The organism is Variovorax sp. IB41, assembly GCF_016405905.1.
Lineage (GTDB): Bacteria > Pseudomonadota > Gammaproteobacteria > Burkholderiales > Burkholderiaceae_C > Variovorax.
Genome location: NZ_JAEFCB010000004.1, coordinates 110422 through 165915, shown reverse-complemented (window position 1 = coordinate 165915; position 55494 = coordinate 110422). Strand labels below are relative to the sequence as shown.

General features: G+C 68.7%; 49 protein-coding genes and 2 pseudogenes. 10 read left to right on the top strand and 41 right to left on the bottom strand.

The window, feature by feature from the left end; all coding sequences use genetic code 11:
• Positions 1-31: 31 nt before the first annotated feature.
• A complete protein-coding gene (locus tag JC881_RS11030) occupies positions 32-1489 on the bottom strand; it encodes a TPM domain-containing protein (RefSeq protein WP_198785755.1) in 1458 nt (485 codons plus the stop codon).
• Entirely contained in the window at positions 1486-3729 is a 2244-nt protein-coding gene (pbpC, locus tag JC881_RS11025) for a penicillin-binding protein 1C (RefSeq protein ID WP_198785754.1), read from the bottom strand. Before pbpC ends, JC881_RS11030 begins: the two co-directional genes overlap by 4 nt.
• A 266-nt stretch (positions 3730-3995) precedes the next feature.
• On the opposite strand from pbpC, the gene JC881_RS11020 reads away from it, so the two are divergent.
• Positions 3996-4199, top strand: coding sequence for a thrombospondin type 3 repeat-containing protein (locus tag JC881_RS11020; protein WP_443083341.1), 204 nt, complete (start codon positions 3996-3998; stop codon positions 4197-4199).
• 55 nt (positions 4200-4254) lie between these two features.
• On the opposite strand, the gene JC881_RS11015 is transcribed toward JC881_RS11020, so the two are convergent.
• The 20 genes from JC881_RS11015 to JC881_RS10920 all read right to left on the bottom strand — a co-directional run bounded on the left by JC881_RS11015 (position 4255) and on the right by JC881_RS10920 (position 24290).
• Positions 4255-4881 (bottom strand): LysE family translocator, encoded by a 627-nt coding sequence (locus tag JC881_RS11015; protein WP_093443159.1) that lies wholly within the window; start codon positions 4879-4881, stop codon positions 4255-4257.
• A gap of 48 nt (positions 4882-4929) precedes the next feature.
• Positions 4930-5331, bottom strand: coding sequence for a GFA family protein (locus tag JC881_RS11010; protein ID WP_198785753.1), 402 nt, complete (start codon positions 5329-5331; stop codon positions 4930-4932).
• Between the two features lie 75 nt (positions 5332-5406).
• Positions 5407-5685, bottom strand: coding sequence for a DUF2277 domain-containing protein (locus tag JC881_RS11005; protein WP_013539925.1), 279 nt, complete (start codon positions 5683-5685; stop codon positions 5407-5409).
• 35 nt (positions 5686-5720) lie between these two features.
• Entirely contained in the window at positions 5721-6218 is a 498-nt protein-coding gene (locus tag JC881_RS11000; RefSeq protein WP_198785752.1) for a GNAT family N-acetyltransferase, read from the bottom strand.
• Positions 6215-6799, bottom strand: a complete 585-nt coding sequence (locus JC881_RS10995; protein ID WP_198785751.1) for a GNAT family N-acetyltransferase — start codon at positions 6797-6799, stop codon at positions 6215-6217. The genes JC881_RS11000 and JC881_RS10995 overlap by 4 nt, the downstream gene beginning before the upstream one ends.
• Before the next feature lie 81 nt (positions 6800-6880).
• Positions 6881-8224, bottom strand: a complete 1344-nt coding sequence (locus JC881_RS10990) for an amidase (protein WP_198785750.1) — start codon at positions 8222-8224, stop codon at positions 6881-6883.
• Complete coding sequence (locus JC881_RS10985; RefSeq protein WP_233101704.1) at positions 8224-8937, bottom strand: DUF2848 domain-containing protein; 714 nt, start codon at positions 8935-8937, stop codon at positions 8224-8226. Before JC881_RS10985 ends, JC881_RS10990 begins: the two co-directional genes overlap by 1 nt.
• Before the next feature lie 7 nt (positions 8938-8944).
• Positions 8945-10255, bottom strand: a complete 1311-nt coding sequence (locus JC881_RS10980) for an MFS transporter (protein ID WP_198785749.1) — start codon at positions 10253-10255, stop codon at positions 8945-8947.
• A gap of 46 nt (positions 10256-10301) precedes the next feature.
• Positions 10302-10979: a DUF4286 family protein gene (locus JC881_RS10975; RefSeq protein WP_198785748.1), complete on the bottom strand. Its 678-nt coding sequence runs from the start codon at positions 10977-10979 to the stop codon at positions 10302-10304.
• A 144-nt stretch (positions 10980-11123) separates the two neighbouring features.
• Positions 11124-12041, bottom strand: coding sequence for a LysR family transcriptional regulator (locus JC881_RS10970; RefSeq protein ID WP_198785747.1), 918 nt, complete (start codon positions 12039-12041; stop codon positions 11124-11126).
• A gap of 67 nt (positions 12042-12108) precedes the next feature.
• On the bottom strand, positions 12109-12402 hold the full coding sequence (locus JC881_RS10965) for a YciI family protein (protein ID WP_198785746.1): 294 nt from the start codon (positions 12400-12402) through the stop codon (positions 12109-12111).
• Positions 12403-12428: 26 nt separating this feature from the next.
• The gene (locus JC881_RS10960; protein ID WP_198785745.1) at positions 12429-13403 is read right to left on the bottom strand and encodes a tripartite tricarboxylate transporter substrate binding protein; all 975 of its coding nucleotides are present in this window, start codon (positions 13401-13403) and stop codon (positions 12429-12431) included.
• Positions 13404-13437: 34 nt separating this feature from the next.
• Complete coding sequence (locus JC881_RS10955; RefSeq protein WP_198785744.1) at positions 13438-14352, bottom strand: SMP-30/gluconolactonase/LRE family protein; 915 nt, start codon at positions 14350-14352, stop codon at positions 13438-13440.
• 165 nt (positions 14353-14517) lie between these two features.
• Positions 14518-15384: a class D beta-lactamase gene (blaOXA, locus tag JC881_RS10950; protein WP_198785743.1), complete on the bottom strand. Its 867-nt coding sequence runs from the start codon at positions 15382-15384 to the stop codon at positions 14518-14520.
• Between the two features lie 125 nt (positions 15385-15509).
• Complete coding sequence (locus JC881_RS10945; protein ID WP_198785742.1) at positions 15510-15941, bottom strand: GNAT family N-acetyltransferase; 432 nt, start codon at positions 15939-15941, stop codon at positions 15510-15512.
• A gap of 25 nt (positions 15942-15966) precedes the next feature.
• Positions 15967-16332: a nuclear transport factor 2 family protein gene (locus tag JC881_RS10940; protein ID WP_198785741.1), complete on the bottom strand. Its 366-nt coding sequence runs from the start codon at positions 16330-16332 to the stop codon at positions 15967-15969.
• Between the two features lie 216 nt (positions 16333-16548).
• Positions 16549-16938: a VOC family protein gene (locus JC881_RS10935; RefSeq protein ID WP_198785740.1), complete on the bottom strand. Its 390-nt coding sequence runs from the start codon at positions 16936-16938 to the stop codon at positions 16549-16551.
• Positions 16938-17477 carry a protein-tyrosine phosphatase family protein gene (locus JC881_RS10930; protein WP_198785739.1) on the bottom strand — a complete coding sequence of 180 codons (540 nt, stop codon included), beginning with the start codon at positions 17475-17477 and terminating at the stop codon, positions 16938-16940. Before JC881_RS10930 ends, JC881_RS10935 begins: the two co-directional genes overlap by 1 nt.
• A gap of 36 nt (positions 17478-17513) precedes the next feature.
• Entirely contained in the window at positions 17514-18158 is a 645-nt protein-coding gene (locus tag JC881_RS10925; RefSeq protein ID WP_198785738.1) for a hypothetical protein, read from the bottom strand.
• Positions 18159-18248: 90 nt separating this feature from the next.
• Complete coding sequence (locus JC881_RS10920; protein ID WP_198785737.1) at positions 18249-24290, bottom strand: alpha-2-macroglobulin family protein; 6042 nt, start codon at positions 24288-24290, stop codon at positions 18249-18251.
• Between the two features lie 183 nt (positions 24291-24473).
• Between JC881_RS10920 and opgC the strand changes: the two genes are divergently transcribed.
• The gene (gene opgC, locus JC881_RS10915; protein WP_198785736.1) at positions 24474-25616 is read left to right on the top strand and encodes an OpgC domain-containing protein; all 1143 of its coding nucleotides are present in this window, start codon (positions 24474-24476) and stop codon (positions 25614-25616) included.
• Between the two features lie 30 nt (positions 25617-25646).
• On the opposite strand, the gene JC881_RS10910 is transcribed toward opgC, so the two are convergent.
• The 4 genes from JC881_RS10910 to JC881_RS10895 all read right to left on the bottom strand — a co-directional run bounded on the left by JC881_RS10910 (position 25647) and on the right by JC881_RS10895 (position 28635).
• On the bottom strand, positions 25647-26363 hold the full coding sequence (locus JC881_RS10910; protein ID WP_198785735.1) for a tetratricopeptide repeat protein: 717 nt from the start codon (positions 26361-26363) through the stop codon (positions 25647-25649).
• A gap of 125 nt (positions 26364-26488) precedes the next feature.
• Entirely contained in the window at positions 26489-27250 is a 762-nt protein-coding gene (locus tag JC881_RS10905; protein WP_198785898.1) for an SGNH/GDSL hydrolase family protein, read from the bottom strand.
• 28 nt (positions 27251-27278) lie between these two features.
• The gene (locus JC881_RS10900; protein ID WP_198785734.1) at positions 27279-28037 is read right to left on the bottom strand and encodes an anti-sigma factor; all 759 of its coding nucleotides are present in this window, start codon (positions 28035-28037) and stop codon (positions 27279-27281) included.
• 22 nt (positions 28038-28059) lie between these two features.
• Positions 28060-28635, bottom strand: a complete 576-nt coding sequence (locus JC881_RS10895; RefSeq protein WP_233101703.1) for an RNA polymerase sigma factor — start codon at positions 28633-28635, stop codon at positions 28060-28062.
• Between the two features lie 159 nt (positions 28636-28794).
• Between JC881_RS10895 and JC881_RS10890 the strand changes: the two genes are divergently transcribed.
• Positions 28795-29334, top strand: a complete 540-nt coding sequence (locus tag JC881_RS10890; protein ID WP_198785732.1) for a hypothetical protein — start codon at positions 28795-28797, stop codon at positions 29332-29334.
• An 8-nt stretch (positions 29335-29342) separates the two neighbouring features.
• On the top strand, positions 29343-30656 hold the full coding sequence (locus JC881_RS10885) for a tetratricopeptide repeat protein (protein ID WP_198785731.1): 1314 nt from the start codon (positions 29343-29345) through the stop codon (positions 30654-30656).
• Here JC881_RS10885 and JC881_RS10880 read toward each other — a convergent pair.
• From JC881_RS10880 to argH, 9 genes are all read right to left on the bottom strand, one after another.
• A complete protein-coding gene (locus JC881_RS10880; RefSeq protein ID WP_198785730.1) occupies positions 30653-31480 on the bottom strand; it encodes an ABC transporter substrate-binding protein in 828 nt (275 codons plus the stop codon). The genes JC881_RS10885 and JC881_RS10880 overlap by 4 nt on opposite strands.
• A gap of 13 nt (positions 31481-31493) precedes the next feature.
• Complete coding sequence (locus JC881_RS10875) at positions 31494-32864, bottom strand: MmgE/PrpD family protein (protein ID WP_198785729.1); 1371 nt, start codon at positions 32862-32864, stop codon at positions 31494-31496.
• 52 nt (positions 32865-32916) lie between these two features.
• Positions 32917-33891 carry a Bug family tripartite tricarboxylate transporter substrate binding protein gene (locus JC881_RS10870; RefSeq protein ID WP_198785728.1) on the bottom strand — a complete coding sequence of 325 codons (975 nt, stop codon included), beginning with the start codon at positions 33889-33891 and terminating at the stop codon, positions 32917-32919.
• Between the two features lie 49 nt (positions 33892-33940).
• The gene (locus JC881_RS10865) at positions 33941-34633 is read right to left on the bottom strand and encodes a GntR family transcriptional regulator (protein WP_198785727.1); all 693 of its coding nucleotides are present in this window, start codon (positions 34631-34633) and stop codon (positions 33941-33943) included.
• A gap of 116 nt (positions 34634-34749) precedes the next feature.
• Positions 34750-36189 carry an efflux transporter outer membrane subunit gene (locus tag JC881_RS10860; RefSeq protein ID WP_198785726.1) on the bottom strand — a complete coding sequence of 480 codons (1440 nt, stop codon included), beginning with the start codon at positions 36187-36189 and terminating at the stop codon, positions 34750-34752.
• Positions 36189-39368: an efflux RND transporter permease subunit gene (locus JC881_RS10855; RefSeq protein WP_198785725.1), complete on the bottom strand. Its 3180-nt coding sequence runs from the start codon at positions 39366-39368 to the stop codon at positions 36189-36191. The genes JC881_RS10860 and JC881_RS10855 overlap by 1 nt, the downstream gene beginning before the upstream one ends.
• Before the next feature lie 9 nt (positions 39369-39377).
• Positions 39378-40601: an efflux RND transporter periplasmic adaptor subunit gene (locus JC881_RS10850; RefSeq protein WP_198785724.1), complete on the bottom strand. Its 1224-nt coding sequence runs from the start codon at positions 40599-40601 to the stop codon at positions 39378-39380.
• Positions 40602-40782: 181 nt separating this feature from the next.
• On the bottom strand, positions 40783-42261 hold the full coding sequence (locus JC881_RS10845) for a rhomboid family intramembrane serine protease (protein ID WP_198785723.1): 1479 nt from the start codon (positions 42259-42261) through the stop codon (positions 40783-40785).
• Between the two features lie 25 nt (positions 42262-42286).
• Positions 42287-43684 (bottom strand): argininosuccinate lyase, encoded by a 1398-nt coding sequence (argH, locus tag JC881_RS10840; protein ID WP_198785722.1) that lies wholly within the window; start codon positions 43682-43684, stop codon positions 42287-42289.
• Between the two features lie 58 nt (positions 43685-43742).
• Between argH and JC881_RS10835 the strand changes: the two genes are divergently transcribed.
• Genes JC881_RS10835 through JC881_RS10825 form a run of 3 tightly spaced genes read left to right on the top strand, consistent with a single transcriptional unit; the run spans position 43743 to position 46857 of the window.
• Positions 43743-44816, top strand: a complete 1074-nt coding sequence (locus JC881_RS10835) for a sensor histidine kinase (RefSeq protein WP_443083343.1) — start codon at positions 43743-43745, stop codon at positions 44814-44816.
• Positions 44813-45565 (top strand): LytR/AlgR family response regulator transcription factor, encoded by a 753-nt coding sequence (locus JC881_RS10830; RefSeq protein WP_198785720.1) that lies wholly within the window; start codon positions 44813-44815, stop codon positions 45563-45565. Before JC881_RS10835 ends, JC881_RS10830 begins: the two co-directional genes overlap by 4 nt.
• Entirely contained in the window at positions 45562-46857 is a 1296-nt protein-coding gene (locus tag JC881_RS10825) for an AI-2E family transporter (RefSeq protein WP_198785719.1), read from the top strand. The genes JC881_RS10830 and JC881_RS10825 overlap by 4 nt, the downstream gene beginning before the upstream one ends.
• A gap of 6 nt (positions 46858-46863) precedes the next feature.
• On the opposite strand, the gene JC881_RS10820 is transcribed toward JC881_RS10825, so the two are convergent.
• Complete coding sequence (locus JC881_RS10820; RefSeq protein WP_198785718.1) at positions 46864-47445, bottom strand: TetR/AcrR family transcriptional regulator; 582 nt, start codon at positions 47443-47445, stop codon at positions 46864-46866.
• A gap of 146 nt (positions 47446-47591) precedes the next feature.
• Here JC881_RS10820 and JC881_RS10815 point away from each other — a divergent pair, with 146 nt between their 5' ends.
• A complete protein-coding gene (locus JC881_RS10815; RefSeq protein ID WP_198785717.1) occupies positions 47592-48038 on the top strand; it encodes a tautomerase family protein in 447 nt (148 codons plus the stop codon).
• 32 nt (positions 48039-48070) lie between these two features.
• On the opposite strand, the gene JC881_RS10810 is transcribed toward JC881_RS10815, so the two are convergent.
• Positions 48071-48544, bottom strand: a complete 474-nt coding sequence (locus tag JC881_RS10810; protein WP_198785716.1) for a winged helix-turn-helix transcriptional regulator — start codon at positions 48542-48544, stop codon at positions 48071-48073.
• Between the two features lie 96 nt (positions 48545-48640).
• Here JC881_RS10810 and JC881_RS10805 point away from each other — a divergent pair, with 96 nt between their 5' ends.
• The gene (locus JC881_RS10805) at positions 48641-49033 is read left to right on the top strand and encodes a tautomerase family protein (protein ID WP_198785715.1); all 393 of its coding nucleotides are present in this window, start codon (positions 48641-48643) and stop codon (positions 49031-49033) included.
• A gap of 18 nt (positions 49034-49051) precedes the next feature.
• Here JC881_RS10805 and JC881_RS10800 read toward each other — a convergent pair whose 3' ends face one another.
• On the bottom strand, positions 49052-49576 hold the full coding sequence (locus tag JC881_RS10800; RefSeq protein ID WP_198785714.1) for a GNAT family N-acetyltransferase: 525 nt from the start codon (positions 49574-49576) through the stop codon (positions 49052-49054).
• Positions 49577-49625: 49 nt separating this feature from the next.
• Between JC881_RS10800 and JC881_RS10795 the strand changes: the two genes are divergently transcribed.
• On the top strand, positions 49626-50546 hold the full coding sequence (locus JC881_RS10795; RefSeq protein ID WP_198785713.1) for a LysR family transcriptional regulator: 921 nt from the start codon (positions 49626-49628) through the stop codon (positions 50544-50546).
• Between the two features lie 17 nt (positions 50547-50563).
• On the opposite strand, the gene JC881_RS10790 is transcribed toward JC881_RS10795, so the two are convergent.
• The 3 genes and pseudogenes from JC881_RS10790 to JC881_RS32835 all read right to left on the bottom strand — a co-directional run.
• The gene (locus tag JC881_RS10790; RefSeq protein WP_198785712.1) at positions 50564-51277 is read right to left on the bottom strand and encodes a winged helix-turn-helix domain-containing protein; all 714 of its coding nucleotides are present in this window, start codon (positions 51275-51277) and stop codon (positions 50564-50566) included.
• A 45-nt stretch (positions 51278-51322) separates the two neighbouring features.
• Positions 51323-51823 (bottom strand): annotated as a pseudogene (locus JC881_RS32840) (YadA family autotransporter adhesin); the annotation flags it as partial.
• Between the two features lie 309 nt (positions 51824-52132).
• Positions 52133-55486: pseudogene (locus JC881_RS32835) on the bottom strand (beta strand repeat-containing protein); the annotation flags it as partial.
• Positions 55487-55494 lie beyond the last annotated feature (8 nt).

The window sequence follows — 55494 nt, the reverse complement described above, 5'->3', positions numbered from 1 at the left end:
ATAGCTGGCGTTTGACCGGGTGGGTAGCCGGCTACCAACTGCCCGAGGCGCCGCCGCCACTGCTGGAGCCGCCGCTGTCCGACGACGAAGAAGACGAGGAGGACGAACTGTCGCTCGAAGAACTGCTGCTGCTGCTGCTCGACCACCCGCTGTCACTGTCGCTATCACTGCCGCTGCCGTCGCTCTCCAGGTTGAACGCCTTTGGCAGGAAGGCGAAGGCCGAGCTCACGGCGGCGACCAGCAGCATCGGCAGCCCGATGTCGTCGCCCCCGCCGTCGTAGAAGGTCCAGCCCAGGATCGCGGTCGCCCCGAGCACGAAGACCAGGCGCACCCAGAAGCTGCGCGGGCTCTCGCGCCAGGCGTTGCGTGCGCCGAGGCCGACCGCTGCGAGGTAGGCCAGCACGATCGCCGCGATCACCATGTACATCATGCCCAGCCCGATGTCGGCCCCATCCATGAACTTGCCGGCGAAGGTCAGCGCCACGATCAGGAGCACCGCGATGGTGGTGACGATCCGTGCCAGCACCGAGCGGCTGCACGCGATTCCGAGGCCGAAACCGACCGGTGCGGGCAGAAACAGCAGCATTCCAAGCAGTGCGGGACTCACCAGTACGGTCGCCGCCACAAGGGGCGCGGCGGCCAGGAGGGCCATCGAGAACGGCCAGCGCTTGAACGGCGCCGATGCCGGCGAGGCCACGGGCGACGGCGGCCGCGAGCGTTCGGCGTTCTTGCGCCGCTTCTTTCTTTTTCCGGAGGCGTAGGTCTCTTCCGCGGGCGTGCGCTGCGCGAGCCAGTCCTCGGCGGTGGGCGCCGGCTTCGCGCGCCGGCGGCCATGCCATGCGCCGACGGCGATGCTCCACAGCAGCACGCCGAAGAGCGCCCAGCCCGCGGGCGTGACGCCGCCCGCTTCGCGCGGTGCATCGTCCGTGGACGACTGCACTTCCTGCACCCCCTGCGCATCCTGAACCTGCGGCGCCTCGGTGCCGTACAGCGTGCCGCCGACGAGCAGCGACAGCGACTGCACCGCGGTGCGGATGCCGCCCGCGAAGTCGCCGCTGCGAAAGCGCGGGGTCATCTGCTGGTCGATGATGCGGGCGGCCTGGATGTCGGTGATCCTGCCTTCCAGGCCCGTGCCCACCTCGATGCGCATGCGGCGGTCCTTCAGCGCCACCAGCAGCAGCACGCCGTCGTCCGCGTCCTCGCGCCCGAGCTTCCACTGCGCGAACACGCGCGTGGCGAACTGCTCGATGGAATCCTCGCCGGTGGTCGGCACGATCAGCACGGCGAGCTGCGCCTCGGTGTCTGTCTCCAGCGCGTCGATCTGCTGGCGCAAGTCATCGGCCTCCGACGCCTGCAGCGTGTTCGTGAGATCGACCACGCGCGACGACATGGCGGGCACCGGCACGGGCCTGGCCTGCGCGGCCGGCAGCCAGGCCAGCATCGCGATGCATGCCAGAAGAAGACCGAGCCAGCCGCGCAGCGCTTTCATCGGCGCGCGCTCTTGGTCACCACGCCCGCGCCGCGCACTTCGAGCCTGCGCTGGTCGACCACCTTGCCGGAGGCGTCGACCAGTTCAATCACATGGCGTCCGGGCCACGGCAGCCACTGCGCGCTGTTGCCGCGCGCGAAGGGCTTGCCGTCGATGCGCCACTGCACGCCGCGGCCCTCGGACTCGAAGCGCACGCGCTGGCGCAGCGGCGGAATGTCCGGGTCCAGCGCGATGATGGTGCCGTCCGAGGGCGCGGTGATGCGCGCGGCGAAGGCGTTGGTCGCCATGCCGGTATCGAGCGCGAAGAGCGGCTGCTCGGTGCCCTGCAGGAACCACTCGCTGCGCGCCGCCTCGATGGCGTTGCCGTCGGCGGCGGGGCCGAATTCGACACGCGCCTCGACGAGGCCGGCAGGCGGCGCCGGTGCGCGGCTGGGCTCGCGCGCATGCAGGAAGCGCATCACCTCGGCCCACACGGGTGCCGCGCCGCTGGTGCCGCTCACGTCCCACATCGACGCGCCGCTCGCGTTGCCCACCCACACGCCGACCGTGTAGCGCTGCGACCAGCCCACGGCCCAGTTGTCGCGCATGTCCTTGCTGGTGCCGGTTTTCACCGCGGTCCAGAAGCGGGTCGAGAGGATGCTGTCCAGGCCGAAGGTGCGCGTGCGCGCGTTCGGGTCGGAGAGGATGTCGCCGACGATGAAGGCGGCGCGCGGATCGAGCAGCGGCGCAGCAGCCGCGGTCTTCGCCCTGTCGGCGGCAGACGCCGGCGGCCGCGCGGTCAGCGTCGTCGTGCCGTAGCGCCCGCCATTGGCGAGCATGCGGTAGGCGTTGGCGAGCGACAGCAGCGACACCTCGGCGCTGCCGAGCGCGAGGCTGTAGCCGTAGTAGTCGCCGCTCTCGCGCAGCGGCAGCCCGGTTGCGCGCAGGCTCCGCGCGAACGACTCGGGCGACACCATCACCAGCGTGCGCACCGCCGGCACGTTGAGCGATGCGGCCAGTGCCGTGCGCGCGGAGACCGGGCCCTTGAACTGCCGGTCGTAGTTCTGCGGAATGTAGAGGCCGCTCGCGGTGCTGATCTGCGCCGACGAGTCCTCGATCAGCGAGGCCGCGGTGAGCCGCTTCTCGGCGATCGCCTGGCCGTAGAGCAGCGGCTTGAGCGTGGAGCCCGGCTGGCGCAGCGCCGTGACGCCATCGACCTCGGCCGCCTGGCTCAGCGGGCCGGAGGAGCCGACCCACGCGAGCACCTCGCCGCTCGCGTTGTCCAGCACCACGAGCGCGCCGTCTTCCACGTGGCGGTCGCGCAGCTCGCGCAGGTGGCGCTGCAGGGAGTCGAGCGCGAAGCGCTGCAGCGGCGCGCGCAGCGTGGTGCGGATGCTGGTTTCCTTGTTCTTCGGCGGGGCGGCGGGAGCGGCGGCATCCGCATCTCGCAACTCACGCAGCACCCGCCGCGCGGCATGCGGCGCGATGCCCTCGTTCGCATCGAAGGCGCGGCGCTGCACCGCGGCGCTCGTGAACATGTCGACCGCATCGCAATCGACTTTCTGCTCGGGCTCCATCGCGCGCAGCACCTCGCACGCGCGCTGCGCGACGAGGGCAGGCTTGGCGTTCGGCGCGCGCACCAGCGCCGCGGCCACCGCTGCTTCGCGCGCATCGAGGCCGCTCGGCGCCTTGCTGAAGAGGGTGCGCGAGAGCGCATCGATTCCCACGATCTCGCCGCGGAACGGCACGGTGTTCAGGTACGCCTCCAGGATCTGGTCCTTGCGCCAGCTGCGCTCCAGCTGCGTGGCGGCCACGGTCTGGCCGATTTTCTGCGTGAAGCTGCGGCCGCCCGAGGTGCGGCGCAGGTCCTCGTCCAGCAGGCCCGACAGCTGCATCGTGATGGTCGAGGCGCCCCGGGTGCGCGTGTTCCAGAGGTTGCCCCAGGCGGCGGACGACACCGCGCGCCAGTCGATGCCGCTGTGTTCGTAGAAGCGCCGGTCCTCGCTCAGCACCATGGCTGTGCGCAGGGCCGGCGACACGTCGGCCAGCGCGATCCACTGGCCGCGCCGCACGGTGGCGTCGGTGCGCACGCGCTGCAGCAGCTCGCCGTTGCGGTCGAGCACGGCGGTGTCGGAGGAGCGGAAATCGCGCTTCACGTCGTCGAAGGTGACGAGCGCCCAGGCCGGGTGCGCGCAGGCCACGGACAGCACGGCCACGGCGAGCGCCCTGCGGGTGGGCGTGAAAAGCGCAAGCAACTGCATCGAAAGGTGAGGGTGATTCAGGGGGCGGTTGCCCGCATTCTCCGCGAAGCACCACGGGAACCTCGCCTACTCGGCAACGGGCGCCTTGCCGCCTTGCCGGCACGCGGGCGCGAGGCCAAAGTTCACATCAGATTCCACATCCGGTAACGAACTTCACGCGACGGCTTCCATCGGGAAACCCAACGCGTACCGGCGTGGCCTTCAATGCCCTACCGGCTCGCTGGAGGCGAGCCCGGTTTCATAACCACTCCAAGGAGAAACGCATCATGATGATGAAGACACTGACGATCGTGCTGGCCGCATCGGCCGCCCTGGCCGGTTGCGTGGTCGCACCGTACGACAACAACCCGCCGCCGCGCGCTTACCGCGACCGCGATCGCGACGGCGTGCCGAACCGTGCCGACCGCGACCGCGACGGCGATGGGGTCCCGAACCGCTACGACCGGGCGCCCAACAACCCGAACCGCTGAAGCAAAAAAGGCCGCGAACTCTGCGCTTCGCGGCCTTTTTATTGAGCGGTATGCCTTACCCCGGCCGGCGCGCCATCAGCGCCCAGAGGCCTGCCGCGCTCAGCAGCGAACCCCCCGTGAGATTGAAACGCCGCTGCGCGCGCGGCGACGAAAGCAGCTTGCGCGCCGAGCCCGCGAACACCGCATACAGCGTCGCGTTCAGCGCGGCCATCGCCACGAAGGTCACGGCCAGCACCCACATCTGCCGCGTCACGTCGGCCGCCGGGCTGATGAACTGCGGCAGGAACGCCACGAAGAAAACGATGCCCTTGGGGTTGAGCGCCGTCACCAGGTAGGTGTTGGCGAAGAGCCTCCAGCGCGAGGCCGGCGCCGCGGGTGCGGCCATCTCGGTGGACGTGATCCCCGCGCGCATCAGCCGGATGCCCAGGTACAGCAGGTACAGCCCGCCCACCCACTTGACCACCGTGAACCAGAAGGCCGAGGTCGCCAGCAGCGCACCCAGGCCCAGCAGCGAGACGACCAGCGCGGTCGAGTCGCCCAATGCCACGGCGGCGATGAGCGGCACGTTGGCGCGGCGGCCGTGCGACATGGAGTAGCTGATCACCGTGAGGATGGTCGGCCCCGGAATGATCAGCAGCACGGCGGAGGCCGCGACGAAGGCGAGCCAGAGTTCGATGGGCATGAGGTTGTCTCCTGTGGGTGTGGATGTTTGTGGGGAGCGACGCTCGCGTCAGGTGCCGATGGCCGCGCGCGCGACGTGCCAGGTGCCGCGGTGCCCGTCCACGTAGCTGATCGGCGAGCTGGTCAGCTCGTCCAGTTCCACGTCGTCCAGGCAGGTCACGTTCACGCCGTAGGCGCTGGCGCCGGTCTCGGGCGAATGGCCCACGCCGAAGGAGCGCACGCGGCAGTGGCGGCACACGATGTAGTGGCTGTTGCGGGTGTCCAGCATCTGGTCGCTGAGTTCGGATTCGCCTTCGAGCAGGCGGAAGGCATCGGTCGCGACGATGGCCGGCCAGAAGCGCGTCTGGGTGCAGATGGCGCAGTTGCACCGCAGGGTGCCCAGGGTGAGGTCGATGTCGGCTTCGAATCGCACGGCGCCGCAGTGGCAGCCGCCGGTGTAGGTCTTTTTCATGTGCGTGTCGGTTGCATCTGGCAACACGCAAACACGATATCAAACGCCGCGCGGGCAAGCGTCGGCGAGGGCTTTTCAGGCGGGCGCGGTGCCGAACCGGGCCGCCGACCGGGCCTTCGCGCGTTCCGCCTCGACCGCGCGGTCCTTCGGCTCGGCCGTGGTGACCAGCGAGTCGATCAGGCGCGCCGCGGTCGCGGCCACCTCGTCGACCGCGCGCTCGAAGGCCTCTTCATTGGCCTTGGACGGCACGCTGAAACCGCTGAGCTTGCGCACGAACTGCAGCGCGGCGGCGCGTATCTCCTGCTCGGTGGCGGGGGGCTCGAAGTTGTAGAGGGTCTTGATGCTTCTGCACATGGGCGCTCTCTCCAAATTGCAGTGAAGGTTTCAGTCTAGCGAAGCAGTGCCATCCTGAAAGCGTCGTGGTAAATGCCGTCGATGAGGCTGGCGCGCCGGGCGAGGCCTTCGTGTTCGAAGCCGAGGCGCTCGTACAGCGCCTTGGCGTTCAGGTTGTCCGCGCGCACCGAGAGTTCGATGCGGGTGAGCCCGCGTGCCCACGACCGGTCGATGGCCGCCTGCAGCAGCTGCGTGCCCAGGCCCCGGCCGCGCGCCTCGGGCAAGAGGGCGATGCCCAGGATGCCGATGTGCGCGCGCGAATGCCCGAAGACCGGTGACACGTCGCACCAGCCCACGACCCGGCCGCCGGCATCGACGGCCACGACATGCGGAAAGCCCTCGGCCAGCACGTTGCGATAGAACGCGAGCGACTGCTCCCACGGCGGCGCCTGGATCTGCGCGAGGTATTTCTTTTCGCGAGCGACCGTGTCGAGCGCCAGGTACAGGCTCTCGAAATGGCGCTCTTCGGTCGAGACGATGGAATGAACAGTCATGCGTGAAGCCTCGTTTCCAGTTGATCCTTCACCGCCGGCCACTCGTCGTCGATGATGCTGAAGCGCACCGAGTTGCGCTTGCGGCCGTTGGGCATGATCCGCTCGTGGCGCACGATGCCCTCCTGCTTCGCGCCGAGCCGCAGGATGGCCGCGCGCGATGCCGCGTTGATCTCGTCGGTGGTGAACTGCACGCGCACGCAGGCCATCTCCTCGAAGGCGTGGCACAGCATCAGGTACTTGGCTTCGGTGTTGACGAAGCTCTTCTGCCACGAGGCAGAGATCCAGGTGCTGCCGATCTCCAGCTTGCGGTGGGTGCGATCGATCTTCCAGAAGCGGGTCGAGCCGATGACGCGGCCGGTCTCGCGCAGCACGGTGACGTAGGCCATCACGTGGCCTGCTGCCTGACCCTCGAGCGGGGTGCGCAAGTAGGCGTCGATGGTCTGGGCCGAGGGGACGACGGTGAACGGCAGGTTCCAGAGTTCGCCGTCGGCGGCGGCTGCCACAAGGGCGGGGGCGTCGGAGGCCTGGAGGGGCCGCAGGGTGATGCGGCGACCGACGAGGGGCTGATGGGACGGGGACATGCGCTGAAGATAGCGCAAGCTGCTCCCTCACCCCAACCCTCTCCCGCGAACGGGAGAGGGAGAGGAGAGGGGGCAAGACGGTCAGCGCAGCGCTTGCTCCACCGCCAGCGCCACGGCCGCGAGCCGCGCATCGTCGCCGCGCACCGACGAGAGCATCAGCCCCACGGGCAGTTCGTCCGGCGCATGGCACGGCAGGCTGAACGCGCAGCCGTCGAGGAAGTTGATCGCGAAGGTATTGCGCAGCAAGAGGCCGTTGGCCTGGAAGAACGCCGCGTCCTCGGCCAGCGACGCGATGGGCGGCGCGACGATCGGCACCGTCGGGCAGATGAGCGCGTCGAAGCCTTCGAGCGCGTGTTCGACGCGGCCGATCCAGTCGCGCCGGCGGTCCTGCATGACGATGTAGTCCGCGGCGCGCACCTCGGTGCCGAGCGCGATGCGTGCGGCCACGCGCGAGTCGAAACCCTCGCGCTTCGCAGCGAAGCGTTCGCGATGCACGGCCGATGCTTCCACTGGCGAGAAGCCGCCGGGCGCGTTGATCGACGCGATCTCCGCAAGCTCCGCCAGCGTGATGTCGACCACCTGCGCGCCCGCCGCCGACAGCGCCTGCACCGAGCGCTCGAAGGCGCGCGCGACCGAGGGCTCGATGCCGTCGAACATCAGCGTGCGCGGCACCGCCAGGCGCAGGCCCGCGAGCGGACGGCGGCGCACCGCGAGCGGCGCATCGGCAATGGCCGCATCGGCGACGAGGCAGTCCTCGACGCTGCGCGCCATCGCGCAGACGGTGTCCAGAGAACGCGCGAGCTCGAAGGCGCCCGTGCGCGGCACGCGCGACTGCGTGCTCTTGAAGCCCACGAGCCCGCAGAGCGCGGCCGGGATGCGGATCGAACCGCCCGTGTCCGAGCCCAGCCCCGCGACCGCGAGGCCCAGCGCCACCGACACGGCTGCGCCCGACGACGAGCCGCCCGGGATGCGCGGCGTGCCTGCATCGGCCGGGTTGTGTGGTGTGCCGTGGTGCGGGTTGATGCCCACGCCCGAGAACGCGAACTCCGTCATGTTGGTCTTGCCGACGATGGCCGCGCCCTGCGTGCGCAGCCGCGCCACGGCCACTGCATCGCGTGCGGCCGGCGGCTCGCCCTTGCAGACGGCGGAGCCCGCCATCGTGGTTTCGCCCGCGACGTCGTACAGGTCCTTGACCGACACCGGCAGGCCCGCGAGCGCGCCGAGCTGCACGCCGGCCTTCTGCGCCGCATCCGCATGGCGCGCCGCAGCGAGCGCCGCATCGGCATAGGTCTTCGTGAACACGTGCTGCGCCGAAGGCAGCGCGGCCGCTTCGAGCACCTGCTGGATCAGCGCTTCATGCGACAGCTCGCCGCGCGCGATGCGTTCGCGCAGCGCGGCGATGGTGAGGTGGCCCGTGCCGCGCATCACGCCACCACCGGCAGTGCGTTCACCGCATAGCGGTGCACGATGCGCCGTTGCAGGCGGGGGTCGTGCAGCTCGATCTCCATCTGCGACGCGGGGCGGATGCCTTCGCCCTTCGCGTTGGGCAGCGCGCCGAGCGTGCCGCAGGTCATGAAGAGGCCCTCGGGCGCCGCATCCGCGCCCGGCATGCCGTCGCGCAATGCGGCCAGCGGGCGGATCGATGCGAGCGTGCCGCGTTGGTAGTCGACCCAGCGGCCATCCTCGAGGATGCGCGAGTGCAGTTCGATCTCGTCCTGGTGCGCCTGCAGGTCGCGCCAGCGCCAGGCCACCTGGGCCACGGGCTTGGCGCACATCTGTTTGGAGACGGCGACGGAATAACTTTCGACTTGGCGGTCGGTATGGTCCGAGGCCACGCTCAGCCACCACTCGCCTTGCGAGAAAAAGAACACGGGCTCGGCCTCGCCGGAGCTCTGGTCGCCCAACGCCTCGATGGCGCTGGCCTGGGTCAGCTGCTGTGCGGCCACCCGGTAGTACAGCGGCACGCTCGAAGGGCGCGGCACGCCGATGGCGGCCAGTTCCTCGATGTGGTGTTCGATGGCCGCGACGTCGCGGCCAGTCCATCCGGCCACCACCAGCGCGGTGGGTTCGACGGAACGCAGTTCGATGGCGCGGGCGCCGTCGGCGCTCACGGTTTCGCAGGCAAAACGAAGAGGCATGGCGATCTCAGGCTTCCAGGGGTTTCTTGGCGGTTTCGCGCGCGATGACGAGCGCGACCAGCGTGATGCAGAGCGCCACCGTCACATACAGCGACACGGCCACCGTGCTGCCCCACGACTTGTAGAGGCTCGCGATGATGAGCGGCGCGAAGCCGCCGCCCAGAATGCCAGCCAGCGTGTAGGCCAGCGACGAGCCGGCATAGCGCACGCGGCCCGGGAACTGCTCGGTCACGAAGGCGGCCTGTGGGCCGTACATGATCGCGTGGATGATCAGGCCGACCACCACCGCCGCGCAGATCGCGATCGGCTGCGCGCTGTTCATCAGCACGAAGAACACGAAGGCCCAGACGATGCCCAGCAGGGCGCCCGCGATGTACACGGGCTTGCGGCCGATGCGGTCCGAGAGGCTGCCGAAGTACGGCACCGCGATCGCGTTGCAGGCCGCGCCGATCATCGTCGCGGTGAGCGCGAGCGGCCGCGAGAGATGCAGCACCGTCGTCACGTAGGTGAGCGTGAACACCACCACCAGCGCATAGAGCACATCGGAGCCGATGCGCGAGCCGCCGGCCACCAGCAGGCGGCGCCAGTGCTGCGTGAACACTTCCTTCACGGGCGTCTTGGCCGTGGCCTTCTTCTGTTCCATCTCGAGGAACACCGGCGTTTCTTCCACGCCGCTGCGCAGCCACAGGCCGAACAGCACCAGCGCGACGCTCGAGATGAACGGAATGCGCCAGCCCCATGCCATGAAGTCTTCCGGGCTCAACCAGGCCGACACGGCCGCGATGAAGCCGGTGCCGATCAGCGTGCCGAACGACGGGCCGATCTGCGTGAACGAGGCGTTGCGGCCGCGCTCGTTCGGCTTGCCGTGTTCCATCGACAGCAGCACCGCGCCGGCCCATTCGCCGCCGAGCGCCACGCCCTGCACGAAGCGCAGCGCGACCAGCGCGACCGGCGCCCAGATGCCCCAGGTCGCGTAGGTCGGCAGCAGCCCCATGAGGCCGGTGGAGACGCCCATGATGACCAGCGTGGCCACCAGCACGAAGCGCCGGCCGAGCCGGTCGCCCAGGTGCCCGAACACCACGCCGCCCAGCGGCCGCGAGATGTAGCCGACCGCATAGGTCGAGAACGCGAGGATGGTGCCCGTGAGCGGGTCGAACGATGGGAAGAACACCGCGTTGAAGACCAGCGCGGCCATGATGTTGTAGACGGTGAAGTCGTACCACTCCAGCGTGGTGCCGATGGAGCTGGCCATCGCGAGCCGGCCCATCTTGGGCGGTGCCGCGGCGGTGGCCGGGGCCTTGAGAACGTGTTCGGTCATGGAGATGCCTTTGTTCAATGAAGAGGAGAAATGCGAGGAGACGTGATCAGTTCAGCTCGGCCGCGCCCAGCTTCCAGCCGAGTGCGAGCAGCCAGCCGGTGGCCGGGTCGGCGTCGAGCGCGATGGCTGCGGCGGTGCGTGCGGTGCGCGCTGCATCAACGCTGCTGGTTTCGACGACCAGCATCGGCCGCAGCACGCGGCCTTCGGCGGCTTCGCGCGGCAGCGGCGTGCTGAGCGTGGTGTCAGGAGCCAGCAGATACGACTGCACAAAGCCTGCTTGTTCGGCGAGCTGGCGGCCGGTTGCGGCGGCGCGCGCGACCAGCGCCTCGACATCGCTGGTGACCGCCAGCGGCAGCACGACCGCATGGCTCCCGCTGCCCAAGCCCGTCACCGCCCGCACGGCGCACACGCGGCGGATCGGCTGGCGCATGCGGTCGAGGTTGGCGATGGACCACGGCGTCTGCTTTTCGAACGCGGCGCGGTAGCCCGGCGAACCGAACACGGCCAGCGATTCGGTGCGGTACAGCCCCAGGTACTTGCGCCCGCCTTCGAGCGAGAAATAACGCGCACCCGAGAGGAAGCCGGGGATGCGCACGCGCTCTTCCACGTGCTCCCTGTCGTACCAGCGGTTGAAGTCGGCCTCGTCGGCCGGCTCGACGTCGGACGCGACGAAGAGCATGCCGTTCGCGTTCGCTGCGGAGGAGGAAAGGTCAGGTGTGTTCATGGCGGCGGAAGAGGAGGCGGGCCTTCGAAAATTGAAGGCGCGATCTTCCGTCGCGAGGTCGGACTGTCACAAACGAGTTTTTTTGGGCGACAGCCACAAGAATTACTGGCCCCTTTTCGGGGCCGGAATGCGCCGTTTTGAGGGTTAACCCTCTGAGGCCGCGCTCCAGGTTGGTGCGATTGCCGAGGTCGTGAACTGGTCGGAGGCCCGGCAGGCCAGCTCGGCCACGAGCCGGATCGCGTCGGAGTCGGCCGCTTCCAGGTGGCTCACCACGATGCGCTGCGGCGAGATGAGCGCATCGCACTCGATGATCCGCACGTCGCCGATGGCCACGTATTCGTAGCAGGGCGGCAGCGGCACCAGCGCATTGCCGAAGCCCGCCTTCACGAGCCGCGCGAGCGCCGAGATCGAGCTCACGCAGTGCACCTTGCCCAGCGGTATGCCCGCCGCGCGAAACAGGTTCTTGAGCGCCTCGTGCGGCTGCGAACCGGGGCTCATGGTGAGCACAGGCTGGCGCAGCAACTGCTCGACGGTCTGCGTGCCCTCGGCGCCGGGCGGGCCGACCCAGCCCATCGGCATCGGCAGGCACGGCGTGCTCACGATGCCCGCGCCGGCGATGTGGTCGGTCTGCAGCGCGATGTCCAGCGCCCCTTCGCGCAAGCCCCGGTGCAGCGCGAGCGTGGTCTCGGAGGTGAGCTGCACCTCGATGCCCGGGTAGGTGGAGCGCAGGTTGGTGAGAAAGCCCAGGAGCCACGTGTGCACGACGGTCTCGATGGCGCCGATGCGCACCAGCCCGAGGATGTCGCCGCGCGGGCGGCCGAGCGAGACGATCTCGCGGCGCAGCTCGAGCAGCCGCTCGCCGTAGTCCATGAGCCGCACGCCCACGGGCGTGAGCCGCAGCTCGCGCGCGTCGCGCTCGAAGAGGCGCGCGCCGATGTCTTCTTCCAGCGAGGCCACGCGGTTGGACACCGCCGCCTGCGTGATGTGGAGCCGGTCGCTCGCCGCGCGAAAGCTGCCCAGCCGCGCGGCCCAGAGGAAGGCTTCGACAAATCTTGTATTCATGAGGGCACCTGCGGGGCATTTTGCCCGCAACGCGCCCTGCGATGACGCTCGCGCAATGCGAGCCCGGTTATCGGGTTCGCTTCTTGTCGAAGAACGCCTGGCGCCAGGGCATCACCTCGACGGAGGCGAACAGCTGGCCGCTGTTGAAAGGGTCTTCGCTTGCGAAAGCCCGTGCTGCTTGCGGATCGTCGGTGTCCACGACGATGAGGCCGCCGATCGGCTGGCCGTCGGCGTCCAGCAGCGCGCCGCCGGCCAGCATCATGTGCTGGCGAGCGGTGAGGTAGTCCAGGTGGGCGGGCTTGAGCGCCGCGCGCAGCGCCTGCGCGTTCGGCTTGTCGAGGGCGATGATGGCGAATGGCATGGGGCTTGCGGACTGTTCGATGAAGGTCAGCTCGGCGTGATGCCGGCCTTGGCGATGATGGCGCTCCAGGTCTGCATCTCGCGCGCGATGAAGGCCTGGAATTGCGCGGGCGTGCTGCCTACCGGCTCGGCGCCATTGGTCACCAACGCCTCGCGGGTGATGTTCGTCTGCAGCGCCTTGCGCACCTCGGCGCTCAGGCGCTCGACGACCGCCGGATCGGTGCCCGCGGGCGCGAGCACGCCGGTCCAGGCGCTCACGTCGAAGGGCTTGCCGCTGATCTCGGCGACCGTGCGCACCTCGGGCAGCGACGCCGAGCGCCTGGCCGTCGACGCTGCGAGCGCGCGCAGCTTGCCGGACTTCACGAGCGGCCCTGCGGCCACCACGTTGGCGAACATGAGGTCCACGTGGCCGCCCATCACGTCGGCCAGGGCCGGGCCGGTGCCCTTGTAGGGCACGTGCGTCATCGAGACGCCCGATTGCAGCGCGAGCAGTTCCATGGACAGGTGGTCGGCCGTGCCGCTGCCCGTGGACGCGAACGACAGGCGCCGCGCCCTGGCCTGGGCGAGCGCCTCGTCCATCGAATGGATCGACGAGGTGGACGACGCGACCATGATGAAGGGCGACTGCACCGCCAGGCTCACCGGCGCGAAGGCCTTGACGGTGTCGAACGGCAGGTTCTTCATCATCGACGGGTTGGTGGCGTGCGGCACGCTCGCCACCAGCAGTGTGTAGCCGTCGGGCGCCGCCTTGGCCACGTACTCCGAACCGATCACCGTGCTGGCGCCGGGCTTGTTGTCCACGTAGAAGGTCTGCCCGAGCGATTCGGACATGCTCACCGCGATCGCCCGCGCGACCACGTCGGTTCCGCCGCCGGCCGTGAAGGGCACCACCACCCGCACTTGGCGGTTCGGGTAGGGGCTGGCGGCGTGCGAAGGCATGACGCCCAGGAGGCTGGCGCCGCAGCCCCCCGCCAGTGCGGTGATGAGTTCTCGACGGTTCATGGTGTTCTCCGGGTGGTAGGTGGTGGGCGGTGGGCTAGGCGTTGAAATGCAGCCGCAGGCCCGGCTCGGGCCATGGCAGCGACACGAGCTGGCCGGTGGCCGACAGCGTCAGGTAAGCGGTGCGCAGCGCCGGGCCGCCGAAGCAGATGTTGGTGACGTAGATGTCGGGAAACACCTGCTGTCGCACCAGTTCGCCGGTGGGTGCGACGACCGAGATCGCGCCCGTGACCAGCGTGGCGATGCACACATGGCCGTTCGCCTGAACCGCCAGGCTGTCGAAGCGCTGGAAGCCCGGCAGCCCGCAGACAAGGCGCCCACCGTGCGGAGAAGGAAACGGGTGCTTGTCGACCACGCCGGGCGCGCCGATGTCGAAGGCCCACAGGCGCGCGGTCTCGGTTTCGGCCACGTACAGGACCCTGTCGTCCGGTGACAGGCCGATGCCGTTGGGCGACAGCAGCCCATAGGCCACCTCGACGATGCGAGAGCCATCTGGCAGCGCGTAGTACACGGCGCCGCTGTCGCGCGCACGCGCATGTTTCTTGCCGAAGTCGGTGAAGTAGAAGCCGCCGTGCGCGTCGAACACGAGGTCGTTGGGCGATGAGAGCCGGTGTTCGCCGCAGTGGGTGTAGAGCGTCGCAATGGCACCGCCCGCACCGCTGGCCAGATCGACGCGGCGGATGCTGCCGCCCTCGTAGCCGGGCGCCGGACCGGTCGAGGTGAAGCGGCCCGGCACATAGGCGCTGCCGCCGTTGTCGCAGACATAGAGCGCGCCGTCGGGCCCGATCGCGGCGCCGTTCGGACCGCCCCCGCAGTCGCTCAGCGTGTGCATCCGCCCGTCGGGCGCGACCCGCACGATGCGCCCGGCGCGCATGTCGACCAGCACCACCGAGCCATCGCCCAGTGCCACCGGGCCTTCAGGAAATTGCAGACCCTCGGCCAGGATTTTCATGATCTCGCGCGACCCGTTCCGATGTGCGTGACTCCGGAAAAAGCCTTGTCTCTTAATGATTTAGGCGCCAAAGATAGCGGTCTGGCCGCTGCGCTTCAATCACAATTAACTCATGCGAGAAATGATTAAAAGTCATCCCCTCGCCGGAGACTGGCAGCGCAATCGCTAGGCCGCGAGCAGGTTCATCTGCGCGAGCAGCTTGCGCCCGAGCGGAATACGCTTGGCCACATCGGCCTCGCCGTGCATGTCGATGTTCAGCGCGAAGCTCTGCACGCTGCCGTTCGCCTGCGCGACCCAGCCGACCCACCAGCCGAGCGAGAAGCCCGGCGATTCGTACCAGCCGGTCTTGCCGTGCAGGGCGTGCGTGGGCGTCTTCTCCAGCAGCGTGATCTCGTGGACCATGTCCTGCGCGCGCATCGACATCGGCAGGCTGCGCTGCGCGAGCCGCATCAAGAAGCGCACCTGCTCGGCGGCGGAAATCTGCAGCCTGTTGTTGACCCAGAACTGGTCGACCTCGGTGCCCAGCGTCTCGTTGCCGTAGTGCAGCTTCGCGATCCACTCGCTCATGCGCGCCAGGCCGATGCGGCGCGCGACCCCGCGGTAGATCGGCAGGTGCGAGACGCGGATCGCGTCGCGCAGGTTCATGTCGCGCTCCCAGTCCTTCCGCTTGTAGGTGCCGCCGCCGTAGGGGAGGATCTCGTCGATGTCCTTCACCGCGCCGGTCTCCAGCGCGATCAGGCTGTTGGGGATCTTGAAGGTCGAGGCGGGGCTGTAGCGCCGCTCGGCGCGCTGGCGGTCGACCACGGTGAGCTTCGAGGTGGCGCTGTCGAGCACGACCCAGGTGCCGCGCACGCCGGCGTCCTTGAAGTGGGCGGCGAGGTCGGGGCGCTCCTCGATGTGCGCGACGGGTGTGGCCGCATCGGCGAAGCGCGTGGCACCGAGCGCGGCGAGCAGGCCGCAGCCGCCCTGTGCGAGAAACCTGCGGCGGGCGCGGGGCGTGTGGGTCGTGAAAGGCGGGGGAAGCAGAGGCATGTCGTGTGCTGCGTGTGAGGGAAGGTGCGGATCATCTGGCGCACGCCGGCCATTCACAACGCAGGCGGCCCTGCGCTTCGTCACGGGCGTAACGGCTGTCACGCCGCCCGCCCGGGTTTCTTCGTTCAGCTGTCGTCGATCAACCCGCGCTCGCGCGCCTGCTGCTCGTTGCCGAAGATCGCCATCGCGGTGCGCATGCGCTTGAAGCCCAGCTTCTTGTAGAACGGCTCCTTGCCGGCCACCGCGTACAGGATGATCTTGCGGTGCCCGCGCGAGAACGCCACGAGCTTCGCGACGATCGCCTTGCCCAGGCCCGCGCCCTGGTGGTCGGGGTGCACCGCCACGTCGCAGATGTAGGAGCAATCCAGGCCGTCGGCCACCGCGCGACCCGCGCCGACCAGGCGGCCATCGTCATAGACGAGGCACTTGAAGAGGCTGTTGGAAAACACGACCTGCAGGTCGGCCGGCTTCTTGTGGCCGAGCGGAGCGATCTCGTAGAGGCGCGAGAGCTCGTTCCAGTCGAGCGCCTCGAGCGTGTGGCGCCATTCGAGGGTCATGGCAACGCCGCGTCGCGCATCCGCGCTAGCCCATCGAATAGAAGAATTCTTCCCGCACGATCTTGCCGTCCTTGACGGTGTAGAGCGCCATTTCTTCCATCGTGAAGCGGTGCTTGGTGGCCTTCATGGTCACGTCGATCTTGAAGCCGACGATGAAGCGGTCGTCATGCGGCCACGGGCCTGCGACCTGCATCGAATGCACCTCGTGGTTCTCGACCCACCACTCGCCCTTGGCCCGGATGGCCGCGAGGCCGACCGCCTCGCGCGACTGGCCGGGCGGACCGCCGGCCTCCACGCTCACCGCGTCGGGGGCGTAGAGCACGAGGGCGTCCTCGAAATTTCCTGCCTTGCACACGGCCACGAGCTTGTCGGCGATCTCCTGGATGTTCATGCGGTTCTCCTGTGATGAGCGGAAGGGGTGATGACAGAGGCGGGAGTTTAGGCCCGCGCATCCGGCTGCGGCTACTTATCTTCGGGGTGCGGATCGTTGAGCGCGCGCATGCTGTCGATGGGGTTCCGCGGCACCGCCGAACGCCTCGAGCGTGCCGGGCTTCAGGCGGTAGGTGCGGATTTCGAGGAGGCGGTTCATGGCGGGATTTCGTTGGGCTCACGCGGGCTGCAGAAGATCCCACCTGTTGCCGTAGAGATCCTGGAAGACCGCCACCGTGCCGTGCGGCTCGTGCCTCGGTTCTTCGAGAAAGCGGACGCCATGGGCTTTCATGTGCGCGTGGTCGGCGGCGAAGTCCTGCGTGTGCAGGAAGAGGAACACGCGGCCGCCCGCCTGGTTGCCGACTGCGGCCCTCTGCGCATCGTCTGCGGCCTTGGCGAGCAGCAGCGTGGCACCCGCGTTGCGCGAAAGCGCGACCACCACCCACCGCTTGCCCGCACCGCGCGGCGTGTCTTCGAGAAGGTCGAAGCGCAACGCCTCGGTGAAGAAGCGGATGGCTTCGTCGTAGTCGTGGACGAGGAGGGTGACGGTGGCGAGGTGGCGGGGCATCAAGACAGAGGATTGAATCCGGAGCGTTGATCGATTTGCTCCCGGATCGTGTCGAGGGCGTACTTTCGGACCCAATCCGCCTGTTCCGTCGTATCAGGCATTGCCACGCCGCGGGAGCGGCTCAGCAGGCGGAAGATGTCCTTTTCAGGAACGCCCAGCGCATGGAGCACGCATCCTGCGATCAGGCCCGTGCGACCGATGCCTGCGCGGCAATGAATGGCAACGGACCGTGCGCTGGCAAGTTCTGCCGTCAGTTCGGCAATGAGTGCTCGAACGTCCCTCTGTGACCGCGGTGTACTTCGGTCCGGAATCGGAAACTGCCGGAATGCGATGCCACGCTCGGCACAGAGTGACGCTTCCTCCCTGAGCTCGAGCTCTCGAATCTCGTGGGATTCGAGCAACGAGACCACCATACTCACGGACGCACGCTGCCAGGAGGCGATCTCCTCGCAAAGTGATTCACCTCCGCGCGGGCGCGCCATGAGACCCAGCCTGTGAGGCGTTATGTCCTGTACCCAGTGGATGGTTGTCTCGAACATGGCCTCGATTTCAGCGGGTGATCCGGCCGCAGGTTCCTAGGAAAAAACAATCACCGTCTTGTGCGCAATGCTCAACCGCGCCGATTCATACAGCAGCAGCCACGATTCGATCTCCCGGTAGAGGCCTTCGTCGTCGCCCATGCTGTCGCCCAGCCGCGCGGCTTCCTCGTCCGACAGCTGGCCGTCCGTGAGCGCAATGCCCAGGGCGGGCGCGACGAGCACCAGTTCTTCGAGCAACCGGTACGACGAGCCGAGCATGCCGCCGGGGAGGTCGGTCTCGTCTTCATCGGCAAAGATCACCTCCTCGAAGTCGACCGGCACATAGAAGCCTTCGGCGTCGGAGTGGCACAAGAGGTGGCTCTCGAAGGTGCTGGCCACGTCTTCGAGCGTTTCGTCTTCCGTGGGGTCGGTGTCTTCCGGCAGGGGCGTTGCGGTCCATCCGGGCGTCGTCACGCGGTGCGCGTAGGCGCGGCGCAGGTAGTGGATGAACGAGTAGGGCAGGCCGTCGATCTGCGCGCGCGAATCGAGCGGCGGCAGCGCGCGGGGCTCCACGTGCGGCGGCAGGCCCGCCTCGGCGAGCTTGCGGTTCACGACTGCGAAATCTTCTTCGAAGCGCTCGGCGCTCTCGGGGTCGTTTTCGATCAGGTCGGCCAGGATGCCGAGGGAAATGGACAGGCCCATGGGTCCTCCAGGTTGTTGTTCGCCGCGATGGTGAAGAGGACAGATGAAGGCGGGATGACGGCCCGCCTTGCACCACGTCTCACTGCGTCGTTACTTCGCCGCCTCCACCTTCACCCGCGCATTCGGCGCCTCGCCGAACATCTCGGGCGCGTACATCGCCTCGACGCGGCTCGGGGGCAGCGCGAAGTCGCCGACGTTGTTCAGGCGCACGGTGTATTCCATCTTCACCACGCCCTTGGGCAGGTACTCGTAGTAGCTGCGGAAGGCCTCGAAGCTGCGTTCCTCGAAGGCCGGCCAGCCGGCGCCCGACTTCTTCTCGCCCTGCGTGGCGATCTGCGAGTCGCGGCCCAGGCCTCCGCCCAGGATGGTCGCGCCGCCCGGGATCGGATCGCTGATCACCACCCAGGTCATGTCGGCGCTGGCGTTCACCTCGATGCTCACGCGCAGCACGTCGCCGCGGGTGTACTTGCCCGCGGTGGCCTGCTCGACCGGGGTGATGGTCTTCTTGATCGCGTAGCCGGCGGCGAACGGCGCCTTCAGCTGCACGGCGGCCAGCGACTGCAGCGTGAGCCACGGCTTGCCGGTGCCTTGCTGCGTCACCAGCAGGGTGTCTCGCACGGGAGCGCCCGAAGGCGAGTTCGCGGCCGTGGCCCACGGCAGGAACATCGTGTTGTTCTTCAGGTTGCCCGGCGATGCGGGCGCGCCGAACATGGTGGTCTGGTTCGGTGCGCCGGCCGCATCGCTGGTCTTCACGCGCTCGACGCGGCTCCAGTCGACCTGCGCCTTCACCGCGCCGAGCGTGGCGGCGGTGACGCCGGCCACCGGCGTGCTCTCGAACACCTTGCTGAATTTCTCCAGCGCGAGCCCGCCCCACAAGTTGGCGGTGGTGGTGTGCCAGGCGCCGTTCTGCTGGCGGCCGATGAAGCCGTTGGCCAGCTTGCCGATGTCGTCCTTCCAGGCCGGGTCGTCCATCACGCTGAGCAACAGGCGCGCGGTGTTGACGTCGCCGTTGGTCATGAGCCACCACCAGTAGTCGTCCTGCTCGGTGCTGAAGATGAGCTTGGTGCCCTGGTACGACAGGCGCGCCTTCAGCACGTTGTTGGCCTCGTCCAGGCGCTGCTGGCGCTGCGGCACGTCGTTCACGCGCTTCAGGATATTGAGCCAGTCGATCACCGCGCTGGTGGGCCACTGGTTCGGCGCGATGGTGATGCTGCCGACCATGCTTCCCTTGGCCTTGCCGTAGCGCGAGAGCGCCTCGAGCGCGGCGAGCTTGCGCACATCCAGGTCCTTGCGCGGGCTCCAGAACTCGCGCGTGATGCGGCCTTCGACGAAGGCGATCAGGCCCGATTCCATCGGCGCGCGCACGTCGTCGGCCAGCGCGAAGGCGGGGTTCAGTTGCGCGGCCTCGTTCGTCGCTGCCAGCAGATACGAAGTAAGGATGTCGCTGCCGCGGTTGGCCTCGCCGTCGCGCGGCGGGAAGTAGTTGGCCAGGCCGTCGCTGTCCAGGTACGTCGGCAGCGTCGCGAGCACGCCCTGCCACATCTTCGCGTCGCGCAGGCCCACCGATTTGCTGGTCTTCTGTTCGAGGCAGATGAAGGGGTAGTTCGCGAACCAGTCGCGCACGCCCGGCAGGCCCTCGGCGAGCTTGGGCTGCAGCGAGAGCTTCAGGCCCCCGCGGCCGGGGAGGGCGTCGGCGGGCGGTGCCACGTCGAGCGTGAAGGGGCCGTCGACCTGCACCAGCGTGGCCTGCTGCACCGTGAGCGGCACCGAGGGCACGATGCGCTGGCGCACCTTGAGTGCGTCGCGAGCGCCGCCGAGGGTGTCCTTCGCCTCGATCTCCCACAGGATCGCTTCGGCGCGCGTCTGCGCGAGCTGCGCGGGCGCGGTCACGGTCCATGCGACTTCACGCGCTTCGCCGGCCGGGATGTCCACGGTCTGCGTCTCCAGCGTGAGCAGCGTGGCGCGCGGCGTGGCCTCGACCTTCATCGGTTTCTGCGTGGTGTTGCGCAGCGTGATCTGGGCGCGGAACTGGTCGTCCTCGCGCACCAGCGGCGGCAGGCCGCTGATGATCTGCAGGTCCTGCGTGGCCTGGATGCTGGCCTGGCCGGTGCCGAAGAGGCTCGTGCCCGAATCGGCCACGGCCACGATCTTGAAGGTGGTGAGCGCGTCGTTCAGCGGCACCGTCACCACGGCCTGGCCGTTGGCGTCGAGCACCACCTTCGGGTTCCACAGGAGCAGGGTGTCGAGCAGTTCGCGCGTCTGGCCCTTGCCGCCGCCGCCGCCCGCGGGCACGGCCTTGCGCCCGTAGTGGCGCCGGCCGACGATTTCCATCTGCGCGGTGGAGGTGCTCACGCCCCAGCTGCGGCGCTGGAGCATCGCGTTCAGGAGGTTCCAGCTGTCGTTGGGCATCAGCTCCAGCAGGGCCTGGTCGACCGCGGCCAGCGCCACTTCGGCGCTGGCGGCCGGCTTGCCGTCGGGCAGCTTGGCGGTGATGGTGACCTGCGCCTTGCTGCGGATCGGGTAGCTGGGCTTGTCGCTCGTGACGGTCACGTCCAGCTGGTGGGCGCGCGTGCCCACGCGGATCTCGGCCATGCCCAGGCGGTAGGCGGGCTTGCTCAGGTCGACCATCGCGGTGGGCGCGACGTATTCCTTGCCCTCGTACCAGAAGGCCGTCCACCACTCGCGCGGCGCCTTGAAGCCCCAGGTGAAGAAGCTGTACCACGGCACTTCGCGCAGCCGCCCGCGGAGAGCCAGCACGCTGATGTACGCGTTCGGTCCCCATTCGGGCTTGACCTGCAGCGTGACCGTCGGGTCCTTGCCGTCCAGTTGCACGACGTGGGTTTCGATGATGCCCTCGCGCTCCACCGAGACCAGCGCGGTCGCGAAGCGGAAGGGGCTCCTCACCTGGAACTTGGCGACCTCGCCGGGCTGGTAGCTCTTCTTCTCGGGCAGCACGTCGATGCGGTCGTTGTCCTCGCCGCCGAACCAGAGCTCGCCCTGCTTGGTCACGTAGACGGAGCTCACGGCCTTGGCATCGCGGCCCTCGCCGTCGGTGGCGCTGGCGATGAGTTCGACTTCGCCGGCTTCCTTCAATTCCGATTCGCACAGGAGCAGCCCGCGCGCATCGCTCTTGCCGCTGCAGACGGTGCCGATGTCTTTCGTCTCGGTCTTGTTGTCGTAGGTGTAGAAGCCGCCCACCATGCGTTTGCGGCTGGTGGTGGTGATGCGCGCCACGGCGCGCACATTGAGCGTCACGCCGGCCTGGGGCTTGCCCGTGAGGTCGAGCGCGAGCGCCTGGAACTTGAGCTTCTGGCTGGTGGAGACCCAGCCCTCGGTCTTGATGCCGGCGATGACCGACGCGGGCCACAGCGTCTGCGTGCTGCGGATGGTCTGCACCTCGCCGTTCGGGTCGGCATACGTCGCCTCGAGCAGCAGTTCGCGCGCCGCCTTGACCTTGGGCACCTTGTCGATGGTGACCTTGCCGGCGCCGTCCTTGTTGAGCGTGAGCGCGAGCTTGTCGGCGATCACGCGGGTGTCGCTGGCGCTGTTGATGTCTTCGTCGGCGCCCGCGGTGTCGGCCGCGGATGCGGCCTGCGCGCCTTCGCCCTGTTCGGCGCGCGGCGGGTTGAAGCTGAAGGCGTCGTAGTCGGAAAAACTCAGGGCTTTGCCGCGCACCATGGCCGACACGCGCACCGGCAGGTTGGCCGCGCCGCCGCCGGCCACGTAGTTGATCTGCACGTCGGTGGGCACGCTCGTGGCGGCCACCAGCGGCTTCTTCTCGGTGGGCGCGATGCGGCCTTCGAGCACGGGGAGGCGGAACTCCTCGACGCGGAACGTGCCGGTGCTGAAGCTGCGGCTGCCACCGCCGCCTTCGTCACCTTCGCCTTCTTCGCTGTCGCCGTTGGCGTCCTTGCCGCCGCCGCTGCGCAGCATCACCTCGTACACGCCGAGCTTGGCGGCCGGCGGAATGGGGAAGGTGTTCTCGGCGCTCAGGCCCCCGGTGGCGGTCTTGCGCCAGGCCAGCGGCTGCGTGAAGCGCTGGCCGCTTCCGGTGTGGGTGATGACCAGCGTGTCGGGCCGGCTCTCCGGGAGGCCAAAGCCCTTGCTGGTCTGCGTGCGGATCAGGCTCTTCATCGACACCGTTTCGCCAGCGCGCAGGAGCGTGCGGTCGAAGATGGTGTGGGCGATGCGGTCGGGCTCGGGCTGCAGGTTGGTGGGCACGTTGAAGCGCCAGGGCTCGATGCCGCGCTGCCAGTCGCTGAAGGTGAAGGCGAGGTCTTCCACGCCCTTGTCGTCCTTGGCGCGGGCGCTCACGAACCAGGCGCCGCTGTCGTATTCGTTCGGGCCGTTGCAGCTGGGCGCCTGCGGCGACACGCCCTGCAGCGTGACGATGCCGTTGGCGTCGGTGGTGCCGGTGGCCACGGCCTTGCCGTCGCAACTGGAGACGCGCACCTCGGCGCCCGCGACGACCTTGCCCTTGTCCAGCGTGGTGACCCAGGCCATCGAGTTCTCGCGGCCCAGCTTGAAGTGCACCGCCAGGTTGGTGGCCAGCGCGGTGGTGCGCACGTACATCGTGCGGCCGGCGGGGTAGCGCTCGTCGAGCAGCGCCTCGCCCAGTTTCTGCGAGGCGATCTCCAGCACGTGGAAGCCCGGCGTGAGCGGGATGCCGATGACCTCGAACGGGCGTGGGTCGCCCGCCTCGGACTTGGGCATGTCCAGCGCCTTCACGCCCGGCTGGCCGGCCAGCAGCGACAGCATGCGCGTCTGCACGGTGGTGCGGTCGTCCTTGTCGATGACGGGGGGCAGCGCGCCCTTCACGTCCTTGCGCGCGACGTCGCGGTTGACCGCGTAGCTGTTGTCATAGCGGCGCACCTTGCGGTACCACGCGATGATTTCAGCGTCGGTCTTGGGGTTCATGTCGCTCACCTTGCCGGGTGTGAGCGCCTGCACCATCAGCTGCGGCTCCACGCGGCGCACGGTGACCGGCATCATGGCCGGGGTGTCGGGCTCGGCCAGGCGCTCGATCACGCCGAAGGGCGAGGCGGCGAACTTGGCCAGCGGCGGCATCGCGCCGGTCGCGACCTTCAGCGGAAAGCTCGATGGCGTGGCCAGCGGGCGGCCCGAGGCGTCCTCGAACTTGGCGGGCAGCTCGATGCTGTACTGCGCGCTCTCGGCCAGCGGCGGGCCGAAGTACACGCCGTTGACCACATCGTCGTCGCTCGGCGTGCCGCCTTCGTTGGCGATCTGGGCCTTGGTCGCCTTGCCGTCTCCCTTGAGTTCGATCTGCGAGGCCAGCTTGCGCGTGACCGGCGCATTGAAGGTCAGCTGCATCGGGCGCAGCGGCAGGCACGCGGCCTGCGCGTTCTCGCGCTCGCAGGTGAAGGACACGGCGAACGGTTCGCGCACCTGGTAGTCCAGCCGGCGCTCCACGTTGTTGGCAACGCCCGAGGGCGTGGCCACGCCCTTGCCGTAGACCACCTGCACCTTGGTGCCCGGCGTGAGCGTGCGGTTGCACTGCATCGTGATGAAGCGCAGCGGTTCCTTCTCGGCCGCCTTGTCGCGGCTGAAGGCCTTCAGGAGACCCGTGCGCTGCTCGCCTTCGAGCAGCTTGACCGGAATGCGCTCGCCCACGCCGTCGGCCGCGCACCACACGTTCTGGCGCACGCTCTCCAGGGTGGCCGCGCCGTTGAGCTCGAGCACGAACATCTGCTGCTCGTCGATGCGGGCATAGGTGCCCGGCATGAAGTTGCGCACGAACGGGCCGCCGCTATTGAATTGGTAGCGCTCCGGGCCGGTCAGCTCGCCGCCCGCGCTGGGCTTGAAGGTGGGAATGCGGGTGACAGTGCAGCGCACGCCGGGCGGCAGGTCGTTCTCGAAGTCGTAGACCCAGGCCTTGGCGTCGGTCCAGCGGCCGGTGCCCTTGCCGGCCTGCGCGTCGGTGCAGCTGACCGAAAGCGGGGCGGGTGCCTTGGGGTCGCCGAAATTGACGGCCGCCTGGTCGAACTTGGCGACGATCTGGCGTACGCGCGACACTTCGCCCTGGGGCGTCAAGCTGGTGATCTGCAGGGCAAAGCTCGGCGCGGCGAGCAGCGCGCTCGCGGCCAGGAGCACTGAGGGAACGAAACGGGTCACGGAATCTCCTCCTTGGGGCAGCGCGCAGCGTAGCCGATTTGTGCTTCAGAACGGCAGTGCCAACGGTCATATGTCGTTCGCACCTGCGCCCCCGGTCAGGCGCGGTTTACATCAGCCTTCTTACAATCCACCCCCGTCGTGCGTGCGCCGCGCGGACCGCCACCAAGACCTCGCCGCCGACCGATGAAACGCTACTGGGAAATAGACGCCTTGCGCGGGCTGATGCTCGTGCTGATGACCGTCACCCACCTGCCCACCCGCCTGACCGACCCGCTGGGCCAGCCTTTCGGCTTCGTCTCGGCGGCCGAGGGCTTCGTGCTGCTGTCGGCCTTCGTGGCGGGGCTGGTCTACAGCCGCATCGGCTATGCGCGCGGGGTGGACTCGATGCGCATCGCGTTCTGGCGCCGGGTGGTCAAGGTCTACCTGTGCCAGGCGGCGATCCTTCTGTTCCTCTTCACCGTGATCGCCGCGCTCGGGCTGCACATCGACCAGCCGGCGGTGAAGAACCTGGTGTCGTACTACCTGGCGGAGCCGCGCGACGGCTTCCTGTTCGGGCTGCTGCTCATCTACGAGCCGGCGCTGCTGGACATCCTGCCGATGTACATCTTCTTCATGCTCATGAGCCCCTGGGTGCTGGCCTTCGCCATGCGCCACGGCTGGACGCTGGTGATGGTGGCCAGCGTCGCCGTGTGGGCGGCGGCGCAGTTCGGCATCAGCGAATGGATCTACGGACTGGCGGTGCACTACCTGCACGTGCCGGTGCCGTTCCACGAGATGGGCGCCTTCAACACCTATGCCTGGCAGTTCCTGTGGTTCGCGGGCCTGTGCATCGGCGCCACCCGCAGCGGACCGCAGGCGCGGCCGCTGCGCTTTCCGTGGTGGCTGCTCGCGCTGGCGGCGGGCATCGCGCTCTACGGCATCTACTGGCGCCACACCGGCATCAACGGCCAGGCGCCGTTCGGCGGCGACGTGGAGCTGAACCTGCTGTTCGACAAATGGCAGCTCGGCCCGCTGCGCCTGGTGAACCTCGTGGCGCTGGGCATCCTGGCGGTGCGCTTCGGTCCCTGGCTGATGCGCCGGATTCCGCGGCTGCACTGGCTCGAGGCGATGGGCTCGGCGTCGCTGCCGGTGTTCTGCGCGCACCTGGTGGCGGTGCTGCTGGTGCTGGCCTTCTACGGCGACAGCCAGACCGCGCGGCCGTGGTGGGGCGACGGCCTCCTGCTGCTGGCGGTGTTCGCGGGGATGTACGTGGTGGCCCGGTTCACGCGCGGGGCCGATGTGCCGCCGCCGGCGGACGATGTGCCTTCGAGCCCGGCGCCGGCCTGAGCGGGGCGCCGCCGAGGCCCTGCTGCACTTCTACTTCTTGCGCGCCTTCTGCTGCTGGATGTAGCGCAACTCGTTCAGCGATTTCTCGTTTCCCGGCTCCAGCTGGAGCACGCGCTCGTGCAGCGCCTTGGCCGCATCGAGGTTGCCCAGTTCGATCTGGGCGAACGCCATGCCGCGCAGCGCGCGCGTGGTCTCCGCTGTCTTGACCTCGGGCGGGGAGAGTTCTGCCGCCTCCAGGGCCTTCTGGAACATCTCCAGCGCCGGCCGCCAGTTGCGCTCGGCGATATCGACTTCCGCGCGCTCGGAGAGGTATTTCGAGTTGCGCGGGGAGAGCTTGATCGCCTCGTCGAACGCGGCCCGTGCCTCGGGAAAGCGATGCAGGTCGACCAGCGCGAAGCCCTTCAGGAAATAGGCAAAGCCCCATTCGATGCCGTACACCCGCGAGTCCGCCTTCGCATTGAGCCCCTCCACCACGTAGAGCATGCTCTCGGTCGGCCAGCGTGCGGAGTACACGAGCGTCGCGCTCTTGCGGTATGTGCGCTCGTAGTAAGCAATGGCCTGGTCGGCCACCGGCAGGGCCTGGGCGGGCTTTTTCGCGGCGATGAGCGCGCCGGCCTGCTGCACCAGCGGCGCGCCGGCATCCACCGTCTTTCCGGCCGCTGCGGAAGGCGGCGGGTTGGTGGCTTCGGGCTGCGTCGCGCAGGCCGACACGAGCAGCGACAGCAGGATCGCCGCGAAGAATTTCATGACCATCGAGGCTCTTTCTTGCCGCGCCAGGCGGCGATGTTTTTATCGATTGCGCAGGATGGATGCCCGCGCAAGCCCGGCGCGAGTCTAGCGAGGGCGTGTGTCCGCCCGCGGTCCGGCGGCGATCATGGCAGGGCGGCTGCGGCCGGCACGGCGGCGCCCGGCAGGTGCGACGCGATCACCGACTGCCACAGCCGGTACCCCTCGTCCGTCATGTGCAGCCTGTCCCCGCGAAACAGCTCCATCCGCGGCCGGCCGTCGGCGCCGAGCATCGGCGTGTAGATGTCGATGAATTCGCTGTTGGGCAGCAGGTTGAGGTAGGCCGAGACCACGTGGTTGGTCTCGCGGATCTGCGGCATCAGCTGCTCGCGCGAGGGGCTGGGCTTGACCGAGATGAAGCTGATGCGCGCGTCCGGCAACTCGGCGCGCACCGCGTTGGCAAAGCGCGCGAAGCTCTCGAGCACCTGCAGCGGCGTGCGGCCTTCGGCCAGGTCGTTGTCGCCGGCGTACACCATCACCTGCCGGGGCTTGTAGCGCACCACCAGCTCGCGGGCGAAGAGGCTGCAGTCGGCCAGCGTGGAGCCGCCGAAGCCGCGGTTGACGACGCCGCCGGGCACGCGGGCGAAGTCTTGCGACAGGCGCGTCCACATGCGCACGGTGGAACTGCCCACGAACACCACGCCGCCCGGGGGCGGCAGGCGCTCCTGGTCGGCGCGCGCGAAGGCCGCGAGCTCGTTGTGCCAGCGTGCCTTGGCGGCCAGGTAGTCGGAGGAGGCGTCCGCGGCGGTGGCGCCGTCCGCCTCGTAGGGGAAGGCGGCCGAGGCGGTCTGGGCGTGGGAGGCGAGCGCCGCCATGAGCAGCGCGACCGCGGCCAGCGCGGATTTCATCGAAGGCATCGGAAAGGCAGAAATCAGGTCAGATGGTTTTTTCGATCAGGGCGCCCTTGAAGACGATCGGGCCCTTCGGGCCGCTGCCCGGTGGCACGCCGCCCTTGGCTTCCAGGGTAACGGCCAGGGTCGGCACCTGGTGCACATCGGATTCTGACGCAGCCAGCCGCAGCGCCGGCGCGTTGTCGAGCACGCCGAGCGAACGCGGCGCGCCGCCGGGCGGCAGGGCCCACAGCTGCAGCGACTTGTCGGTGCCTTCGCTGTAGCTGCCCACGCGCTGCAGCACGAGCTGCTTCTTGCGGGGATCGAAGGTCACCAGCAGCGAGGCGGCGGCCTGGTCGTCGGACAGCACGGCCACGTACTGCACGGCCGGCGCATTCACCAGTTGGTCGCGCAGGTTCAGGCCGACCACCACCGCCAGCACGGTCGCCAGCGCGCCGGCTGCCGTGGCGCCGCGCCAGAGCGCGAGGCTGCTGAGCCACCCGCCCTGTGGCCTCGCGGCATCGCGGGCGTTGGCGTCGTCGCGCTGCCGCTCCAGGGCGTGCTGCGCCTTCTCGGCGTCGATGATGTTGCGGATGCGGGTCCAGACGGCGGCGTCGGGAACGATCGGGCTCTGCAGCTCGGTCATGCTCGCGAGCCGGCCCTGCCAGACCAGCGCCGCGGCGCGCACCGGCGCCTGTTCGCGCGCGATGGTTTCGAAGCGGCGGCGGGCGCCGCCGCGCAGGGTGCCGAGCGCGTGGCTCGCGGCCAGCAGTTCGAGCAGTTCGGGGTGGGCGGTGAGGTTCATGAGGGAGCTACTTTCTTCACCGTCACGCAAAGCGTCCCATGCAGACGCGCAATTTCTCGAGACCGCGCCGGATCCAGGTCTTGACCGTGCCCAGCGGCAGCTTGAGCTGCTCGGCCAGTTCGCCATGGCTCATCTCGCGCAGGTAGGCCAGGCTCACCACCTCGCGCTGCTTGCCTTCGAGCTGGCTCAGGCACTGGTGCAGCGCCCAGGCCTGTTCGCTCGCATCGGCCGTGTCGGCGGGGTTGGGGGCATCGGATTCGAGGGTGTCGGCCATCAGCTCGTCGAACTCCTGCGTGAGCTGGGCGCGATCGGCGGTGCGGCGGCGCAGGAGGTCGAGCGCGCGGCTGCGCACGATCAGCCCCAGCCAGGCCAGCGGCGGGCTCAGCGAGGCGCGGTAGTCGCCGGCCACCCGCCAGACCGTGAGAAACGCCTCCTGCAATACATCCTCGGCCCATTCGCGTTGCCGGACCACGCGCATCGCCAGCCCCATGAGCTTGGGGGCGGTGCGGTCGTAGAGCTGGCGCAGGGCGGCTTCGTCGCGATGGCCGATCCGATCGATCAGCGCCATCAGTTCGGCGTCGGGGCTGGGTGCTGTCATCGGCGGATTGTCGGGCATCGGCGGGCATGGACAAGATACGGCCCCGCGGGGCTGCCGGATTCAAACAACAGGGCCGCCGATCCGATTTATAGAAACATTCGTTAACGTATACTGCCCCGCAAAATCGGAGCGGGGCCGCGTTCGCGCGGGGAGGCGGGAATGAAGCAACTAGCGATCGTCATCGTGCTCTGCGTGGGCGCGTGGTACTTCTTTATCGGCGGCCGCAAGCTCGACGAGCCGATGGTGCGCGACTACTACCAGAAGGAAGCGCGCGCCATTTCCGCCAACGACGCCGACAAGCTCTGCAAGCAGTTGAGCCGCAAGGCCGTCATCGAGAGCAAGACCACGATGATGGGCAAGACGGTGGAAACCACCCACAACCGCGACGAGGCCTGCGAGTCCCAGCACCGCACCTTCGAGAAGCTGCGCGCGGTGAGCGACCAGGTCGGCAGCATCATGGCCATCGAGTACGACTACCACATCGACAGCGTCGAGCTCACGCCCGACCGCAAGAGCGCCACCGTGCAGGGCACCAACGTGCTCAAGATGGGCGAGTCGATCCTGCAGTTCAAGACCAGCTTCACCCAGCGCCTGGAGCGCGAACTCGGCCAGGTGCGCCTGGTGCACGCCGAGGAGGCCACCGTGGTGCGCGTGGGCGGCCGCGGCGCGATGAGCCAGAGCGAGTTCTTCCGCAAATAGGGGCAGCCATGATCGACCAGGATTCGCTGCCGCCGCCGCCACCGTTCTGGCATCGCCTGAACAGCTTCTTCGCGTTTCCGTTCCAGCTGCGGCCGCTGGCCTACGGGCTCGTGCTGTCGTTCTGCAGCCTGCTCTTCGAGGCGATCTTCTTCCTGCCCGATGCGCTGGCGTTCGTCATCATCGAGATCGGCATCATGCTGGCGGCGAGCCGCTACGGCTTCAAGATCACCGCGCTCGGCGCGCGCGGCATCTGGCAGTCGGCCGACTTCGCGCGCGAATCGAGCGACGACTGGACCTACCTGCCCTGGAAGCTCTTCGCGATCTCGCTGGTGCAGGGCGTGCTGATCGCCTGGCTCACCTGGTACGAGCCGGTGCTGGGCACGGTGGCGCTGTTCGTCATGTCCTTCACCTTCCCTGCCGCGGTGATCGTGCTGGTGCAGTCGTCCAGCTTCTTCCAGGCGATGAACCCGGGCCACGTGATGGATGCGATCCGCACCATTGGCTGGCCGTATGCGCTCCTGTGCTTCTTCCTTTTCCTGCTGAGCACGGGCGCGCAGATCGCCATCTCGATGGTGCTGCCGATGTTCGACGGCCGCATCATCCTGCCGATCGTCAACTTCGCGTTCATCTACTTCGGCTGGGTGATGGCGAGCCTGCTGGGCTACGTGATGTACCAGCACCATGACGCCTTCGGCATCGACGTGGTGCCCGGCGCCGGCACGGGCGAGGGCATGCCGGTAGACCGCCGCACGCCCGCGCAGATCGCCGCGCAGCGCATCGACGCCGAGGTGGCGCAGTTCATCACCGAAGGCGACCTGCCCGCCGCGCTGGGCATCGCCTACGAGGCGCAGCGCACCGCCGCGATCGACGACCTGGCCGCGCAGCGCCGCTACCACCGGGTGCTCGCGATGATGCCGGACAAGCAGAGCACGATGCTCGACCAGGCCAGGCGCTTCATTCCGCTTTTGATGCGGCGTGACCTCTCGTCCGAAGCGCTCAAGGTGTTCAAGCTGTGCCGCGAGAAGGACAAGGCTTTCGCGCTCGACGATGCGGCCATGGTGATCGCGATGGCGCGGGCCGAATGGCGCAATGGCGATGCGCACGCGACGCTCGCGCTGCTCTCGGGCTTCGACCGCCGCTTCCGTGGCAACGAGGCGATCCCGCAGGCCTACGAACTCGCGGCCCGCGCGCTGGTGCAGGGCCTGGGGCGCGCCGACATGGCCAAGCCCATCCTCACCACGCTGGAGTCGCGCTACCCCGACAGCGAGCAGACGCAGGAAGTGCGCTGGCTGCTGCGGCCGGCGCCGGAGGCGGCCGCTTAACTTCCGGTCCTGCGGGGCGCCACCGCGGCGCCCTCGATGCCGTGCCGCTTCAGCGCATCGGCGACGAAGCCCGAGGCCTTCATTTCCTCGATGAAACCGCTGAGCCACGCCTGCGCGGCCAGCCGGCCCTTGGGCACGCCCATCGCCTGCTCGATCACCATGAAGCGCCCCGGCAAGAGGCGCACGCCGCCCACGCGCTTGGCATCCGCTTCGAGCTGCTGCTTCACGCCGGCCGCCACGTCCAGGTTCTGCGCGAGGAACTGGTTCGTGACCTCGGGCGAGGTCGGCGCGCGCACCAGCGTGGCGGCCTTCAGCTCGCGCGTGAGGAAGAGGTCATAGGCGCTGCCCTTGCCGACCACCACGCGGGTGCCGGCACGGTCGACGTCCGCATTGCGCTGCAGCGGCGAAGCGTTGCGCACGAGGTAGGCGCCTTCGATGACCACGTAGGGCGCCGTGTATTCCATGTCCGCCGCGCGCACCGGGTCGATCGCGACGAAGGCCATGTCGACCTGGCGCGCCTTGACGGCTTCGACCACATTGCCGGCGGAGTTGAACTGCACGAGTTCGATCGCCAGGCCCAGCCGGCGCGCCGCCTCGCGCGCGAGGTCCACCGACACGCCGCTGGGCGCCCCGCCCGCGCCGCGATTGGCCAGGATCGGGTTGCCGAAGTTGATGGCAGCGCGCAGCTTGCCGGTGCCGCCGAGTTCCGCCGCCGCGGCCGATTGCGAGCTGCCCGTGGTGCCGGCGCAGCCCGCCAGCAGAAGTCCGCCCGCGGCGCAGAAAGCGCGGCGATCGATGGTGTGGAAGCGGTTGGGTTGCGTCATGGGTTCTTTCCTTTCAGGGGCGCGCCAGCGCCGCGAGGCCGCGCACATCGGCCGCCGTGCCCAGCGACCAGCAAGCCGCGAGCAACTCGCTCGTGCGCTGCGCGCCGAGGACGCCATCCGACAGCCCGTGGAATTTCCGCTCCAGGTCCGCATCGGTCATCGGACGCTGCAGCGAACCGATCGCGTGCTCGATGAACACGTGCTCGCGCCGGCCGTCGGTCAGCACCGCGGTCACGTCGGCGCTGGCCTCGTCGATGCTGTCGTCCACGGTGGCCACGACCTTGCGGCGCAACGCGACCACATCGGGGCGGTTCACGATGTCGTCGGCAAATTCCTCTTCGGCCGCGCGTCCGAACAAGAGGCCCGCCGCGCACCCGTGGTACACGCTGAACTTGGCGCTCAGGCCATCGGCCGGCTCCTTCTTGCCCGTGAGTTCGAGCACCAGCGAATGCACCTTGAGCTCGATGCGCTCGATCTGTTCGGCCGCGATGCCGCGCTCGCGCAGCTGCACGCAGGCGTCGATGCTCGGGTGGATCACGATGCCGCAGGCGAAGGGCTTGTAGCTGTTGAACGAGATCTCGAAACGCTCGCCGAGCGCGTCGGTCACTTCGTTCCATGCGTACTTCGTCGACACCACCTGTGCCCAGCCGCGCGGCGCCTCGATCGCCCTGGGGCTCGCGGTGTAGCCGTGCTGCGCCATCAGCGCGGCCATGAGGCCCGCGCGCGCCGCGCCGCCCGGGTGGAAGGGCTTGGTCATGGTGCCGAACTGTTCTCGCAGGCCCACCGGCTGCGACGCGGCGATGCCCAGCGCCATCGCCGTGCGGTCCGCGTCCAGCCCGAGCAGTCGCGCGCAGCCCGCGGCCGCGCCGAACATGCCCGTGGTGCCGGTGATGTGCCAGCCGCGGTCGTAGTGCTCGGGGTAGACCGTGTTGCCCAGGCGACACGCCACGTCGATGCCCAGCACCAGCGCATCGAGCACCGCGCGGCCGCTCGCGCCGGTGTGCTCGGCCAGCGCCAGCACGGCCGAGGCCACGGGGCCGGCGGGGTGGATGATGGTCTTCAGGTGCGTGTCGTCGAAATCGAAGGTGTGCGAGGTGATGCCGTTGAGCAGCGCCGCGTTCGCGATGTCGACCTTCTCGGCGCGCCCGAGCACGGTGGCCTGCGGCGCGGGCTGCAGCACCTGCACGGCGGCCAGCGCGGCCTCCACGGCTTCGTGCTTGGCGGCGCCGACGGCGCAGCCCAGCCAGTTGAGAAAGGTGCGGTGCGCCTCGTGGTCCACCGCCTCGCTCCAGCCGCGCGAGGCGTGGCCTGCGACGTACTCGGCAAGGATGCGGGTGATGGGCGGGGCGTTGTGGTCTGCGGCGACCTGAGTGTTGCGGGCCATGGGTTTGAAAGTCTCTGGTGGATAGCGAAGGAAAAAAAACGGATGACGCGATTCAGGTCGTGAGTTCGATCTTGCGATCGCGCGCGAGTTGGGTCCATCGCGCGAGGTCGGCGCGGATGTAGTCGCCGAACTGCTGCGCGCTCATGGGCATCGGCTCGACGGCCTCGACCGCGAGCTTCTCGCTCAGGTCCGGCGCCTTGAGCACCGTGTTGAGCGTGTCGTTGAGTTGCTTGACGACGGCGGCCGGCATGTGGGCCGGGCCGACCACGCCGTACCACTGCATCGCGTCGAAGCCCGCAAGGCCCAGCTCCTCGAGCGTGGGCACGTCCTTGATCTGCGGATGGCGCGCCTTGCCGGTCACCGCCAACGGCCGCGCGCGGCCCGACTTGATGTGCGGCATCGCGGCGGCCAGGCCCGGGAACATGGCCTGCGTCTGCCCGCCCATGAGGTCGGTGAAGGCAGGGGCGACTCCGCGGTAGGGCACGTGCGTCATCTGCAGGCCCGTCTGCTGCTTGAAGAGCTCCATCGTCAGGTGCGTGAGCGAGCCGGCACCCGCCGAGCCGTAGCTCAGCTTGCCGGCCTGGGCCTTGGCGTAGTCGAGGAATTGCTTGAAGTCCTTGGCGGGCAGGTCGGCGTTGATGACCAGCACGTTGGGCGTGCCGCCGATCATGCCGATCGGGGTGAAGTCCTTCACCGGGTCGTAGGGCACCTGGCGCGTCGCGGGGCTGGTGCCGTGCGTGGCGACGTAGCCCTGCATCAGCGTGTAGCCGTCCGCCGGCGCGCGCGCGGTGTTCTGTGAGGCGATCACGCCGCCCCCGCCGCCCTGGTTGTCGACGATGAAGGTCTGGTTCAGCAGCTTGCCCCAGCGCTCGGTGACGGTGCGGCCCACCATGTCGCTGCCGCCGCCGGCCGCGACCGGCACGATGTAGCGGATGGGCTTGGCCGGAAAGTCCTCCGCACGCGCGGAGCGGTGCAGCCCGAGGAAGGCGGACGTGGGAATGGCGAGGGTGAAGGCGCGGCGTTTCATGGACTTGTCTCCTGGTGGTTGTTCGAGCCAGGGCGGCCGGGCCGCGCGTTCAGCGGCGGCAGCTCTGCAGGCGGTCGTAGGCGTCGCTCACGTGGCGCGCCATCAGGTCTTCGCAGCGCGCGATGTCGCCCTTGCGCAGGGCCCGGGCGATGCGCGTGTGCTCGGCGATCGAGGCGCGCATGCCCATGTCCTGCGACAAATTCTTCAGGCGCGACAGGTGCAGCTTCTGCACCACCGTGCGGTAGGTCGCGGCCAGCGCGTGGTTGCCCGCCGCCTCGACGATGGCCCAGTGGAAGGCGAGGTTCTCTCGGTAGTAGCGCTGCACGTCGTGCGCGTCGAAGGCGGCGTTCATCGCGGTGATGGAAGCGTCGAGCCGGTCGGCCAGCGCGATGCGCGCGGGCTCCTCGAGCCGCGCCGCGCGGCGGCCGGCAAAGCCGTCGAGCAGGCCCCGCATCTCGTAGAGGTCATGCACCTCGTCGGCGGTGGGCTCGCGCACGAAGACGCCGGCGTGCTTGCGTGCGACGACCAGGCCGGTGCTCTCGAGTTCGCGCAGGGCTTCGCGCACCGGCACCCGCGAAACGCCGAGCCGCAGGGCCACGTCGGGCTCGTTGATGCGCTGGCCGGGCCGCAGTTCGCCGCGCAGGATCATGGCCAGCATGTCGTCGCGCACCAGCTTGGCGAGCGGGGTGTCGCGCACGGCCGAGAGCTGGTCCGGGGGCGGTTCGACGAGCCAGGGCAGCATGCGGAGGATCCTTGGTTTGGCGGGATATCGTATACGAATGAATCCGGCGATGTCCACTGCAAACCGCCGCGGCTCCTCGAATTTCGGAATTTCGAGGAGCCGCTTGCCCGATCGAACTACCCGTTCCTGTCCGCGCCCTCGCTCCAGCCGCCGCCCAGCGTCCTGTAGATCGTGAGCCGGTTGGTCTGCTCGGTGAGCTGCAGGCCGATCAGCGTCTGCTGCGCCGCGTAATGGGCGCGCTGCGCATCCAGCACATCGAGGAAGCTCGTCGCGCCGCTCCTGAACAGCGACTGCGACAGCTCGAAGCTGCGCGAGGTCGCGCCCAGCAGCGAGCGCTGCGCATCGAGCCGCTCGGCCAGCGTGCGGCGCTCGGCCAGCGCATCGGCCACTTCGCGGAAGGCCGTCTGCACGGTCTTCTCGTAGGTCGCGAGCTGGATCTTCTGCTGCGCTTCGGCCACCTTCAGGTTCGAGCGGTTCGCGCCGCCGTCGAAGATCGGCACGCTCACCGAAGGCGCAAAGCTCCACGCCTTGCTGCCGCTCGCGAACAGGCCCGACAGCGTGCTGCTCGCCGTGCCCGCCGAAGCCGTGAGCGCGATGCGCGGGAAGAAGGCCGCGCGCGCCGCGCCGATGTCGGCGTTGCTCGCGCGCAGCGCGTGCTCGGCGGCGCGCACGTCGGGGCGCTGCTGCAGCACGTTCGACGAGAGGCCGGCCGGGGGCACGAGCAGCTGCGCGGCTTCGGTGGTCGCGGTGGTCGGCAGCAACTCGGCTGGCGGCGTGGTGCCGACCAGCAGCGCGAGCGCGTTGCGGTCCTGTTCCACGAGACTGTCGAACGCGGCCGCATCGGCGCGCGCGGCTTCGACGGTGCTTTGCGATTGCGCGAGCGCCAGGCCCGACTGCGAACCGAGCGCATGGCTGCGCTGGATCAGGTCGAAGGACTTGCGCTGGCTCTCCAGCGTGCTGCGCGCGAGCGCCAGGCGCTGCTCGTCCGCGGCCAGCTGCAGCCAGGCCGTGGCGACGGACGCCACCAGGCTGATCTGCGTGCTGCGCCGGGTTTCCTCGGTCTCGAAGTAGCTCTGCAGCGCCGATTCGCCGAGGTTGCGCACGCGGCCGAACAGGTCGAGCTCGTAGGCCGTCAGGCCCAGGTCGGCGCTGTACTGCGAGGAAATGCGCGCCTCGCCGCTGGTCGAGAGGCTGCCCGGCGTGCGCGAGCGGCTGCCGCCCGCGCCGGCGTCGATGGTCGGGTACAGGCCCGCGCGCGCGATGCCGTACTGGGCGCGTGTGCGCTCGATGTTGAGCGCCGCCACGCGCAGGTCGCGGTTGTTGGCGAGCGCGAGTTCGATCACGCCCTGCAGCTGCTTGTCGACGAAGAAATCGCGCCAGCTGACGTCGAGCGGTGTGGCTGCGGTGACACCTGTGGAGGGCAGCGACTGCGGCACCGGAAGGGAGGGTGCTTCATACGCGGGCGCGAGGTTGATGCACCCCGAGAGCACGGCCGAAGCCACGGCCGCGCAGGCGAGCGTCCGCAGCGGAAAGCGGGAGAGGGATGTGCGCCGCATCAGTGGCCTCCCTGTTCTGCGATGGGTGCCGGCAATGCGTCCGTCGCTTCGCCCTTGGCCGGCTTGCGCCTGCCCTCCAGCCACCCGCGGATCAACGCGAAGAACAGCGGCACGAAGAAGATGCCGAGCGCGGTGCCCACCACCATGCCGCCGAGCACCGCGGTGCCGATCGACTGGCGGCCGCCCGCGCCCGCGCCGGTGCCGATGGCCAGCGGCAGCACGCCGAAGCCGAAGGCCAGCGAGGTCATGAGGATGGGCCGCAGCCGCAGGCGCACCGCTTCCAGCGTCGCCTCGATCACGCCCTTGCCCTGCTCCTGCAATTGCTTGGCGAACTCCACGATCAGGATCGCGTTCTTCGACGAGAGCCCCACCGTCGTGAGGAGGCCCACCTGGAAATACACGTCGTTGCTCAGGCCCCGGAAGCTGGTGAACAGCAGCGCCCCCACGATGCCCAGCGGCACCACCAGGATCACCGAGAACGGCACCGACCAGCTCTCGTAGAGCGCGGCCAGGCACAGGAACACGAAGAGGATCGAGATCGCATAGAGCACAGGCGCCTGCGCGCCCGAGAGCCGCTCCTGGAACGACGCGCCGGTCCATTCGTAGCCGATGCCGGGCGGCATCTGCTTCATCACTTCGTCCACTGCGGCCATCGCATCGCCCGAGCTCACGCCGGGCGCGGCATCGCCCACGAACTCATAGCTCGGGCTGCCGTTGTAGCGCTGCAGCTGCGGCGATCCATACGTCCAGCGCGTGCTCGAGAACGCGGGGAACGAGACCATCTGGCCCAGGCCGTTGCGCACGCTCCAGCGGTCGATGTCGGCGGGCAGCATGCGAAAGGCGGTGTCGCCCTGCATGTACACGCGCTTGACGCGCCCGTTGTCCAGGAAGTCGTTGATGTAGGTGCCGCCCATCGCGCTGGAGAGCGTGCTGTCGATGTCGGCCGTGGCCAGGCTCGCGGCGCCGGCGCGCGCATCGTCGATGTCCACCGCGAACTGCGGCGTGTCGTCCAGGTTGTTGCTGCGCACGTTCACGACCACGTCGGAGCGCTTGGAGAGCAGGTCGATGGCCTGGTCGCGCGCCTTCACCAGCGCGTCGTGGCCCAGGCCATTGATGTCCTTCAGGTGGAAGTTGAAGCCCGCGTTGGCGCCCAGCCCGCGCACCGCCGGCGGCAGCAGCACGAACACGCGCGCGTCGCGGATGGTGGAGAGGTCCTTGTTGGCGCGGCGCGCGAGCGCGGCGGCCGATTGCCCGTCGCCTTCGCGCTCGGCCCAGTCCTTGAGCTTGACGAAGGCGCGCGCCGAGCTCTGGTCGCCGTTCTGCCCGGTGATGACGTTCACGCTCACCACCTCGGGCTGCTTGGTGAAGTAGTCCTGCATCTGCGTGACCACCGGCTGCAGCCGCGCGTCGGAGGCGCCCGGCGGCAGGGTCACCTGCACCTGCAGGAAGGCCTGGTCCTCGTCGGGGAGGAAGGAGGTGGGCAGCCGCATGAACAGCACCGCCATCGCCGCCGCGATCAGCAGGTACACCACGATGCTGCGCTTGCCGCGCCGCACGATGCCGCCCACCACGCCCTGGTAGCGGTCGGCGCCCTTGTCGAAGTTGCGGTTGAAGCCCGCGAAGAAGCGGTCGACCGCGCCCAGCACGCCGCGTCGAGCCACCGCGTGCTGGCCCTTGGCCATGGGCTTCAAAAGCGTCGCGCACAGCGCCGGCGTGAGCGTGAGCGCCACGAACACCGACAGTGCCATCGCCGAGACGATGGTGATCGAGAACTGCCGGTAGATCACGCCGGTCGAGCCGCCGAAGAAGGCCATCGGGATGAACACCGCCGACAGCACCAGCGCGATGCCCACCAGCGCGGGCGTGATCTCGGCCATCGACTTGCGCGTGGCCTCCTTGGGCGAGAGGCCCTCTTCATGCATCACGCGCTCGACGTTCTCCACCACCACGATGGCGTCGTCCACCAGCAAGCCGATGGCCAGCACCATGCCGAACATGGTGAGCGTGTTGATCGAGTAGCCGGCAACGGAGAGCACGCCGAAGCTGCCCAGCAGCACCACGGGCACCGCAATGGCCGGGATCAGCGTCGCGCGGAAGTTCTGCAGGAAGATGTACATCACCAGCACGACCAGCACCATGGCCTCGGCCAGCGCCTTGACCACCTCGTCGATCGATGCGCTCACGAAGGGCGTGGTGTCGTAGCTCACGAAGGTCTGCAGCTGGTTGGGAAAGAGCGGCTGCAGCTCGGCCACCTTGGCCTTCACCGCCTCGGCCACCTGGACCGCGTTGGCGCCATCGGCCAGCACCACGCCCAGGCCCGCGCCGGGGCGCCCGCCCAGTTGCGAGCGCACCGTGAGGTTCTCGGCACCGAGCTCCACGCGCGCCACGTCGCGCAGCCGCACCACGGCGCCGTCGGGCGTCGCGCGCAGCACCACGTTCTCGAACTGCTCGACCGTCTGCAGCTTGCTGCGCGCGGTGATGGTGGCGTTGAGCTGCTGCTGCGCGCCTGCCGGCAGTGCGCCCAGCTGGCCGGCCGAGACCTGCGCGTTCTGCGCGGTGATGGCGTTGCCCACGTCCGAGGGCATGAGCGCGTACTTGCGCAGCTTGTCGGGGTCCAGCCACAGGCGCATCGCGTAGCCGGTGCCCAGCGTCTGCACCTCGCCCACGCCGTCGATGCGGCTGATCACGTCCACCAGGTTGCTGCTGATGTAGTCGCCCACATCCACGGCCGAGGCGCTGCCGTCGCCCGAGTACATCGAGACGATCAGCAGGAAGTCGTTGCCGCCCTTGGTGACCGTGACGCCGCGGCTTTGCACCTGCTGGGGCAGGCGCGACATGGCCTGCTGCAGCTTGTTCTGCACCTGCATCTGGGCCACGTCGATGTTGGTGCCCGCGTTGAAGGTGAGCGACAGGCGCGCCACGCCCGAAGAGTTGCTGGTCGACTGCATGTAGAGCAGGTTGTCCAGCCCCTTCATCTGCTGCTCGATGACCTGGGTGACCGAGTCTTCCACCGTCTTGGCCGAGGCGCCGGTGTAGGTCGCGTTGATCGACACGCGCGGCGGCGCGATGTCGGGGTACTGCTCCAGCGGCAGCGTGCGGATCGCCATCAGCCCGGCGAGCATGATGACGATGGAGAGCACCCACGCGAAGATGGGGCGGTCGATGAAGAACTGGGCCATGGCGGGGCCTCAGCGCGCGAGCGTTGCGGAGGCGGCGTCGGGCTTGGCGATGGCAACGGGGCTCGTCACCGGCTTCGCGCCCAGATCGACCACGCGCACCTTGTCGCCGACCTTCACGCGCTGCGAGCCTTCCATCATCACGCGGTCGCCCGCGGCCAGCCCGTCGATCACCTGCCACTGCGAGCCGACGGCGCGGCCCACGCTGATCGGGCGCCTGGCGACCTTGTTCTCGGTGTCGATCACCAGCGCCGAGGCGCTGCCGTCCGGCGCGCGCGTGACGGCCTGCTGCGGCACCAGCAGCGCGGCCTGGTTCACGCCTTCCTGCAGCACCGCGCGCACGTACATGCCGGGCATCAGCATCCGGTCGGGGTTGGGCACCACCGCGCGCAGCGTGACGCTGCCGGTGCCGGCATCGACGGTGACGCCGCTGAAGGTCAGGCGCCCGGCGTGCGGGTACTTGGTGCCGTCCTCCAGCAGCAGCTGGATGCTCGCCTCGGCGCCGTTCGCGCGCTGCAGGCGGCCGCTGGCCAGTTCGCGTTTGAGGCGCAGCAGCTCGCTGCTCGACTGCGTGACGTGCACGTGCATCGGGTCGAGCTGCTGCACGGTGGTCATGGCCGCCGCCTGGTTGGCGGTGACCAGCGCGCCCGGTGTCACCGTCGAGAGTTCGGCCCAGCCTGTGATCGGCGAGGTGATGCGCGTGTAGCCCAGCTGGATGCGGGTGGTCTGCTCGGCCGCGCGGGCTACGCCCAGGTCGGCCTCGGCCTGCTGCTCGGCGGCCTGCGACTCGTCGAACACCTGGCGGCTGATGGCGTCGATCTTCACCAGCTCCGCGTTGCGCTTGGCCACGGTGCGGGCCGTGGCGAGGGCCGATTCGGCCTTGCGCACGCTGGCCTGCGCGCTCGCATGGGCGGCCTGCAGCGAGGCCGGGTCGAGCTGGTAGAGCACCTGTCCGGCCTTGACCTGCGAGCCTTCGGTAAAGAGCCGCTCCTTCAGGATGCCGCCGACCTGCGGGCGGATCTCGGCGATGACCGGCGCGGCGGTGCGGCCGGGGAGCTCGGTGCTCATCGCGAGGGTTTCATGCTTCAGGGTGACCGCGCCGACTTCCTTTTCTGGTGCGGCGGTCGCCTTGGCCGCGGCGGGCGTCTCCACGCTGGTGCGTGAACAGCCTGCGAGCGCGGCGATGGCCAGGGCTGTAACGAGCAGGGCGAAGCGAGGGAAGATGTGGTCAGGCATGAATCAGGCAACGGAAGTAGGAAAAGCCCCGGATGGAGCGGGCGTGCAGCCTCAAGTTCAACGAGGCGCGGGCGCAAGGGCCGGCTTTACACGCCAGACGCAGCAATTGCAGTGCCACATGCTGCCAGCGGCGCTCTACCGGGGCATGACAGCCCCGGGAGCACCGAGGGTCGGCGCGGTGTCAGGCGCGCTGCAGGGCGCGCGTGACCATGTCGTTGGGCGCGAGCCGCAGCAGGTGCGGCAGGAGGCCGATCGCCTTCTCGCGCTCGCCCGCGTGCAAGAGGCCGTTGGCGCACACCGAGAGCGTGTCGGCCAGCTGGGGGTGGTCGGGCGCCGTCTTGAGCAGGATGCGGCACAGCATGTCGGCATCGCCGAACTCGCGGATGCGCGCGAACCGGCGCGCGAGCCGCGCCATGTCATCGGGCTTCAGCCGCAGGCCCGGCCTGGCCTGGTCCAGGTAGATGCGGTAGCTCGCGTGCTGCAGGGCGATCGTCTCGGCATCGGTCGCAGGCAGGCGGAAGATGCGGCGCGCGGCCTGGTGGAAGTCTTCGCTCGCGGGCTGCAGGCGCGCAGTGTTGAACCAGGCGCGCAGCGTGTCGGTGTCGTTGGGGCGCAGGGCGGCGGCGGCGCGCCATTCGGCGGCGGCGTGCTCGAACTTCATCGCGGCGGCCAGGCGGCGGGCGGCGGCCACGTGCTGGTCGAAGCGGTCTTCGTCGTTCGCCATTTCCGACTTCACGGTCTCGGGCGTCTTCACGCGGCCCAGCAGCATCGCGCCGCCCATCAGCGCGGCGCCGGTGAGCAGGCCGCCCAGGTGGGCCATGTAGGCGACGCCCTCATCGGCGAGCCAGTGCTGCATCAGCTCGTTGACGATCCAGGCCGGCAGCAGGAGCAGGGCCGGCGCGCTCACGTAGTTGAAATAGAAGAACAGCTGGTAGAAAAAGCGGATGCGCCGCAGCCGGTACATCACCGCGTACATGCCCATCAGCGCGGAGATCGCGCCCGAGGCGCCCAGCCCGTAGGAGCCCTTGCCCGCGTAGGCCCAGGCCGCCAGCGCCGAGCCGCCGATGGCGCCCAGCAGATAGAAGGTGAGGTAGGTGCTGCGGCCCAGCGCCAGCTCGACCGAGGCGCCGAACAGGAAGAGGAACAGCATGTTGCCCAGCAGATGGCCGGTGCTGCCGTGCAGGAAGGCGGAGGTGACCAGCGTCCAGGGCTTGCTGAACCCGGCGTCCTTGCCGTAGTCCTGCGCCCAGCGTTCGGTGAAGGGGGCGGGCAGCATCGACTCGTACTGCTGGCGGTCGCGCTTCCACTCGGCGTACTGCGGGTGAGCGGGGGTGATGACTTCTTCGGCCTTGAGCTTCTTCTGGAAGGCCTTGTCGCGTTCCATCGCTTCGATCAGCTGGTCGTAGACCTCGGCCTTCAACATGCGCTCGCCCAGCTTGCCGCGCTTGGCATCGGTCTTTTTCAGCCACTCTACGAAGGGCGGCAGCTCCAGCTCGGGCAGCACGCTCTTGGCGTAGTAGTGGGCGGCGCGCTCGCGTGCGCTCTCTTCGCTGCGCTGCGGCCCCCACCACACGATCATGTTGACGAGGATCAGCAGCACCGTCAGCCACGGCGGGTTGCGCCAGCTCGGTTTGTTCTCGAGCGGGATGGCGTAGAACACGTGCTGCGGCCGGTTGCTGCTGCGCTCAGCCGAGCCGCTTGCGGTGGCGCGCGATCTGCGCCTTCACCTGCGCCGGCGCCGTTCCGCCGAGGATGTTGCGTGCGTTCAGCGAGCCGCGCAGGCTCAGCACGTCGTACACGTCCTTCTCGATGTTCGGGTTGAACTGCTGCAGCACCGCGAGCGGCAGCTCGGCCAGGTCGACCTTGTGCGAGGTGGCGGCCTTCACGGCATGGGCCACCGTTTCGTGCGCATCGCGGAAGGGCAGGCCCTTCTTCGTGAGGTAGTCGGCCAGGTCGGTGGCCGTGGCGTAGCCGCGCAGCGCGGCGGCTTCCATCGCCTCGGGCTTGACGGTGATGCCGCCGATCATCTCGGCAAAGATGCGCAGGGTGTCCTTGAGCGTGTCGACGGTGTCGAACAGCGGCTCCTTGTCTTCCTGGTTGTCCTTGTTGTAGGCCAGCGGCTGGCCCTTCATGAGCGTGATGAGCGCCATCAGGTGGCCGACCACGCGGCCGGTCTTGCCGCGGGCCAGTTCGGGCACGTCAGGGTTCTTCTTCTGCGGCATGATCGACGAGCCGGTCGTGAAGCGGTCGGCGATCTGGATGAAGCCGAAGTTCTGGCTCATCCAGAGAATGAGTTCCTCGCTCATGCGGCTGATGTGGACCATGCACAGGCTCGCCGCGGCGGTGAATTCGATCGCGAAGTCGCGGTCGCTCACGGCGTCCAGGCTGTTCTGGCAGACGCCGTCCATGTTCAACGTCTTGGCGACGAGTTCACGGTCCAGCGGATAGCTGGTGCCGGCCAGCGCGGCGGCGCCCAGCGGCAGGCGGTTGACGCGGCGGCGCACCTCGCCCATGCGCTCGGCATCGCGGCTGAACATTTCCACGTAGGCCAGCATGTGGTGGCCGAAGCTCACCGGCTGGGCCACCTGCAGGTGGGTGAAGCCGGGGAGGATCACCTCGACGTTCTTCTCGGCGATGTCCACCAGCGCCTTCTGCAGTTCGGTGAGCAGGTCGCCGATGAGGTCGATCTCGCCGCGCAGCCACAGGCGCACGTCGGTGGCCACTTGGTCGTTGCGGCTGCGGCCGGTGTGCAGGCGCTTGCCGGCATCGCCCACCAGTTGCGTGAGGCGCGCCTCGATGTTCAGGTGCACGTCTTCCAGGTCGAGCTTCCACTCGAAGGCGCCCGATTCGATCTCGCTGCGGATCTGCGCCATCCCACGTTCGATTTCGGCGTGGTCCTGCTTCTGGATGATGCCCTGGGCGGCGAGCATGCCGGCATGGGCGAGGGAGCCTTCGATGTCGGCCTGCCAGAGGCGCTTGTCGAAGAAGACGCTGGAGGTGTAGCGCTTCACCAGGTCGCTCATCGGTTCGGAGAACAGGGCCGACCAGGCTTCGGATTTCTTGTCGAGTTGGTTTTGGGTCATGGGAGCCGTCCAGGAGGCAATAATGGGTTGGTCACCCGATGTATCTGTGATGTCTGCGATGCGCAACCCGGCGATTTTATCGGCCAGCCCTGGCTCCACGTCCCCGACGCCGTCGGAAAGGGCTCGCGCGCCCCTGCGCGGCGAGCCGTCGCTGTTCGATGCGTGCCAGATCGGCGTGGTGCTGCGCACCGTGGTGTTCGTCGAGGTGGTGGTGGCCATCGCCGCGCTCTTCGTGGTTTCCACGCCCGGCGAATGGCTGGTGCAGACGGCCACCGTCACCGGCGGCGCCTTGCCCGCCACGCTGCTGTGGCTGGTGACGGCCTGCGGGCTCAAGAAGCAACTGCGGCGCCTGCCGCGCCAGTGGCAGTACGCGGCCGGCGCCGTGCTCGGCGCGCTCGCATCGCTCTACGGCTGCGGCCTGCTGCGCCTGACGGGCGTGCTGGCCAGCGCGCCGTGGCTGGCCAGTGCGCTGGCCGGGGCGCTCTTTGCGGGGCTGGTGATGACCGCGATGGCCCTGCGCGCGCGCGGCCAGACGCCCGCCGCCACCACGGCCCGGCTCGAGGAGCTGCAGTCGCGCATCCGCCCGCACTTTCTCTTCAACACGCTCAACAGCGCCATCGCTCTCGTGCGGGAAGAACCCGCCAAGGCCGAGACCATGCTCGAGGACCTGGCCGAGCTGTTCCGCCAGGCGCTGGCCGACCCGGGCGAATCGGGCACGCTGGCCGACGAGATCGCGCTGGCCGAGCGCTACCTGGCGATCGAGCAGGTGCGCTTCGGCGACCGGTTGCGCATCCGCTGGGACCTGGATGCCGCGGCCAGCAATGCGCGCCTGCCGCCGCTCCTCTTGCAGCCGCTGGTGGAGAACGCCATCAAGCACGGCGTGGAGCCCAGCCCCGATGGCGCCAAGCTGCGCATCCGCACCGAGCGGCGCGGCAGCATGGTGGTGATCGAGGTGGTCAACAGCCTGCCGCCGCTGCGCTGGGCCGACGAGCCGCTGCCGCGCGGCCACGGCATCGCGCTGGCCAACGTGCGGGATCGCCTGCGCCTGTTGCACGACATGCAGATGCAGTTCAGCGCCGGCATGGACCAGAAAAACTACCGGGTGCGCATCGCGATCCCCGCCGAATCATGACCCTCAAGACCCTGATCGTCGACGACGAAGCGCTGGCGCGTTCCCGCATGCGCACGCTGCTGCGCGACTGCAGTTCGCCCGCCGCCGAGGTGGTGGCCGAGGCCTCGCAGGGCGCGGAGGCGCAGCAGCACCTGGCCACGATGGCGCTGGACCTCGTGCTGCTCGATGTGCACATGCCCGGCGTCGACGGCATCGAGGTGGCGCGCGCGCTGCGCAGCAACCCCGATGCGCCGGCCGTGGTGTTCGTCACGGCGCATGCGACGCACGCGGTCACCGCCTTCGAGCTGGACGCGGTCGATTACCTGACCAAGCCGGTGCGCGCCGAGCGGCTGCAGCAGGCGCTGCAGAAGGCCGAGCGGTTCCTCAAGGAGCGCCGCGCGCTGCAGGCCGCGGCCCCGGCGGCTCCCGAGACCGTGCTGATCCAGGACCGCGGCCGCGCCGAGCGGGTGCCGCTCTCGGAGGTGCTGTACCTCAAGTCCGAATACAAGTACCTCACCGTGCGCACCGCCACGCGCAGCCACATCCTGGATGGCTCGCTCAACGAGTTCGAGGAGCGCTATCCGAACCGCTTCCTGCGCGTGCACCGCAACGCGCTGGTGGCCCGCTCGGCCATCCGCGCGCTCGAGAAATACGACGACGGCGAAGACGCCGAAGGCTGGGCGCTGCGGCTCGATGCGATTCCCGAACCCGTCGCGGTGTCGCGGCGCCAGCTCGCCGCGGTGCGCGAAGTGCTCAAGGAAACGCGATGAACGACGAACACAAGCCCCCCGCGCCCGACAAGCCACAGGCCGCCGAGGCGCCGCAACCGGCGCCCGAGCCTCCGGCCGTCGAAGCGCCGCAGACGCCTTCTCCCGTCACGCCCGCACCCGAATCTGCGTCCGCACCCGCACCCGCACCGGAAGAGCCCGCCGCGGAACCCGCCGCCGCCCAGCGTCGGCGCCTGCTGCTGCACATGCCGGTGGACGTGCGCAGCGCCTCGCTGGTGGTGCTCGCCGTGCTGGCCAGCGTGTTCGCGCTGCAGTGGGGCCAGGCGGTGTTCATTCCGCTGATGCTCAGCCTCCTGCTGACCTATGCGCTGTCGCCCGTGGTCGAGATGCTGCACCGCTGGCATCTGCCGCGCTGGATCGGCGCGGCGCTCATCCTCGTGGGCCTGTTCGGCGGCATCGGGTGGACGGGCTATTCGCTCTCGGGCAACGCGTCGCAGCTGGTCGATTCGCTGCCGGTCGCCGCGCAGAAGCTCGGGCAGGCGATGCGCCGCGACAAGGGCGCGAGCGCCACGCCGCTCGAGAGCGTGCAGCAGGCCGCCGCGCAGCTGGAGAAAGCCGCCGAGGAAAACTCCGCGCGCGTCGCCTCGCGGCGCGGCGTGGCCCGCGTCATCATCGAGCGGCCCGGCTTCAACGTGCGCGACTACCTGCTGAGCGGCACGGTCGGCCTCCTGAGCGCGCTCGGGCAGTTCACGCTGGTGGCCTTTCTCACCTACTTCGCGCTGTGCTCGGGCGACACCTTCCGTCGCAAGCTCATCAAGATCACGGGGTCGAGCCTGCAGAAGAAGAAGGTCACGGTGCACGTGCTGGACGACATCACGCGCAACATCGAGCGTTACCTGCTGGTGCAAATTTTGGTGAGCGTGGTGGTGGGCGTGACCACCGGCCTCGCGTTCTGGGTCATCGGCGTGGAAAACGCGGCCGTTTGGGGAATCATCGCGGCCGTGACCAACCTCATTCCCTACATCGGCTCGGTGATCGTGCTGGTGGCCGCGGGGCTGGTGGCCTTCTTGCAGTTCAACAGCCTGCAGATGGGCATTTTGGTGGGCGGCGTGTCGCTGGCCATCCACACGGTCATCGGCAACCTGCTGATGCCCTGGCTCACCAGCCGCACCAGCCGCATGAATCCGGTGGCGGTGTTCGTGGGCGTGATCTTCTGGGGCTGGCTCTGGGGCATCTGGGGGCTGCTGCTGGGCATTCCGATCACGATGGTGATCAAGTCGATCTGCGACCGGGTGGAAGACCTGCAGCCCATCGGCGAGCTGCTGGGCGAGTAGGGCGGTTCAACCCAGCTGCGCCTTCAGCTCGTCGGCCGCCGCCTTGAGGATTTCCCGCGACAGCTTCTCGTCGTTCACCGCACGCGACAGCGACACGGCGCCGACCAGCGAAGACAGCGCCGCGATCGCCTTCGTTCGCCTCGCCTTGGGCTTGTCCGCCACCGCCAGCCCGGCAAGGAGTTTCAGGTAGATGTCGACCTGCTGCGTGTACGCGGTGCGGGCCCTGTCGTTGCTGCGTGCCACGTCGCCGGCGAGGGTGGTGACGGCGCAGCTCGTGGCCAGGCCGTCGCGGTGCGCGGTGCTCAGGTAGGCATCGACCAGCGCAGCCACCAGGGCCGGGCGGGCGAGCTTGGCCGATGCCACCGCCTCGACCGCGCGGCCGCCGTCGCGCAGGGCGCATTCGACCGCCTCGGCGACCAGTTCGTCGCGCGATGCGAAGTGCCGGTAGAAGCCGCCGTGTGTGAGGCCCGCTTCCTTCATCAGGTCGGCCACGCCGACGCCTTCCACGCCCGCTTCGCGAAAGCGTGCCGCGGCGGTCTGCACGATGCGGTCGTGGCTTTGCGCCTTGTTCTCTCTGGAGTGGCCCATATCCGTGAAAAGTCCTCGGTCGTGTGCTTGACGATCAGGATTATGTTCATCATCATCCTCGATGTGGATGACGGTCGTCATTCAGAAATCGAAGTCCTCTCCGACTCCCCTCCAAACCCCACTCCAACAGCCACCGAGGAATCCCCATGCCCATGATCGACGTTTACGCCGCCGCAGACCTGTTCCCGGCCGGCGCCGAGACCGACCGCCAGCTCGGCGAAGCGCTCACCCTCGCCGTGCTGCGCGCCGAAGGCGTGGCCAAGCCCGGCCCCTTCCACCTGGACAACACCGCCGCCTACATCCACCGCCTGCCGGCGTCGGCCGTGCAGACCGCCACCACGGCGCAGGCCCGCACCGTGCGCATCCAGATCGTCACGCCGCCCGGTTCGCTCAACCGCGAGGGGCAAAAGCAGATCACCAGGGAGGCCACCGAAATCGTCGTGAAGCTCACGGGCGACGCGGGCCAGGCGGCGCGCACCTGGGTGATCCTCACCGAGGCCGCGGAGGGCGGCTGGGGCATGTTCGGCACGGCCTTCGGCAAGGAAGAGTTCGCGGCGCTCGCCGCCAAGGCGAAGGCGGCCGCGGGCGCCTAGGTCATTGAAGGCCCGAGCGGCCTCGCGCCGTCCTATCGGGCCTTGGCGCGCGCCGTCTTCACGGGCAGCTTCTTCACGAAGGTCGCGGCCGCATCGAGCGGCTTGCCGTCGTGCGTGCGCAGCTCGAGCTTGCGCACCGGCTTGCCGCTGTCACGCTCCACGAGTACCGAGTGCGCCTCGCCCTTGCCGTAGAGGTGCTGCTCGCCCCAGTGCCGCAGGCCCACCACCACGGGGAAAAGGCCGTTGCCCTTGGGCGTCAAAACGTATTCCTGGTACATCGTGCCGTCGGAGGCGGGCGCGAGCGCGAGCACGCCTTCCTGCACGAGGTTCTTCAGCCGGTCCGCGAGGATGTTCTTCGCCACGCCCAGGCTCTGCTGGAATTCGCCGAAGCGCTTCATGCCGTCGAATGCGTCGCGGACGATGAGCAGCGACCACTGGTCGCCCACGATGTCCAGCGAGCGCGCCATCGGGCAGGTGTCTGATCTGAGGCTTCGTCTCTTGGCCATGGCCCGTATTAGACGGGGATGGCCATCCGGTGGCAAATCAAAACCTGAATGCCTGCGCGGGACCGATGGGAATCGTTTTTCCGTAAGGTGCCGGACATGCCCTACCTCCAGCTCGACGTGAACGACCGCCATGAAGTGGCCGACAAGAAGCGCCTCGCGCGCAAGCTCTGCGAAACCTATGCCGACCTGATGAGCGTGGACATCCGCCGCATCAGCGTCGCGATCCGCGAAGTGGGCGAGGGCGGCGTCTGGCGCATGGTGGACGGCGAGGCCACCGAGGTGTCGGTGCTGATGTGCGACATCCGCCGCGGCCGCTCCGCCGAATTGCGGCTCGAAGTCGCGAAGGCCCTGTGCGGCGACTGCATCGAAATATTGGGCCTGCGCGAAGACCGGCTCAACGTCGAATTCACTCAGCATTCGGGCGACGAGATGTACCACCCGACGCTCGGCGGCTACAGCCCCGAGTGGTCGGAGGACGAGGCGGGCTGAACGCCCCGGTGCAGGGGTTCAGCGCAGTGCGCGCTGCATCAGCACGGTATCGACCCACTGCCCGAACTTGAAGCCGACGTTGCGCAGCACGCCGACCGTCTCGAAGCAGAGGCTTTCGTGCAGGCGCTGCGAACCGGCGTTGGCGCTGTTGCCCACCACCGTCACCATCTGCGTGAAGCCGCCGTCGGTGCAGCGCGCAATCACCGCCCGCAGCAATGCCTTGCCGATGCCGTGGCCGTGCAGGCCTTCTGCGACGTAGATCGAGTCTTCCACCGTGTGGCGGTACGCGGAGCGGGCGCGGTAGGGGCTTGCGTAGGCGTAGCCGACCACTTCGCCATCTTTCAGCGCGACGAGGTAGGGGAGGCCACGCCGCAACACCTCGGCGCGGCGCGCCTGCATCTGCTCGGCAGTGGGCACTTCTTCCTCGAAAGAGCACAGGTCGTGCTGCACGTAGTGGCTGTAGATGGCCTGCACCGCGGCCATGTGGTGCGGCTCGGCGTCGAGGATGTCGAGGGTGGTGGAAACGAGGGTCTGTGAGGGCATGCCCCGGATCTTGACGATCCACCATCGATAAGTGAAGCTTCGATGGACTATGCAAGGCATAAGGAATACTTTGGAAAAGACGCTGAACCTCGACCAGCTCAAGTCCTTCGGCCTGGTGATCGAAACCGGCAGCTTCTCGGCCGCGGCTGACCGGCTCGGCCTCACGCAGCCGGCCATCAGCCTGCAGGTGCGCCAGCTGGAGCGGCGGCTCTCGGTGCGGCTCATCGAGCGCGTCGGCAAGCGCGCGCGGGCCACGCCGGCCGGCATGGAGTTGCTGCGCCATGCGCACCACATCGAGACCGCGGTGGACAACGCCATCGACGCGCTGGCCGATCACGCGAGCGGCGTGACGGGCCGCGTGCGCCTGGGCACGGGCGCGACGGCGTGCCTGCATTTCCTGCCGGCCGTGCTGCGCGCGCTGCGTGAGGAATTTCCGGCGCTCGGCATCGTGGTGAGCACCGGCAACACCGAGGACCATGTGCGCAAGGTCGAGGAGAACAGCATCGACCTCGCGCTGGTCACGCTGCCCGCCGCGGGCCGTTCGCTGAGCGTGACGCGGGTGCTCGACGACGAATTCGTCGCCATCGGCCGCAGCGACCTCGCACCCTTGAAGGCGCGCGTGACGCCGGCGGACCTCGCCGCCTTGCCGCTGGTGCTGTTCGAGCCGGCGGCCAACACGCGCAAGCTGGTGGACCGCTGGTTCGCCGCCGAAGGCCTGCAGCCGCAGCCCGTGATGGAGCTGGGCAGCGTCGAGGCGATGAAGGAAATGGTGGCCGCGGGGTTGGGCTACGGCATCGTGCCGCGCATGGCGATGACCGGCCGCGGCGCCCACCCCGACCTGAAGACCAGCCGCCTCGCGCCGCGCATGCACCGCACGCTGGCCGTCGTCATGCGGCGGGACAAGCCGGTCAGCAAGGCGTTGCGCGCGGTGCTCGATGCGATCGCGGCGGCGGGGAAATCGCGCCGCTAGCGTGTGCGCGCTGGTGCTTACAGGTGCGCTTCGACCGCCGGGTGGCCATGCTGCGCCGGGACGCTCGCGAGCTGGTAGCCCGTGCCATACACCGAGCGCAGCACGTACCCGTTTCCGGCCTCCAGCGCCAGCTTCTTGCGCACGCCCGCGGCGCACACGTCGATCACCCGGCCCACCGAGCGCCCGGCCGGCGCCTTCCAGATCGCGCGCCACAGCCACTCCCGCGTCAGCACGCGGTCGACGTTCTGGAACAGCGCCGACGCGAGGGCGAAAGATTGTCGCGAGAGACGGATCTCGCGCTCCCGAAGGAACACCACGCCCGATTCGTTGATGAAGCGATAGGCGCCCCGCACCATGTCCCCGGACATCGGCGTCCGCGACGCAGGCAACGCAGGGGCGCCGCCCTCGGGAACGGCGGGCATCCGGCGTGCCAGCGCTTCGCGCCACAAGGGCAGGCCCTTCCAGGCGCCGCCCTGCGGAATGACCAGGATCGCCAGGCCCAGCACCTCGCATGCGGCGCGCAGGCTGGTGTGCGTCAGCTCGTCGTGCGAGGCCAGCAGCAGCAGGTCGAAGCGCTGCCCGCGGCCCATGGCGGCCAGGAGTTCGGCGGTGCTGGCGAACGACGCCACCTGGTGGTGCGTCGTTCGCAGGCTGTCTTGCACGGCGGTGCCGCGCGCGTCTTTTTCATCCAGAAGCGCCAGTGACAACGGGCTGCGCGAACTCTCCGTCATCCGATGGCGCGAGCTCGCCTTGCGGCCCGCGGTGCGAACCGCTCGTCAATCGAACTCATAGCCCACGCCCACGCCGATGTTGAACTTGGTGCCGCTGTAGCCGCCGTTGACCTTGTAGACCCACTTGCCGTTGTCCGAGCGCGAGGAGAAGCCCACGGCCATCGCGCTGTAGCCCGAGTAGTTGCCCACCCCGACCGCCAGCAGCGTCTTGCCCGGCGTCATTGCCTGCGGCAGCGAACTCATCGCGGTGGCCATGGCCACGCCCGAGTAGGCGATGCGCTGCGTGCTGCTGATCTGGCCCTGCAGCTGGTTCTGCGCGGCCGTCAGTTGCCCCAGGTTGACCGCATCGGTCGGTGCGACGCCCGGCGCCACGTTGGAGATCCGCGTGCCGTTGGGCGCCTGGCCGTTGCCCATGTTGACCTGGCCGTAGTTGACCGAGCCGTCCGGGTTGGTCGCGTACTGCACGCTGCCCGCGGCCACCGCGCTGGCGCTGGCCCGCAGCTGCGCGACGTTGGTCGCATCGCTGTCGGCCGTGCCCGCGGCCACGCCGGTGATCTGGCGGAACTGCCCGCTGGCCGCGTCGCCCACCGACACCGCGGCCTGCGTGCTGGTGGTGGCGTTGACGGCGGCCGCCTGCTGCGCCGCCGCGTTGGCGGGCACGTAGCCGGCCACGCCCGCCGCGGTCGATGCCACCGAGCCGGAGCCCAGCGCGACGCCGCCGCTTTGCTGCACCACCGCGCCGAAGCCGATGGCCGTGCCCTTGGCGACGTTCTGCGCCTGACTGATCGGCGTGCCGCCCGCATCCGCGTTGTCGCCCAGCGCCACGCCGCCGCCGCCGGCGCGGGCGTTGGCGCCGATGGCCTGCGAGCCGGTCGCCAGCGCGCCGGAGCCGATGGCGATGGCGTTGGTGCCCGTGGCCTGCGCGCCGAAGCCGATCGCCACCGCACCGTCGGCCGTCGCCTTCGCGCCGTTGCCGGCGGCGAAGGAGTTGGCACCGCCCGCCACCGACTGCGGCCCGATCGCCACGGACTCCTGTCCGAGCGCTTGCGAGTCCGCTGCGGTCGAATTGGCGTGGAAGTACTTGGTGCCGTTGTTGTAGATGTCGGTGACTGTCGTGCTCAGGTTGGTGACGTTCTGGTTGGTCGTGCTCAGGCCCGTGGAGAGGCTGCCGATGCCGCTGGTCACCGTGCTCAGGCCGGACGATGTGGAGGTCGAGAGGCTGGCGAGGTTGGTGTTGGTGGTGCTGAGGCCTGTAGAGAGGCTGGAGATGCCGCTGGTGGCGGTGCTCAGGCCGGTGGACAGGCTCGAGATGCCACTGGTCGCCGTGCTCAGGCCTGTCGACGTGGAGGTCGAGAGGCTGTCGATGCTGCTGGTCGCGGTACTCAGGCCGGTAGACGTCGAGGTCGACAGGCTGCTCACGCTGCTGTTGGTCGTGCTCAAGCCTGTGGAGAGGCTGGAGATACCGCTGGTGGCCGTGCTCAGACCCGTGGAGGTCGATGTCGACAGGCTGGCCAGGCTGCTGTCCGTCGTGCTCAAGCCCGTGGACAAGCTGCCGATGCCGCTGGTGGCGGAGCTCAGGCCGGTGGACAGGCTCGAGATGCCACTGGTCGCCGTGCTCAGGCCTGTCGACGTGGAGGTCGACAGGCTGTCGATGCTGCTGGTTGCAGTGCTCAGGCCCGTGGAGGTCGAGGTCGAGAGACTGGCCAGATTGCTGTCCGTTGTGCTCAGGCCAGTGGACAGACTGCCGATGCTGCTCGTGGTGGTGCTCAGTCCAGTGGAAAGGCTCGAGATGCCGCTCGTAGCGGTGCTCAGGCCTGTGGAGAGGCTGGAGATACCGCTGGTCGCCGTGCTCAGACCCGTAGAGGTCGAGGTCGAGAGGCTGGCGAGGTTGCTGTCCGTGGTGCTCAGTCCGGTGGACAGGCTGTTGATGCTGCTCGTCGCGGTGCTGAGCCCGGTAGACGTCGAAGTCGACAGGCTGCTGACGTTGCTGTTGGTGGTGCTCAGGCCGGTGGACAAGCTGCTGATGTTGCTGGTCGCGGTGCTGAGGCCGGTTGAGGTCGAGCTCGACAGGCTGCTCACGCTGCTGTTGGTCGTGCTCAAGCCGGTGGACAGGCTAGAGATGCCGCTCGTTGCGGTGCTCAGGCCCGTGGAGGTCGAAGTCGAGAGACTGGCGAGGTTGCTGTCCGTCGTGCTTAAGCCGGTGGACAGACTGCCGATGCTGCTCGTGGTGGTGCTCAGGCCGGTGGACAGGCTGCTGACGTTGCTGTTGGTGGTGCTCAGGCCTGTGGAGAGGCTGGAGATGCCGCTGGTCGCAGTGCTCAGTCCGCTCGACGTGGAAGTCGACAGGCTGCTCACGTTGCTGTTGGTCGTGCTCAAGCCGGTGGAGAGGCTCGAGATACCGCTGGTGGCCGTGCTCAGGCCTGTGGAGGTCGAGGTGGACAAACTGGCCAGGCTGCTGTCTGTCGTGCTCAAGCCCGTGGACAGGCTGCCGATGCTGCTCGTGGCGGTGCTCAGGCCCGTAGACGTCGAGGTCGACAAGCTGTTCACGTTGCTGTTGGTGGTGCTCAAGCCAGTGGAAAGGCTGGAGACGCCGCTGGTGGCAGTGCTCAGGCCGGTGGACAGGCTGCCGATGCTGCTGGTGGCCGTGCTCAGACCTGTGGACGTCGAAGTCGACAAGCTGCTGACGTTGCTGTTGGTCGTACTCAAGCCGGTAGACAGGCTCGAGATGCCGCTTGTAGCGGTGCTCAGACCGGTGGAGGTCGAGGTCGAGAGGCTCACCAGGCCGCTGTTGGTCGTGCTCAATCCCGTGGACAGGCTCGAGACGCCGCTGGTCGCAGTGCTCAAACCCGTGGATGTCGAAGACGACAAGCTGCTCACGCTACTGTTCGTGGTGCTCAGTCCGGTAGACAGGCTTCCAACGCTGCTCGTTGCCGTGCTCAAGCCCGTTGACGTGGAGGTCGACAGGCTGGCGAGGCTGCTGTCCGTTGTACTCAGTCCGGTTGACAAACTGCCGATGCCGCTGGTCGCGGTGCTCAGTCCGGTCGACGTCGAAGTCGACAGACTGCTCACGTTGCTGTTCGTGGTGCTCAGCCCGGTAGACAGGCTTCCAATGCTGCTCGTTGCCGTGCTCAGGCCCGTGGAGGTCGAAGTCGACAGGCTGCCGATCCCGCTGGCCGAAGTGCTCACCCCGGTCGACAGGCTGCCGACCGTGCTGTTGGTGGTGCTCAACCCGGTGGACAGGCTGCTCATGCCGCTGGACACAGAGGTCGAGAGCGAGGTGAGTTGCCCGAAGTTCACCGCGTCGGTGGGGTTCACGCCCGCGGCGACGTTCGTGAGGATGACCGGAGTGGTCGAGCCTGCGCCGCCGAGCGTGACCTTGGTGTGGCTCGCGTCGTCGTATTGAACTGAATTCGACAGGCCCGTGGACAGGCTGCCGATGCTGCTGTTGGCGGAGCTCAGGCCGGTGGAGAGGCTGCCGATGCCGCTCGTGGCGGAGCTCAGGCCCGTGGACAGGCTCGAGATGCCGCTGGTCGCGGTGCTCAGGCCCGAGGACGTGGAAGTCGACAGGCTGCTCACGGCGCTGTTGGTCGTGCTCAGACCCGTCGACAGGCTGCCCACGCCGCTGTTGGTGGAGCTCAAGCCGGTGGACAGGCTGGTGATGCCGCTCGTGGCTGTGCTCAAGCCCGACGATGTGGAAGTGGACAGGCTGGAGATGCTGCTTGTTGCCGTGCTCAATCCGCTCGACGTGGAAGTCGAGAGACTGTTGATTCGGCTGGTCGCTGTGCTCAGGCCCGTGGAGGTTGAAGTCGACAGACTGGTCACACTGCTGTTGGTTGAGCTCAAGCCGGTGGACAGGCTGGTGACGCCGCTCGTGGCTGTGCTCAAGCCCGACGATGTCGAAGTGGACAGGCTGGAGATGCTGCTGGTCGCCGTGCTCAGGCCTGTGGAGGTCGAGGTCGACAGGCTGCCGATGCTGCTCGTGGCGGAACTCAAGCCACTCGAGGTCGAAGTCGACAGGCTGCTGACGTTGCTGTTCGTCGTGCTCAGACCCGTCGATGTCGACGTGGACAAGCTGGAGATGCTGCTGGTTGCCGTGCTCAATCCGCTCGACGTGGAAGTCGACAGACTGTTGATCCGGCTGGTCGCCGTGCTCAGGCCTGTGGAGGTCGAAGTCGACAGGCTGCTGACGTTGCTGTTCGTCGTGCTCAGACCCGTCG

What these genes read in the sequence shown, in the direction of transcription:
- JC881_RS11030 (WP_198785755.1), bottom strand. Translation starts at nt 1,489, where the DNA reads ATGAAAGCGCTGCGCGGCTGGCTCGGTCTTCTTCTGGCATGCATCGCG.
- pbpC (WP_198785754.1), bottom strand. Translation starts at nt 3,729, where the DNA reads ATGCAGTTGCTTGCGCTTTTCACGCCCACCCGCAGGGCGCTCGCCGTG.
- JC881_RS11020 (WP_443083341.1), top strand. Translation starts at nt 3,996, where the DNA reads ATGATGATGAAGACACTGACGATCGTGCTGGCCGCATCGGCCGCCCTG.
- JC881_RS11015 (WP_093443159.1), bottom strand. Translation starts at nt 4,881, where the DNA reads ATGCCCATCGAACTCTGGCTCGCCTTCGTCGCGGCCTCCGCCGTGCTG.
- JC881_RS11010 (WP_198785753.1), bottom strand. Translation starts at nt 5,331, where the DNA reads ATGAAAAAGACCTACACCGGCGGCTGCCACTGCGGCGCCGTGCGATTC.
- JC881_RS11005 (WP_013539925.1), bottom strand. Translation starts at nt 5,685, where the DNA reads ATGTGCAGAAGCATCAAGACCCTCTACAACTTCGAGCCCCCCGCCACC.
- JC881_RS11000 (WP_198785752.1), bottom strand. Translation starts at nt 6,218, where the DNA reads ATGACTGTTCATTCCATCGTCTCGACCGAAGAGCGCCATTTCGAGAGC.
- JC881_RS10995 (WP_198785751.1), bottom strand. Translation starts at nt 6,799, where the DNA reads ATGTCCCCGTCCCATCAGCCCCTCGTCGGTCGCCGCATCACCCTGCGG.
- JC881_RS10990 (WP_198785750.1), bottom strand. Translation starts at nt 8,224, where the DNA reads ATGCGCGGCACGGGCCACCTCACCATCGCCGCGCTGCGCGAACGCATC.
- JC881_RS10985 (WP_233101704.1), bottom strand. Translation starts at nt 8,937, where the DNA reads ATGCCTCTTCGTTTTGCCTGCGAAACCGTGAGCGCCGACGGCGCCCGC.
- JC881_RS10980 (WP_198785749.1), bottom strand. Translation starts at nt 10,255, where the DNA reads ATGACCGAACACGTTCTCAAGGCCCCGGCCACCGCCGCGGCACCGCCC.
- JC881_RS10975 (WP_198785748.1), bottom strand. Translation starts at nt 10,979, where the DNA reads ATGAACACACCTGACCTTTCCTCCTCCGCAGCGAACGCGAACGGCATG.
- JC881_RS10970 (WP_198785747.1), bottom strand. Translation starts at nt 12,041, where the DNA reads ATGAATACAAGATTTGTCGAAGCCTTCCTCTGGGCCGCGCGGCTGGGC.
- JC881_RS10965 (WP_198785746.1), bottom strand. Translation starts at nt 12,402, where the DNA reads ATGCCATTCGCCATCATCGCCCTCGACAAGCCGAACGCGCAGGCGCTG.
- JC881_RS10960 (WP_198785745.1), bottom strand. Translation starts at nt 13,403, where the DNA reads ATGAACCGTCGAGAACTCATCACCGCACTGGCGGGGGGCTGCGGCGCC.
- JC881_RS10955 (WP_198785744.1), bottom strand. Translation starts at nt 14,352, where the DNA reads ATGAAAATCCTGGCCGAGGGTCTGCAATTTCCTGAAGGCCCGGTGGCA.
- blaOXA (WP_198785743.1), bottom strand. Translation starts at nt 15,384, where the DNA reads ATGCCTCTGCTTCCCCCGCCTTTCACGACCCACACGCCCCGCGCCCGC.
- JC881_RS10945 (WP_198785742.1), bottom strand. Translation starts at nt 15,941, where the DNA reads ATGACCCTCGAATGGCGCCACACGCTCGAGGCGCTCGACTGGAACGAG.
- JC881_RS10940 (WP_198785741.1), bottom strand. Translation starts at nt 16,332, where the DNA reads ATGAACATCCAGGAGATCGCCGACAAGCTCGTGGCCGTGTGCAAGGCA.
- JC881_RS10935 (WP_198785740.1), bottom strand. Translation starts at nt 16,938, where the DNA reads ATGCCCCGCCACCTCGCCACCGTCACCCTCCTCGTCCACGACTACGAC.
- JC881_RS10930 (WP_198785739.1), bottom strand. Translation starts at nt 17,477, where the DNA reads ATGTTCGAGACAACCATCCACTGGGTACAGGACATAACGCCTCACAGG.
- JC881_RS10925 (WP_198785738.1), bottom strand. Translation starts at nt 18,158, where the DNA reads ATGGGCCTGTCCATTTCCCTCGGCATCCTGGCCGACCTGATCGAAAAC.
- opgC (WP_198785736.1), top strand. Translation starts at nt 24,474, where the DNA reads ATGAAACGCTACTGGGAAATAGACGCCTTGCGCGGGCTGATGCTCGTG.
- JC881_RS10910 (WP_198785735.1), bottom strand. Translation starts at nt 26,363, where the DNA reads ATGAAATTCTTCGCGGCGATCCTGCTGTCGCTGCTCGTGTCGGCCTGC.
- JC881_RS10905 (WP_198785898.1), bottom strand. Translation starts at nt 27,250, where the DNA reads ATGAAATCCGCGCTGGCCGCGGTCGCGCTGCTCATGGCGGCGCTCGCC.
- JC881_RS10900 (WP_198785734.1), bottom strand. Translation starts at nt 28,037, where the DNA reads ATGAACCTCACCGCCCACCCCGAACTGCTCGAACTGCTGGCCGCGAGC.
- JC881_RS10895 (WP_233101703.1), bottom strand. Translation starts at nt 28,635, where the DNA reads ATGACAGCACCCAGCCCCGACGCCGAACTGATGGCGCTGATCGATCGG.
- JC881_RS10890 (WP_198785732.1), top strand. Translation starts at nt 28,795, where the DNA reads ATGAAGCAACTAGCGATCGTCATCGTGCTCTGCGTGGGCGCGTGGTAC.
- JC881_RS10885 (WP_198785731.1), top strand. Translation starts at nt 29,343, where the DNA reads ATGATCGACCAGGATTCGCTGCCGCCGCCGCCACCGTTCTGGCATCGC.
- JC881_RS10880 (WP_198785730.1), bottom strand. Translation starts at nt 31,480, where the DNA reads ATGACGCAACCCAACCGCTTCCACACCATCGATCGCCGCGCTTTCTGC.
- JC881_RS10875 (WP_198785729.1), bottom strand. Translation starts at nt 32,864, where the DNA reads ATGGCCCGCAACACTCAGGTCGCCGCAGACCACAACGCCCCGCCCATC.
- JC881_RS10870 (WP_198785728.1), bottom strand. Translation starts at nt 33,891, where the DNA reads ATGAAACGCCGCGCCTTCACCCTCGCCATTCCCACGTCCGCCTTCCTC.
- JC881_RS10865 (WP_198785727.1), bottom strand. Translation starts at nt 34,633, where the DNA reads ATGCTGCCCTGGCTCGTCGAACCGCCCCCGGACCAGCTCTCGGCCGTG.
- JC881_RS10860 (WP_198785726.1), bottom strand. Translation starts at nt 36,189, where the DNA reads ATGCGGCGCACATCCCTCTCCCGCTTTCCGCTGCGGACGCTCGCCTGC.
- JC881_RS10855 (WP_198785725.1), bottom strand. Translation starts at nt 39,368, where the DNA reads ATGGCCCAGTTCTTCATCGACCGCCCCATCTTCGCGTGGGTGCTCTCC.
- JC881_RS10850 (WP_198785724.1), bottom strand. Translation starts at nt 40,601, where the DNA reads ATGCCTGACCACATCTTCCCTCGCTTCGCCCTGCTCGTTACAGCCCTG.
- argH (WP_198785722.1), bottom strand. Translation starts at nt 43,684, where the DNA reads ATGACCCAAAACCAACTCGACAAGAAATCCGAAGCCTGGTCGGCCCTG.
- JC881_RS10835 (WP_443083343.1), top strand. Translation starts at nt 43,743, where the DNA reads ATGCGCAACCCGGCGATTTTATCGGCCAGCCCTGGCTCCACGTCCCCG.
- JC881_RS10830 (WP_198785720.1), top strand. Translation starts at nt 44,813, where the DNA reads ATGACCCTCAAGACCCTGATCGTCGACGACGAAGCGCTGGCGCGTTCC.
- JC881_RS10825 (WP_198785719.1), top strand. Translation starts at nt 45,562, where the DNA reads ATGAACGACGAACACAAGCCCCCCGCGCCCGACAAGCCACAGGCCGCC.
- JC881_RS10820 (WP_198785718.1), bottom strand. Translation starts at nt 47,445, where the DNA reads ATGGGCCACTCCAGAGAGAACAAGGCGCAAAGCCACGACCGCATCGTG.
- JC881_RS10815 (WP_198785717.1), top strand. Translation starts at nt 47,592, where the DNA reads ATGCCCATGATCGACGTTTACGCCGCCGCAGACCTGTTCCCGGCCGGC.
- JC881_RS10810 (WP_198785716.1), bottom strand. Translation starts at nt 48,544, where the DNA reads ATGGCCAAGAGACGAAGCCTCAGATCAGACACCTGCCCGATGGCGCGC.
- JC881_RS10805 (WP_198785715.1), top strand. Translation starts at nt 48,641, where the DNA reads ATGCCCTACCTCCAGCTCGACGTGAACGACCGCCATGAAGTGGCCGAC.
- JC881_RS10800 (WP_198785714.1), bottom strand. Translation starts at nt 49,576, where the DNA reads ATGCCCTCACAGACCCTCGTTTCCACCACCCTCGACATCCTCGACGCC.
- JC881_RS10795 (WP_198785713.1), top strand. Translation starts at nt 49,626, where the DNA reads ATGCAAGGCATAAGGAATACTTTGGAAAAGACGCTGAACCTCGACCAG.
- JC881_RS10790 (WP_198785712.1), bottom strand. Translation starts at nt 51,277, where the DNA reads ATGACGGAGAGTTCGCGCAGCCCGTTGTCACTGGCGCTTCTGGATGAA.